At 39.5% G+C, this 47,305-nt stretch carries 39 protein-coding genes, 1 tRNA gene and 1 riboswitch; of the genes, 10 read left to right on the top strand and 30 right to left on the bottom strand.

Annotation, left to right across the window (positions count from 1 at the left end):
* Positions 1 to 227: 227 nt before the first annotated feature.
* From VER_RS01875 to ftcD, 3 genes are all read right to left on the bottom strand, one after another.
* The gene (locus tag VER_RS01875) at positions 228 to 848 is read right to left on the bottom strand and encodes a cyclodeaminase/cyclohydrolase family protein (RefSeq protein WP_162099192.1); all 621 of its coding nucleotides are present in this window, start codon (positions 846 to 848) and stop codon (positions 228 to 230) included.
* A 100-nt stretch (positions 849 to 948) separates the two neighbouring features.
* Positions 949 to 2,619, bottom strand: coding sequence for a formate--tetrahydrofolate ligase (locus VER_RS01870; protein ID WP_162099191.1), 1,671 nt, complete (start codon positions 2,617 to 2,619; stop codon positions 949 to 951).
* 325 nt (positions 2,620 to 2,944) lie between these two features.
* Positions 2,945 to 3,838 carry a glutamate formimidoyltransferase gene (gene ftcD / locus VER_RS01865; RefSeq protein WP_162099190.1) on the bottom strand — a complete coding sequence of 298 codons (894 nt, stop codon included), beginning with the start codon at positions 3,836 to 3,838 and terminating at the stop codon, positions 2,945 to 2,947.
* A 210-nt stretch (positions 3,839 to 4,048) separates the two neighbouring features.
* Here ftcD and VER_RS01860 point away from each other — a divergent pair, with 210 nt between their 5' ends.
* Positions 4,049 to 4,618, top strand: a complete 570-nt coding sequence (locus tag VER_RS01860; protein ID WP_162099189.1) for a HutD family protein — start codon at positions 4,049 to 4,051, stop codon at positions 4,616 to 4,618.
* 96 nt (positions 4,619 to 4,714) lie between these two features.
* On the opposite strand, the gene VER_RS01855 is transcribed toward VER_RS01860, so the two are convergent.
* From VER_RS01855 to uxaC, 5 genes are all read right to left on the bottom strand, one after another.
* The gene (locus VER_RS01855) at positions 4,715 to 5,980 is read right to left on the bottom strand and encodes a dicarboxylate/amino acid:cation symporter (RefSeq protein ID WP_162099188.1); all 1,266 of its coding nucleotides are present in this window, start codon (positions 5,978 to 5,980) and stop codon (positions 4,715 to 4,717) included.
* A 644-nt stretch (positions 5,981 to 6,624) separates the two neighbouring features.
* Positions 6,625 to 8,124, bottom strand: coding sequence for a glycoside-pentoside-hexuronide (GPH):cation symporter (locus VER_RS01850; protein WP_238390113.1), 1,500 nt, complete (start codon positions 8,122 to 8,124; stop codon positions 6,625 to 6,627).
* 40 nt (positions 8,125 to 8,164) lie between these two features.
* Complete coding sequence (locus VER_RS01845; RefSeq protein ID WP_162099187.1) at positions 8,165 to 9,700, bottom strand: UxaA family hydrolase; 1,536 nt, start codon at positions 9,698 to 9,700, stop codon at positions 8,165 to 8,167.
* A gap of 10 nt (positions 9,701 to 9,710) precedes the next feature.
* Entirely contained in the window at positions 9,711 to 11,177 is a 1,467-nt protein-coding gene (locus VER_RS01840; RefSeq protein WP_162099186.1) for a tagaturonate reductase, read from the bottom strand.
* A 51-nt stretch (positions 11,178 to 11,228) separates the two neighbouring features.
* Complete coding sequence (uxaC, locus tag VER_RS01835; RefSeq protein WP_162099185.1) at positions 11,229 to 12,632, bottom strand: glucuronate isomerase; 1,404 nt, start codon at positions 12,630 to 12,632, stop codon at positions 11,229 to 11,231.
* 437 nt (positions 12,633 to 13,069) lie between these two features.
* Here uxaC and VER_RS01830 point away from each other — a divergent pair, with 437 nt between their 5' ends.
* Positions 13,070 to 14,083, top strand: coding sequence for a LacI family DNA-binding transcriptional regulator (locus VER_RS01830; RefSeq protein WP_162099184.1), 1,014 nt, complete (start codon positions 13,070 to 13,072; stop codon positions 14,081 to 14,083).
* Between the two features lie 107 nt (positions 14,084 to 14,190).
* Here the strand turns inward: VER_RS01830 and VER_RS01825 are convergent, their stop codons facing one another.
* A complete protein-coding gene (locus VER_RS01825; protein WP_162099183.1) occupies positions 14,191 to 15,477 on the bottom strand; it encodes a dicarboxylate/amino acid:cation symporter in 1,287 nt (428 codons plus the stop codon).
* Positions 15,478 to 15,803: 326 nt separating this feature from the next.
* On the opposite strand from VER_RS01825, the gene VER_RS01820 reads away from it, so the two are divergent.
* Complete coding sequence (locus VER_RS01820) at positions 15,804 to 16,565, top strand: formate dehydrogenase accessory sulfurtransferase FdhD (protein WP_162099182.1); 762 nt, start codon at positions 15,804 to 15,806, stop codon at positions 16,563 to 16,565.
* Between the two features lie 133 nt (positions 16,566 to 16,698).
* Here VER_RS01820 and VER_RS01815 read toward each other — a convergent pair whose 3' ends face one another.
* From VER_RS01815 to thiT, 6 genes are all read right to left on the bottom strand, one after another.
* Positions 16,699 to 17,934: a molybdopterin molybdotransferase MoeA gene (locus VER_RS01815; RefSeq protein ID WP_162099181.1), complete on the bottom strand. Its 1,236-nt coding sequence runs from the start codon at positions 17,932 to 17,934 to the stop codon at positions 16,699 to 16,701.
* Positions 17,935 to 17,973: 39 nt separating this feature from the next.
* The gene (locus tag VER_RS01810; protein WP_162099180.1) at positions 17,974 to 18,465 is read right to left on the bottom strand and encodes a 4Fe-4S dicluster domain-containing protein; all 492 of its coding nucleotides are present in this window, start codon (positions 18,463 to 18,465) and stop codon (positions 17,974 to 17,976) included.
* On the bottom strand, positions 18,462 to 18,992 hold the full coding sequence (locus tag VER_RS01805) for a 4Fe-4S dicluster domain-containing protein (protein ID WP_162099179.1): 531 nt from the start codon (positions 18,990 to 18,992) through the stop codon (positions 18,462 to 18,464). The genes VER_RS01810 and VER_RS01805 overlap by 4 nt, the downstream gene beginning before the upstream one ends.
* Entirely contained in the window at positions 18,989 to 21,181 is a 2,193-nt protein-coding gene (gene fdhF / locus VER_RS01800) for a formate dehydrogenase subunit alpha (protein WP_162099178.1), read from the bottom strand. Before fdhF ends, VER_RS01805 begins: the two co-directional genes overlap by 4 nt.
* Positions 21,182 to 21,249: 68 nt before the next feature.
* A complete protein-coding gene (locus VER_RS01795; protein ID WP_162099177.1) occupies positions 21,250 to 22,545 on the bottom strand; it encodes a molybdopterin-guanine dinucleotide biosynthesis protein MobB in 1,296 nt (431 codons plus the stop codon).
* A gap of 4 nt (positions 22,546 to 22,549) precedes the next feature.
* Positions 22,550 to 23,080 carry an energy-coupled thiamine transporter ThiT gene (thiT, locus tag VER_RS01790; protein ID WP_162099176.1) on the bottom strand — a complete coding sequence of 177 codons (531 nt, stop codon included), beginning with the start codon at positions 23,078 to 23,080 and terminating at the stop codon, positions 22,550 to 22,552.
* Between the two features lie 272 nt (positions 23,081 to 23,352).
* Here thiT and guaC point away from each other — a divergent pair, with 272 nt between their 5' ends.
* Positions 23,353 to 24,339, top strand: coding sequence for a GMP reductase (gene guaC / locus VER_RS01785; protein ID WP_162099175.1), 987 nt, complete (start codon positions 23,353 to 23,355; stop codon positions 24,337 to 24,339).
* 539 nt (positions 24,340 to 24,878) lie between these two features.
* On the opposite strand, the gene VER_RS01780 is transcribed toward guaC, so the two are convergent.
* Complete coding sequence (locus tag VER_RS01780; protein WP_162099196.1) at positions 24,879 to 25,670, bottom strand: enoyl-CoA hydratase; 792 nt, start codon at positions 25,668 to 25,670, stop codon at positions 24,879 to 24,881.
* Between the two features lie 261 nt (positions 25,671 to 25,931).
* On the opposite strand from VER_RS01780, the gene VER_RS01775 reads away from it, so the two are divergent.
* From VER_RS01775 to VER_RS01760, 4 genes are read left to right on the top strand one after another with little or no spacing between them, the layout of a single operon-like run.
* Positions 25,932 to 27,791: an alkaline phosphatase gene (locus VER_RS01775; protein WP_162099174.1), complete on the top strand. Its 1,860-nt coding sequence runs from the start codon at positions 25,932 to 25,934 to the stop codon at positions 27,789 to 27,791.
* Positions 27,792 to 27,822: 31 nt separating this feature from the next.
* Positions 27,823 to 28,266, top strand: coding sequence for a hypothetical protein (locus VER_RS01770; protein WP_238390111.1), 444 nt, complete (start codon positions 27,823 to 27,825; stop codon positions 28,264 to 28,266).
* A 1-nt stretch (position 28,267) separates the two neighbouring features.
* Positions 28,268 to 28,939, top strand: a complete 672-nt coding sequence (locus tag VER_RS01765) for an ABC transporter ATP-binding protein (protein WP_162099173.1) — start codon at positions 28,268 to 28,270, stop codon at positions 28,937 to 28,939.
* The gene (locus VER_RS01760) at positions 28,929 to 30,227 is read left to right on the top strand and encodes an ABC transporter permease (protein WP_162099172.1); all 1,299 of its coding nucleotides are present in this window, start codon (positions 28,929 to 28,931) and stop codon (positions 30,225 to 30,227) included. Before VER_RS01765 ends, VER_RS01760 begins: the two co-directional genes overlap by 11 nt.
* Before the next feature lie 228 nt (positions 30,228 to 30,455).
* Here VER_RS01760 and VER_RS01755 read toward each other — a convergent pair whose 3' ends face one another.
* The 14 genes from VER_RS01755 to VER_RS01695 form a co-directional block, all read right to left on the bottom strand.
* Positions 30,456 to 30,965 (bottom strand): DnaA ATPase domain-containing protein, encoded by a 510-nt coding sequence (locus tag VER_RS01755; RefSeq protein WP_162099171.1) that lies wholly within the window; start codon positions 30,963 to 30,965, stop codon positions 30,456 to 30,458.
* 246 nt (positions 30,966 to 31,211) lie between these two features.
* Positions 31,212 to 31,388 carry a hypothetical protein gene (locus tag VER_RS10295; RefSeq protein ID WP_172460549.1) on the bottom strand — a complete coding sequence of 59 codons (177 nt, stop codon included), beginning with the start codon at positions 31,386 to 31,388 and terminating at the stop codon, positions 31,212 to 31,214.
* 222 nt (positions 31,389 to 31,610) lie between these two features.
* Complete coding sequence (locus tag VER_RS01750; protein ID WP_162099170.1) at positions 31,611 to 33,569, bottom strand: ABC-F family ATP-binding cassette domain-containing protein; 1,959 nt, start codon at positions 33,567 to 33,569, stop codon at positions 31,611 to 31,613.
* Between the two features lie 77 nt (positions 33,570 to 33,646).
* Positions 33,647 to 33,979 carry a hypothetical protein gene (locus VER_RS01745; RefSeq protein WP_162099169.1) on the bottom strand — a complete coding sequence of 111 codons (333 nt, stop codon included), beginning with the start codon at positions 33,977 to 33,979 and terminating at the stop codon, positions 33,647 to 33,649.
* A 142-nt stretch (positions 33,980 to 34,121) separates the two neighbouring features.
* On the bottom strand, positions 34,122 to 35,231 hold the full coding sequence (locus tag VER_RS01740) for a glycosyltransferase (RefSeq protein ID WP_162099168.1): 1,110 nt from the start codon (positions 35,229 to 35,231) through the stop codon (positions 34,122 to 34,124).
* 171 nt (positions 35,232 to 35,402) lie between these two features.
* The gene (locus tag VER_RS01735) at positions 35,403 to 35,705 is read right to left on the bottom strand and encodes an HU family DNA-binding protein (RefSeq protein WP_115309959.1); all 303 of its coding nucleotides are present in this window, start codon (positions 35,703 to 35,705) and stop codon (positions 35,403 to 35,405) included.
* A gap of 75 nt (positions 35,706 to 35,780) precedes the next feature.
* Positions 35,781 to 37,028 (bottom strand): nucleoside triphosphate pyrophosphohydrolase, encoded by a 1,248-nt coding sequence (gene mazG / locus VER_RS01730; protein WP_238390110.1) that lies wholly within the window; start codon positions 37,026 to 37,028, stop codon positions 35,781 to 35,783.
* A 9-nt stretch (positions 37,029 to 37,037) separates the two neighbouring features.
* Positions 37,038 to 38,624: a polysaccharide biosynthesis protein gene (locus tag VER_RS01725; RefSeq protein ID WP_162099167.1), complete on the bottom strand. Its 1,587-nt coding sequence runs from the start codon at positions 38,622 to 38,624 to the stop codon at positions 37,038 to 37,040.
* Positions 38,625 to 38,634: 10 nt separating this feature from the next.
* Entirely contained in the window at positions 38,635 to 41,922 is a 3,288-nt protein-coding gene (gene mfd / locus VER_RS01720; protein WP_238390109.1) for a transcription-repair coupling factor, read from the bottom strand.
* A 202-nt stretch (positions 41,923 to 42,124) separates the two neighbouring features.
* A tRNA-Leu gene (locus tag VER_RS01715) sits at positions 42,125 to 42,209 on the bottom strand.
* A 312-nt stretch (positions 42,210 to 42,521) separates the two neighbouring features.
* A riboswitch (cobalamin riboswitch) is annotated at positions 42,522 to 42,695 on the bottom strand.
* A gap of 96 nt (positions 42,696 to 42,791) precedes the next feature.
* Complete coding sequence (locus VER_RS01710; RefSeq protein ID WP_162099165.1) at positions 42,792 to 43,739, bottom strand: DsbA family protein; 948 nt, start codon at positions 43,737 to 43,739, stop codon at positions 42,792 to 42,794.
* Positions 43,732 to 44,079 (bottom strand): hypothetical protein, encoded by a 348-nt coding sequence (locus tag VER_RS01705; protein WP_162099164.1) that lies wholly within the window; start codon positions 44,077 to 44,079, stop codon positions 43,732 to 43,734. The genes VER_RS01710 and VER_RS01705 overlap by 8 nt, the downstream gene beginning before the upstream one ends.
* A gap of 1 nt (position 44,080) precedes the next feature.
* Positions 44,081 to 44,998, bottom strand: coding sequence for an alpha/beta hydrolase (locus VER_RS01700; RefSeq protein WP_162099163.1), 918 nt, complete (start codon positions 44,996 to 44,998; stop codon positions 44,081 to 44,083).
* A gap of 4 nt (positions 44,999 to 45,002) precedes the next feature.
* Positions 45,003 to 46,025 carry an NADH:flavin oxidoreductase gene (locus VER_RS01695; RefSeq protein ID WP_162099162.1) on the bottom strand — a complete coding sequence of 341 codons (1,023 nt, stop codon included), beginning with the start codon at positions 46,023 to 46,025 and terminating at the stop codon, positions 45,003 to 45,005.
* Between the two features lie 161 nt (positions 46,026 to 46,186).
* On the opposite strand from VER_RS01695, the gene VER_RS01690 reads away from it, so the two are divergent.
* Together VER_RS01690 and VER_RS01685 are read left to right on the top strand one after the other, a co-directional pair.
* Positions 46,187 to 46,567: a helix-turn-helix domain-containing protein gene (locus VER_RS01690; RefSeq protein WP_238390108.1), complete on the top strand. Its 381-nt coding sequence runs from the start codon at positions 46,187 to 46,189 to the stop codon at positions 46,565 to 46,567.
* Between the two features lie 438 nt (positions 46,568 to 47,005).
* The coding region (locus VER_RS01685; protein WP_162099161.1) for a transposase family protein at positions 47,006 to 47,305 on the top strand (300 nt) is incomplete at its 3' end.

Here is a 47,305-nt window from a genome sequence, read left to right as displayed (position 1 = left end):
AAAATAAAAGCACTGAAACGTTGTGCGTTTGGAATACAAAACTTCGAACGCTTTCGTAATCGGATTTTATTCATTAATGCTAAAAAAGGACACGCAACAATTACGTCGCATGTCCTTCCTAAGAGTGCATAATCTCTTTAGCGCCCCAAAATTTGACAAAGAGCCTAAAAAAAACAGAGCAGTCGTTGTCCTACTGCTCTGTTTTTAATGACCTAACTAATCATGCATTATAAACTTACTTTATTTAATAAAGCTTGTTCTTTTTCATCAATACTATTTTCAATCGCTTCCATTTTAGCTGTTAAATCAGCAACAAAAGCTTCATCTTTAATGCTTCCTAAATTAATTTTTACATTTAAGAAAGCACCATGCACCGATGTACGTGCATTCATAGTGGCTACAGCACCATCAGTAATTGCATTTTGATTGCCTTTTTCAATAACCGTAGCTGCCAACGGCAATAATTCATTAGCCAATTCACCAATTTTGAAAGGTACCAAGGCTGCCCCTTTAGTCGCCTCTTGAATGGCTGCAGAACGAGCTTTTTTATCTTCGTCGCTTTCTTTTGGTAATTTAAAAGCCGCCATAATTTTATTGAAAGCAGCGCTGTCTTCATCAATATACGCTAAAAATTGTGCTTTCATATTATGAGCTTTAGCCTGAATCGCTTTCATTTCCTCTTCTACAGCAGCATATTTTTCTTTGCCAATCGTCAAAGCGGCTACCATTTCAATTAAAGCTGCCCCAGCGGCGCCATTAAGCGCTGCAATACTACCGCCACCAGGAGCTGGTGAACTAGAACCAGTTTCATTAATAAAGCCTTCTACGGATAACGCTTTTAATTCCATTGTGCCTCCTATAAGGTATACTATACACTTTATATATCGCCTTAACGACGAAATAAACAATAATTATCTATGATTTAGTCCCATTAACATGACTATCCCATTAGAATAAGCCAGTAATCTTCCCATCTGCATCAATATCCATATTAAGCGCAGCTGGTTTCTTAGGAAGGCCAGGCATAACCATAATATTGCTAGTTTGGCAAACGATAAAACCAGCCCCATTAGCAATACGTACATCTTGTACGTTAATGGTAAAATCTTTTGGTGCCCCTAATAAAGCAGGATCATCACTTAACGAGTATTGTGTCTTAGCAATACATACTGGCAATTTATCAAGGCCCCAGTCTTCTAATTGTTTAATCTGTTTACGTGCATTGGCTGTAAATTCTACGCCAGTGCCACCATAAATTTTTTGTACAATCTTAGTTAATTTTTCAGGAATGGACTCTTCCTTATCATACATTGTAACTGGCTTAATATCCGTACCTTCTACCATAGCTGCCACTTGTTTAGCCATATCGATACCGCCATCGCCACCTTTTTCCCAGCATTCATTGAGGGTTACATCCACACCATAACTATCACATTTCTGTAATAATTTTTCAATTTCAGCTGGTGTATCAGAGGAGAATTTATTGATAGCTACCAATACTGGTAAGCCATAGGCACGCATATTTTCAACTTGTTTGGCCAGGTTAACAAAACCAGCATTCACAGCTTCTACATTTTCTTCCCCTAATTCCGTTTTCTTAACACCACCATGCATTTTTAAAGCACGAATAGTAGCTACAATAACAACGGCTTGTGGGAAAATATCGCCGTAAGGGCATTTAATATCAAGGAATTTTTCAGCCCCTAAGTCAGCACCGAAACCGGCTTCAGTAATAACAATATCCCCTAGTTTAAGCGCCATTTTAGTTGCTAAAATAGAGTTACAACCATGCGCAATATTCGCAAATGGGCCACCATGAACTAAAGCAGGCGTGTGTTCTAACGTCTGTACTAAATTAGGCTTAATAGCGTCTTTCATAAGCATAGCCATCGCGCCTTCACAGCCTAATTGATGCACATATACAGGTTCCCCTGCATAGTTAGAACCAATAACAATCCGACCAAAGCGGGCTTTTAAGTCTTCAATACTAGTAGCCAAGCAAAGTGCTGCCATGATTTCGGACGCTACGGTAATCATAAAATGATCTTCCCGTGGGAAACCACATACTTTGCCCCCCATACCAACAACTACATTGCGTAACGCACGGTCATTCATGTCCATAACACGTTTCCAGGAAATTTGACGTACATCAATATTTAATTCATTGCCTTGATGTACATGATTATCAATCATAGCAGACAATAAGTTATTGGCCGCCGTAATAGCATGCATATCACCGGTAAAGTGTAAATTAATATCATCCATTGGTACGACTTGTGCATAACCACCACCAGCGGCACCGCCTTTGATACCAAATACAGGTCCTAAGGACGGTTCACGCAAAGCAACGATAGCATGTTTACCAATTTTATTAAGCGCCTGTGTTAAACCAATGCTCGTAGTTGATTTCCCTTCACCTGCTGGGGTTGGCGTAATCGCTGTAACAAGGACTAATTTGCCATTTGGTTTATCTTTTAAACGAGTTAAAACATCTAGGGATACTTTCGCTTTATAATGACCATATTGCTCTAATTCTTCAGGCAAAATACCGCATTTTTCGGCAATGGTCGTAATAGGTTCCATCTGATTGGCTTGCGCAATCTCAATATCACTGAACATGAATGCACCTCCTATAGGGCTGATATACGTTTGAAAAATAACTTTATACTTTTTAATTTACACTAAATATGTACTTTTTTCAACTCTTATTACACATTTCAATTATGCAAATAGGCACTATAATCGGCCCTAAATCGGCACTTACGCATTAAATCAGTCCCTAATATGATAACATAATCAAACTATTTCATATAAACACTCAAATAAATGCTCAAATCTTCACTGATTTATTTACTGACTTAAATGGCTAATTATTTTAAAATTTGTAATGTTCCAATGAATGTTAACTATTAAATATGTATTAGTCTAATTTAACTGCTAACTGTTAGTCTAATAATTGTTTTTCTAAGATCTGATTAATATCAAAGTTTTCTACTTGTAGATAATATTCAGCGGCCATCATCAACGCGGCCATAGGAACGGTGCCAATAATTTCACTACCTACAATAGATACGCCATAACGTTTTGCTTCCATTTTAATCATTTCAAAAGCTTGATATACAGAGGATTTCTGATAATTGACTAAGTTCATGGATACTTGCACTTGGTTGCGTTCTTCAAGCATAACGCCCATAGCTTTCACATAGCGCAAACCACCACCAATATGGCGAATCTTCTTAGCAATAGCATCAGCAACTGCTAAATCACTAGTATTCAAGTTAACGTTGAAAGCTACCAAGGATACGCGAGCACCTACAGCAGAGCAACCGGATTTTTCATTCATTTCACTAGGACCATAATCAGGCTTCCAATTTGGATCTTTAATTTTTTCAAAGAAACCTTCATACTGCCCTTTACGAACAGATGCTAAATTACGACGATCTTCCTTAGTGCAAGCGTCTTCATATAAGTAAACTGGAATCCCCATTTCACCATAGGCTTTACCTACCGTATTAGCAATCGCTACACATTCTTCCATGGTTACTTCGGAAATCGGTGTAAATGGCACAACGTCAACAGCACCAAAGCGAGGATGTGCCCCTTCATGAGTGCGCATATCAATCAACTCAATAGCCACTTTAGCCATATTAATGGCAGCTTCCGTAACCGCTTCAGGAGAACCAATTAAGGTCACAACAGAACGATTGTGATCAGCATCACTTGAGTAATCAAGAATTTTTAAATCTTTAATTTTGCGCGCTTCGTCTACAATCTTTTCAACCTTTACCTTATCGCGACCTTCACTAAAATTTGGAACAAATTCAACTAACTTAGCCATACGATTGCCTCCATTCTAAAATGAAATCACTGTATATCATGATGTTATAAAACAAAACATGAATTCTATACGTCCAATATACATCAACTATAACCAAAAAAACATCAAATTTTTGAATTTTAAAAAAACTTTTGATTTTTGACACTTTTTAGACGTAGCTGACTTATAGTGTATGTAGCGAATAGATGAAGTGCCCAAATAGGAGGCGTTATGGAAATTACAGTGATTGCTCGTCACCAAGCGACTACTTCTACCTGGTCTGGTGGCTCCACGACAGAGTTCTTTATATATCCACCGCAAAGCTCTTATAGTAAAAGAGATTTTGCTATTCGGATAAGCTCGGCAACTGTGGATGTAGAATCATCTGAATTCACCTTGCTTCCCGGGTATACCCGTCTAATTACTCCGCTAACGAATCAATTATACCTATCTTTTAAAGAAACAGCAGACACATATCATTTAAAACCGTACGAAGTAGCCTACTTCGATGGTGCTTATCACACCTTTTCAAAGGGGAAAGCAACTGACTTTAATGTTATGGTCCAACAAGGAATGAAGGTTAACTATTCTGTGTTAACTTCTTCTTCTCAACTTAATCCTCACGAACATAGATTTATCTATGTTCCCAATTTACCTTTTGTACCCTCTGCCAAGGCTCGAATAGGTAACCTCCAAATACAACCGGATACATTATATTATCTGTCCGATTGCACGGAAACGGTTCCTTTATTCCTTGAGGATGCTGCTGTTACTGTACTCTATGTTGAAATATCCTCTTAGGATACTCTATACAAACTTCATCTTCTTTACAAAACGGCAAAACCCCTAAGTCTCCACACTTAGGGTTTTTGTTATGTTATATATTATTTTACCAATCTATATATTCTCTTTGCTCATCATAGAATGTTCATAATTATGTTCTAATTCATCAGCGGACACTTCTTTTTCCCACCGTGAAACGACAGCTGCGGCAATACAATTCCCTGTTACATTACAAAATGTACGCGCCATATCGAGCACCCGATCAATACCTAATAAAATCGCAATACCTTCTACAGGCAAACCAAAGGCCGCAGCGGTACCAGCAATAACAATTAATGCCGCCCCTGGTACACCAGCAATTCCTTTAGTAGATAACATTAATGTTAATAACATTAATAGTTGCATTTCAATAGGAAAGTTAATATCATACACTTGCGCTAAAAAGACAACCGCTACACAACTATATAAAGTAGAACCATCTAAGTTAAACGTATAACCTAATGGCAATACAAAACTAACAATGCGCTTTGGCAAACCTAACGTTTCTAATTTTTCCATAGCAATTGGCAAAGCCGCTTCACTTGCGGCCGTAGAAAAGGCCAATACCAACGGTTCTTTTAGCACTTTAATCAAAGGGAATAAATTAGTTTTTGTTAAAATCGAGCCAATAGCTAGCACTACTAGTAAGAAGATAATAATAGCTACATATAAACAAAGAATCAGTTTCACTAGTGGCAATAACATACCAATCCCAAAGGTGCCCACCGTATAGGCAATCGCACCAAAAATCCCAATAGGCGAAATATACATGACATAATGAGTTACGCGAAACATAACATGCGCTAAATCTCGAGCTAAATCAATAATTTGCTTTCCTTCCCGTCCCACACTAGCACAAGCAATAGCAAATAAGCAACTAAAAAAGATAATCTGTAGCATATCGCCACGTCCCATGGCGTCAATAATATTAGTTGGAACAATATTTACTAACATAGCTACATGATCAAGGCCTTTACTACTTGCAGCTTTAGCCACCGCATCATTCGTACCACCAGCAGATAAATCAACCCCCGTGCCAGGTTGTAACACATTAACCGCTACTAAACCTACAATAAGAGCTAAGGTCGTGGCAAATTCAAACCAAATAATGGATTTGCCCCCTAACTTGCCTAACTTTTTAAAATCACCGGTACCCGCTATGCCCATAACTAAACAGCTGAAAATTAACGGTACTACAATCATTTTAATCATGCGAATAAAGATATCCCCCAAAGGCTTTAAGGCCTTACCTACCTCTGGTGCTACTGCACCAACTACAATGCCGGCTAATAAGCCAATCATAATCCAGGTAGCTAAACTCATTTTTCTCAAGCTGTGCATACTTCCACTTCTTTCTTCAATAAATACCACCCATACAAGTACCAGCAACTAGCACAGTACTACATATATTGCTTGCAAGCAAAAACTATGAAGTAAAATATTATTAAAAAAACATCGTAACCCTCTATTAACAACTCCTTCAGATTTTATATACATACAGAATATTTTACATATATATGAAGTATATAAAACCTAGCATTTTTATATAACAAACTGAATTCTATTATAAATATTTTAAATAAAAAATGTCCTATTCTATAAGGAGAACATGCTACTTCACCCTATAAAATAAGACATCATTGCCTAGTATTAAATTATGAAACACCATCTTCATAAAACCAATAAACTATTTAAACTTTAGTAGTAAAATTGTATTTATAGATATTTATAATAAAACTCAAATTTTATTCCCGTACTATTATACATCTGTATATTTTAGTAAGTCAACTAAAAATTCAACCACTTACTATCAGTGTAACGTGTAAATTTCATACTTCAAGTATCTATTAAAAACCATTATAACCAAAAGACAACCCCCAGTTAGCCACCAATGTCGCCAAAGAGCTGGTAACTAACTTGAGGTTGTCCCTTTTATATTATACGTATATTATTGCTAGTGTTAGCTTCTACTATTTTACATTAGCTTATTCGATTTTCCCTTTTTCCCATAAGCCTTTACTTAAATCGGCTACAATCTGTTTATACCGTTCATCAGATAAATCATATAACTTCCAAAGAATCAAAGCTGCTAAGCCAAGGGCTATCCCTGGATATAAAGTCATAGCTGCTTTAATCCCCGTTAAAGTCATTTCACTTTGAATGGCGTTAGCTACATAACCAGTTAAACTCAAAATAAGAGCACTTACCAACGCAGCCATAGCTTGCGCAATTTTGCGGGAGAAATTAAATGCTGCATAGGTGGTACCTTCTTTACGAATCCCATTATGCCATTCGCTATAATCAATGACATCAGATACTAATGCCCAAGTAATACCATTAGGAATGGCCAAGGCTACATAACCAATCGTTACCAAGACAATAAAAGAGTAAATATTAGTAGGAATAAAGAAGTTTAACATATTAGCTAAGCAACCAATAACTAAACCACCAATGGCAGTCCGTTTTTTACCAAATTTAGCGACTAATTTAGGAATCATAAGAATGCCGGCCACTGAACATCCCATCATAATACCATTAACAACTGGCTGTAAAGCAATATTCCCCAGATTATATTGGCAGAAGAACACCATCATTGCATTATTCGTATTCATAGCCGAAATAGTAAATAAGGTCATAAGAATTAAGCAAAGTAATGGTTTATTAGTAAATACAACTTTTATATAGTCTTTAAAACTTACTTTAGCTTCCGCTTTAGTATTACGTTTTACTGGCACATGTTCTTTAGTCGTCCAATAACAAATAGCAAAGCCTAAGATCCCGATTAAAGACATGATAATAGCAGCTGCTAAATAGCCATGTTCCGGTGTGTCAAACATTAATACAATAGGAATAAAAGCAACCCCTGTAATAAGCTGAGCCCCTATGGAGCCAGCTTGTCGAGTCGTAGCTAATTGACTGCGATCTTCTACATCGCGTGTCATTACACTGGCCAAAGAAGCATAGGGAATATTAGTAAATGAATAGACTAACCCCCAAGCCATGTAAGCACCATAAGCAAATAAGATTTTGCCGCCCATATCTAAATCGGGCATCATAAATGTAACAACTGTCAATAGTGCCAAGACAATACTGGCAATCATCATAACAGGTCTAAATTTGCCACGACTGCCAATATTTTTACGGCGGTCAATACTCGCCCCAGCAATAGGATCCATAAAAGCATCAAAAATTTTAGTAAAAGCAAAGATGCCCCCTACAACACCGGCTGGAATCATACAAACATCAATCCAAAATTTAGTTAAATAGGCTTGTCCTAAGTCAAACATAAACCCATTACCAAAATCACCAAACCCATAGCCAATTTTTTCTTTCCATTTTAATTTAGGTGTGGTCATTCCTACAGAACCATTCTCCATAGCCTCTGTTTTAGTCATTTCGGTGGTTACTTCACTAGCCACTGCACTCGCTTGTGCTGCGCCCATCCCACTTATTACTTGTCCGTTCTCTTTTACCATCGTACTCATGTGAAACCCCTCCAAAGGGTACTTTATAGCACCTCTACCACTATAAAGTTACGCCGTCTTTAAATATAGCTAATTCACTTTTGTCCAAAGCTTCAGCGCTGACATGAGTGCGACCCGAAGCCACGTCCAAAATATACTGTATGAATCTGTCTCCTACAGACTCCATTGATTCACCGCTTAATAATGAGCCTGCATCAAAATCTATCCAATTTTTCTTAAAATTCGCCAATTTTGTATTACTTGCAATTTTTACAGTTGGTACTGGCGAAGCAAATGGTGTACCACGGCCTGTTGTAAATAACACCATTTGTGCCCCTGACGCCGCAAGGGCGGTAGCTGCCACCAAGTCATTACCAGGTGCTTGTAATAAGTTTAGCCCTTTATGATTTGCTATTTCCCCATAGGCTAATACATCTTCCACAATAGCATCGCCCGCTTTTTGTACACAGCCTAACGATTTATCTTCTAAAGTTGTAATGCCTCCTGCCTTATTACCAGGCGATGGGTTTTCGTCGACTTCTTCCCCATAACTCTTAAAATACGTCTTAAAATTATTAATTAAAGCTACTGTCTTTTCAAATACAGCCTTATTACGGCAGCGATTCATAAGAATCGTTTCAGCCCCAAACATTTCAGGCACTTCGGTCAAAATAGAAGTACCACCAGACTCTACAATGCGGTTGGATATTTCACCTACCAAAGGGTTAGCTGTAATCCCTGAAAAACCATCAGAACCTCCACATTTTAGCCCTAAGGTTAATTCAGAGGCGGGACAAGTTGTCCGCCTACTCTGATTCGCATAAGCAACTAATTCTTGTAGCAAGGCTTCGCCAGTTGCTAACTCATCGGCCACGTCTTGGCAGGTCATAAACTTAACTCGCGCTGGATTATAATCACCAATTACTTCTTTTAACAATGAAATCTGATTATTTTCACACCCCAGACCTACCACTAAAACAGCACCAGCATTTGGATTATGAATAAGCCCACTTAAAATACGTTGCGTATGAAGTTGATCATCACCTAATTGCGAACAACCATGAGGATGTGCATAGGCATAAATACCATCTACAAATTCATGAGGTATCGTTTCAGCCATACGAGCCAACGTCTTAGCAATGCCGTTAACACAACCTACCGTAGGAATAATCCACACTTCATTGCGAATGCCCACCTTACCATCATCACGCCGATACCCTTCAAAGGTATACGCTTTACCCGTAATCACTGGCTCAGCTGTAACCGCAGGCACTGGCTCATAGGTATAGGCTAATAAATCGCCTAAGTTACTTTGCACATTATGTGAGTGTACCCATGCACCAGGCATAATATCTAATTTTGCATGGCCAATAGGATACCCATATTTTATAATATTGCTCCCTTTAGCAATGGGCTGTAAGGCAATTTTATGGCCCATAGGAATGGCCTCAAAGGTTGTCACCGTACTATCGGCAATCTGTAAGGTAGTACCTGCTTCTATAGGTACCACCGCTACGGCCACATTGTCACTCGGATGAATGCGCAATACCTTTGTTGTAATCGCTTCGGTATCTTGAATTACATCATTTACTAACATTAGGTACTCCTTATTTTACTTCACCAAGCTTAGCTATATACTGACCAATACCCTCGCTTTCAAAAGCTAGTAATGTAGTCACAACAGCCTCCGCTAACCTAGGAATTTGAGTTAAATCTTCACCCCAAAAATCCTCGCGTTGTAAAAGAGTTAATGCATACGTCTTAGTATCTAAAGCCGCTGCAGTAGCCACTACAGCTAATTTATCAGCATCATCATGAATTTCATAGGTCGTTTCACCACGATGCCCCATTAAACAGCCCTCGCCTTGCTCCGTAGTACGATAAAAAGCGAGCAACGCTGCTAACGAATAGGTTAACCATTTTGGCAGTGCTTTATGGGACGCTACATAATCTTTAAAGGTTGGTAATACGCGAGCGCGCCATTTAGAAATGGAATTTAAAGAAATAGATAATAAGGCATGCTGTACAAAGGGATTTTCAAATCGGCCAAATACCTCTCTCGCAAAACCCACTGCTTTTTCACGAGGCATATGAACAGTAGGCACAATTTCTTCAAATACAGATTGTTCTAATTGTGTACGAATAGCCAAATCATCCATACATTGATTTACATAATCAAAACCAGCCAAATAAGCCCCTAATACCATAGATGTATGAGCACCATTTAAAATACGAACTTTACGTTCTTTATAAACTTCTAATTGATTGGTAAATTCAACTTCTAATTTATCCGACGATAATGGTAAAACTGGTGCTACTGCTTCATCGCCAATAACCCATAAACCAAATGGCTCGGCTACAGCAATCAATTCATCAGTATAGCCTAGCTGTTCGTGAAACTCTGCCACTTGTCCATGAGGATAGCCAGTTACGATGCGGTCAACTAAAGTGCCTACAAAACGACAATGCGTTGTTACCCAAGTTTTAAATTCAGCTGGTAACTGCCATTGCTCAATGAACTGCAAGACACAATGTTCTAAGGCTTCCCCATTTTTTTCGATTAACTCTACGGGCAACATGGTTAACCCTTTAGTTATATCCCCTTTAAAATGAGTAAACCGTTCATATAAAAACTTAGTTAACTTTCCTGGGAACGTCATAGGGGGGCAACTTTCAAAGGAATCCGCACTATCGTAAACAATCCCTGCTTCCGTTGTATTAGATACAACAAACTCAAGTTCTGGCGTATGTGCTAATTTTATAAATGCTTCATAATTATCATAAGCACTCACTACTTGATTAATGCACGTAATGGGGCGATTTTCTTCATATACTTGACCATTCTTTTTACCACGTAAGCAAACCGTATACACATTATTTTGTTTGCTGAAACGATCGCATACTTCACAGCCTTTAATCGGCACCACAATGGCTACATTACTATTGAACACACCTTTTTCATTGGCCACATCAATGGCATAATCAACAAAAGCTCGTAAAAAATTACCTTCCCCAAATTGTAATACTTTCAACGGTCGTTTTTTCACAGCATACAGTTCTTGAATCGCTTTCATATAATCTCCTAGCTATTTCTATTACCCTATTTTCTAAAATTAATAACTACTTTAAAAGTTAAAATACGCAGCTACATTGTTGTAACAAATATCTTCTACCAAACCACCTAAGGTGTCTAAGTCATTAGGATATTCGCCATTTTCTACTAAATGCCCTAACCAGTTGCATAGAATACGACGATAGTATTCATGACGAGCGTAAGATAAGAAGGATCGAGAATCTGTTAACATGCCAAGAATATTACCTACAATAGATAAATCAGCAATAGACGTTAATTGTGCTTCCATACCATGTTTCGTATCGTTAAACCACCAAGCAGCGCCTTGCTGTACTTTGCAACGCACGCCTTCATCTTGATAGCAACCAATAATAGTTCCAATCAAGGCATTATCATTAGGATTGCCAGAATAAATTATCGTTTTTGGTAAAATTCCTTTTGTTTGTAAGCCATCTAAAAAGGCTACCAAACCTTGACCACAATTACCTTCTGCGATTGAATCAAAGCCTGTATCAGGCCCCATTTTCTTAAACATAGGGGTATTATTATCGCGAAGAGTTGCATAGTGCAATTGCATCCCCCAACCTAAGCGATTATATTCAGCCGCCAACACTTGGAAAATACTTGTTTTATACATTTCATCTTCAGCATCAGTAATAGCGTCTCCCTGTAAGGCTTTTTGGAAAATCGCTTCTACCGTAGCGTCATCAGCTTCGCGCCAGAACATATATTTTAAGGCATGATCCGATGCGCGACAGCCCATGTCATGGAAGAAAGCAATTCGTTTCTTAAGGGCTTCTTTTACATCAGCTACCGTATCAATATTCATATCAGCTGCGGTAGCTAAAGTTTTAATATACTGAGCAAATCCTTCTTTTTGGGGAGCTAGTACTTTATCAGGACGCATAGCTGGCACTACTTTAGCCGTGCAAAGACCATCTGCTTTGATCTTAGCATGCCATTCCAAAGAGTCTGCTGGATCATCAGTAGTACAAATAACTGCCACATTGGATTTTTTAATAATCCCTTGTACTGTCATATCTTCTGCTTGTAAACGTTTGTTACAGTGGTCGAAAATTTCCTTAGCTGTCCGCTCTGTCAACGGAATCTTTACATCAAAATAACGCTGTAATTCTAAATGACTCCAATGATACAACGGATTGCCAATAGCACGTGGTAATGCTTTTGCATATTCTAAAAACTTAGTGTAATCATCCGACTCATTACCTGTAATCTTATTTTCAGGCGTGCCATTTGAACGAATGAGGCGCCATTTATAATGATCACCACCAAGCCAAGCTTCCGTAATGCTTTTGAAACGATGATTTTCTGCAATTTCTTGAGGTGAAATATGACAGTGATAATCAATGATTGGCATCTTAGCTGCATGTTCATGATATAACACCTTAGCTGTTTCAGTTTCTAATAAAAAGTTTTCGTCCATAAATTGTTTCATTGTCGTCATCTCCTATACCTAGAATCCGTTGCGCTTACACGACTTACACACTGTATATGCCATATTTTAATACGAACGATATAAATTGTAAGCGCTTACATTTATAGGTACACCCTATTTATCACCAAAGGGGAAACATAGTTAAAGATATTAAAGGTACAGCTAATATAGCTAGTCGGTAGTCAATAGGTTGCTTTTGTAAGCGCTTACATTTTATGAATCGATTATAGCACTTAATATTTTTGATGTATAGCAAAAATTACAATTTTGCATTTTAAGTATAATACTAGGTAATTATACTATTTAATATGCATTTTACTCACATCAACTACAACGATTTGTATAAAATTTTGATTTTATGAGAAAACCTTGATTTTATAAGAAAGATTTGCTATACTACCTCAAAACTTAGAATACAATTTACCTAAGGAGTCACTATGACCATCTACGATATTGCAAAAGAAGCCAATGTATCCATTGCCACGGTTTCACGCGTCCTTAACGGCAGTGCTACCGTAAGCCCTAAGACCCGTGAAAAAGTAGCGCAAGCTATGAAAAAATTAAATTATACTCCTAATCCCTTTGCTAGAGGATTAACCCTAAATACTATGCGCGTTATTGGTGTAGTATGCAGTGATGTAGGTGACGCCTTCTATGCCAAAGCCGTTTCTATTTTAGAAACCGAACTTCGGAGCCATAATTTTGATATTGTCCTTTGTTGCACAGGCAGTGGCACGCAACCAAAACAAAAATATATTTCTGACTTAAAAAATAAATATGTTGACGCTATGATTATTATCGGTAGCCCTTTAGCAGCTACTGCAGACATTCACTATTTAAAAGAACTGTCGAAAACAACACCTATAATTACCATCAATAGCAATTACCATTTACCAGAAGGTTTTAGTATCGTTTGTGATGAAGAAGCCGGTATCTTCCAGCTTGTAAGTCTCTTAGCCGCTCGTGGTTGTCAAGCTATCGCCTATCTCTACGATGCCCTCACCCATAGCGGTCGTCAAAAACTCAATGGCTATACCAAGGGTATTGCCCATCATCAATTGAGCCAAGAACCTAAACTTATCCAGCAAATTGACCGTTCCTTAGAATCAGCCAGTGCAGCTATTGAAACGCTCTTAGAGCAACAAATCCCCATTGATGCTATCATTACCTCAGAAGATCTACTCGCCGTAGGGGCCCAACGAACAATACTAGCACATGAAAAAACAACCAATACCGAACATACCATTCCTGTAATTGGTTGTAACAACTCTGTCTTGGCCGAATGCGCTACCCCTACCCTAACGAGTTTAGATAACCGCCTAGACCTACTCTGCCAAAAAGCCGTAGAACTTTGCATAACCCTACTCAATGGCGACACCCTAGACGAGCAACGCGATTATCGCGTAGAAGCTCGCCTGGAATATAGGGAAAGCTTTAGCATTCGGAGCTAACTCTTTTTATAGGAAAAAAAGACGTTCATGACAATGTATAGCGACCTTTGCTCGTAAGAGCTCTGAGAGCGAACATGTCATGAACGTCTTTTAACTTCACTATTAAATTATTTAGCTTCGAATACTAAAGCTTCAATCTCTTCTTCACTAAATGGTTCTTTCATTCGTTTTGTCAATTCTTCTGGAGAAATTTCATTTTCCCAACGGGCCACCACAGCTGCAGCTACGCAGTTCCCCGTTACATTACAGAAAGTACGAGCCATATCTAAAATACGGTCAACCCCAAGGATAATAGCAATCCCCTCCACCGGTAAGCCAAAGGCGGCTGCCGTACCGGCAATAACGATGAGTGATGCCCCTGGTACCGCAGCAATCCCTTTCGTGGACAACATCAAAGTAATAAGCATTAAAAGTTGTAATTCCAACGGAAATGGAATGCCATATACTTGTGAAATAAAAACAACAGCTAAGGCACTATATAAAGTAGAGCCATCTAAATTAAAAGTATAACCCAATGGTAAAACAAAACTTACAATATGTTTTGGTAAGCCAGCCCGTTCTAATTTTTCCATCGCAATTGGCAAGGCCGCTTCACTAGCTGCCGTGGAGAATGCCAACACAAGTGGTTCTTTTAACACTTTTAACAATGGGAATAAATTCGTTTTGGTTAAGAAGGAAGCAATGGAAATAACAATGACCAAGAATAAAATTAACGCTGCATACAAACACAAAACGAGCTTCAAAAGTGGCAATAACATGCCAAGCCCAAATTCACCTACCGTATAAGCAATGGCACCAAAAATACCAACAGGTGACACATACATAATGTAGTGAGTCACTTTGAACATAATATGCGCTAAATCTTTGGATAAATCAATAATTTGACGTCCATCTTTCCCCGTGCTAGCCGCTGCAATAGCAAACAAACAACTAAAGAAAATAATTTGCAACATATCACCGCGACCCATAGCATCAACGATATTCGTAGGCACAATGTTAACCAACATTTCAATATGATCAACCCCATGAGCGGACGCCGCTTTAGTCACTACTTCAGTAGCACCATTTTGTGTCAATGCGACGCCAACGCCTGGCTCCATTACATTAACAGCGAATAGCCCCACAATAAGCGCTAAGGTCGTGGCAAATTCAAACCAAAGAATAGCTTTGCCTCCTAGACGACCTAATTTTTTAAAATCACCGGTACCAGCAATCCCCATAACTAAAGAACTAAAAATCAATGGCACTACAATCATTTTAATCATGCGAATAAATACATCACCTAATGGCTTCATCGCTTTGCCCACTTCTGGGGCTATGCCACCAACGACAACTCCGGCGATTAAACCGATAATAATCCAAGACGCAAGACTTAATTTTTTTAGAATTTGCATATTTCACTTCCTTTGCTAACGCGAGGACTTGGCCTCAAATACAACATTATTCTATACACATAAACAATTCCAAACCATTTTTAAAACTAACATTAAAAATGGTGTTACTGAATTATTATATATCTATAAATTTAGATTAGTCAACCTAAACTTATGTTATCCTTTTTTAAGTATTCCTAATTAACAATTGTCTACACTGGTCTCACATGATACTATAGAAGTAGCTTTTTTAACCTATATTTTTAGTAGACAATAGTATTTATATACATTTTTATGATAAATTTATGTCAATTAATTAGCAACCTATTACCTAAGGAGGGTTTACTATGTATTCTTTATCGGCTACCAATCACTATCAATGCATTGCCTATGAAAAAAACAAAGGAGCTCACCAAGAACAATTAGATATTTCACAAGAAGTGGCTTATAAACTATACATAGAAAATACCCTAATTACCACCTTAATCGCCTCCCCTCATGATTTTCGTGATTTAATCCTTGGTTATTGTCTTATGGAAGAGCATATTGAAAGCCCTAATGAGATTGCCACTATTTCTATGAGTCGTGAAACTCATCGCATCGATGTTACGCTGGCTCATCATATTCAATACTTCCAAGACGCAATGCCTACTGCACGGCCTGTAAAAAACACACAAATTACAGTTAGTGCTGATGAAATTTGTAGCTATGGCAGTTTATTGGACTCTATTACTAAAGCACATCACACCTCTCACGGGGTTCACGAAGGGGCTATCGTCAAAGCTGGTGAAGTCATTGCCTATGCCGAGGATGTAGGTCGCCATAATGTACTGGATCGTTTATTAGGAATTATCGTCACCCAACACATTGATACGTCTGACAAAATCTTAATTTTTAGCGGTCGTGTACCTCAATCGGTTATAAAAAAAGTGCATCGTCTTGGCGTTCCCATTATGTGCTCTCGCGCCATGCCTACAGCCTTAGGGCTAGCCTTAGCCGATTCTTATAACATCACCTTGTGTAATGTATTACGCCCAGACTCCTTTAAATGCATGACTCATCCTGAGCGAATACAAGGTCTGGAAACTTTATACTCTGATAGCCTGTAACAAAGCAAATTAGCTATTAAGTAAATGAGTGACTCCTCAAATAGAATAAACAAAGCCCTATGATAATTGTTTCTACGCACGCTGAAACGACTTATCATAGGGCTTCTATTGTAATGCAACCTATATAGATTTTTTAATTATAATATTTAAGCAGCATAACAGGTACTTTGTCGCCTACCTCATAGTTATTAACTCCTTGTTCTAACTTTGTAAGACTATTAGCCTGAGCTAAGCCTAATAATGCGCTGGAGGTAAACACTCGATTTGGCATAAAAACAGCACCGTCCGCAGTATAGGTAATAACACCTTGCACATATCGGTCAAAAGGATTCTTTTTATGAATAGGCGCCCCTAAAGGTAAGGAAATACTCATCAGTTCTGATCTTCCATAACCTTGACAATGCCGTAATATGGGCAATACTAATAAATGAAAGCCATTATAGGCTGCCGTAGGATTACCGGACAAACCAAAACAAAGTGTATATTGACCAGCCCCTCGCTCTATAAGACCACCATAAGAAGCAGCCCCTGGACGCATTAATACACGATTATATAATTCACGAGCGCCTAAAGCTTCATAAATAGCAGGCATTGAGTCAAATAAACCAACCGATACACCACCCGTACTAATAATAACATCCGCCGCTTTACTAAGTTTTGATACAAGAGCAATTTCCTCAGTCAATACAGCGGGATCATCACTTACATGGTGAGTTGTAACTTCATAAAAACTATGTTCCTTTAACAAATTAGTTAACATATACAAATTAGAATTATAAATCTTACCAGCTGTTAACGGTTCACCTACAGGAAGAATCTCGCGACCAGACGTTAATACCACAATTTTAAGGGGGTCATACACGGGTACCGTAGCATACCCAAGGCCTACCGCTACGGCAATGACGCCAGCATCTAAATACGTACCAGCCTTAATAATCGTTTCACCAATGCTACATTCCTCACCTTGCGGCACAATGTTATCACCACGTACAATATCACCACGAACGGTAATATACGTGCCATCAAACTCACAGCGTTCCTGCATAATCATCGTATCACAATCAGCAGGAATAGGAGCGCCTGTCATAATGCGAACGGCCTCACCAGGTGCTACTGGGCCCTCAAACACTTCACCAGCTCCTATCAAGCCAATAACTTTGAACCGTTGCTGATTAGCTACATAGGGAATCACAAAGCCATCATAAGGGGATTTTCGAAATGGTGGCATATCGCTTTGGGCTATTAAATCCTGTGCTAAGACTCTACCTAAAGCCTGAGACAAAGGAATATATTCAACAGCCTGCTTAGACCGCTTGGCCAATTCCCTATGCCATTGTTGCTGACTTGCTTCTACTGTAATTGCCTTCATATATTCCTACTCCATGTCTCAAATGCTAATACTTTTAACTTAAGCAAAGGTTTCCCGTTTATGTGTCAAAGAAGCTTTCATCGTTTCTTCGGTCACTAATGTAAGCGCCTTTTTAGGGCAACCAGCTACACACGCTGGTGTACCAACGGACGTATCAATACATAAATCACATTTTGTTGCTACCGTACGACCATCTTCTAAGGGTGCCATGCGCACGGCCCCAAAAGGACAAGCCAATACACATTCACGACAACCAATACATATAGTTTCATCTACAAAAATCATATTGTCATTGCGTTTTGAAATCGCTTTAACGGGACAAGCAGCCAAGCAAGGTGCATTTTCACAATGCTTACAATGAACCGCTACTTTTAAATCAGGTAAGCGATACGCTTTACAACGCGCTCGTTGCAAAGGATTATCTAATTTCACCTCAGTCATAGGCAAATTATAATGCGCCATAATACATTGCCGTTCACACATACCACAACCAATGCATACATTTACATCGCAATAAATAAATTGATTCATGCTTGTCCCTCCTTGGCCGCCCAGGCCTTGCGCGCGGTTTGGAGGTTTTTCTCATTGACTATCTCAGAGATATGTTCGGCCGTATAATAAGTCAATGCTTCCGTTGGACAATGCGATACACAAGCAGGGCTTCCTTCTTCCGTAGTGGCACATAAATCGCATTTATTAGCTACTACTCGAAGTTTTTCTGACTCTGTGACCTGCTTCATTTGAATCGCTCCAAAGGGACAAGCCATCGTACACTGCTGACAACCAATACAACGAGATTCGTGAAGCACAATGCTATGAGGACCTTTTTCGAGAGCCCCTACAGGGCATACCGTCACACAAGGTGCATTTTCACAATGATGACATTGAACTGTCATTGTCTTTGTTTTAGTTTTAACCACATGAATACGAGGGAAAAAGTCTTCACTATCAGGATCCGTAGTAAAAATACCATTCCCACGATGGGCCACTACACAAGCTACCATACAAGTACGACAACCAATACAAAGTAAGGGGTTTCCTTTTACAAAACGATTCATGCGCCGGCACCTGCCTTTTCTATTCCCATTTTTGCTCGAATTAGAGCATATTGTGACTTCACATATTCTTCGGCTTCCGCTTGATTAGCTAACTTTTCTACGCGACAAGCACAATATTTATATTCTGGTGTTTTACTCTTAGGGTCTAGCACACCATTAGTGAGCTCATTACAAGCGCCAATCCACCACTGATATGTCATATAGGTGGCGCCGAGCTTAGCCCGCTCAGTTGGTAAGCATCGAGTAATTAAACTCCCTCGTCGTGAGCGAACGCGCACTAAATCACCTTGCTCAACACCTAAGGCTTCACAATCCTTTGGATTCATAGCAATCCAGCCTGGCTCATCCTCTAATTGACGGAGCATACGACAATTACCAGTCATAGTCCGTGCTGAGTAATGCCCCACTTCACGAACCGTGCAGAAGGACAATGGATACTCCTCATCCACTTCTTCTTTTACTGGTTGATAATCATTAAATACCAAATTACCACGGCCATCAGGCGTTGCAAATTCCCCATCTTTATGCAAAAATATGGTACCTCTGTCCTCCATGCTTTCCTCATAGCAAGGCCATTGTACACTACCTAGGGCTTCAATTTTTTCATAGGTTGCTCCTGCAAATTTAGGTGCTAAGGAGCACATTTCGTCCCAAATCTCTTGGGTATTATTATAATGCATAGGGTATCCCATGGCCGTGGCCAAGAGACAAAGAATTTCCCAATCAGGCTTAACCCCAGCTGGTGGCTCAATAACCTTCCGCACTCGTTGGAAACCACGATCACAACAAGTATAGATAGCCTCATGTTCTCCCCAAGCAGTGGCTGGCAAGATTACATCTGCATATTCAGACGTACGATTCATGAAAATATCTTGCACAATGACTAAATCAATAGCGGCCAATGTTTCACGTAATTCTTCTAAATGAGGATCTGACTGTGCTGGATCTTCACCAATGATATAGTACGCATGAATTTGTTTCTTAGGATCAGATTCTTCTAATACTCGCTCAGGTACTTGTGTCAATTTGAGTCCCACCGTAGGTGATAGTGAAACGCCCCAAGCATTTTCAAACTTTTCACGAATAACAGGATCCGTTACCGCTTGGTAGCCTGGATATTCATTAGGTAATACGCCCATATCGCAAGTACCTTGTACATTATTTTGTCCACGCACAGGCCCTACGCCAGTGGCATAATGGCCATAGTTGCCTGTCAACATAGCTAAATTAGAACAAGCTGCTACGCAATCAACACCTTGCGAAAATTGCGTAATTCCCATGCCCCAAAGAATAACCGAATGTTTAGAAGATGCATATAAACGAGCGGCTTCCCGAATTTCTTGTGCAGTAACCCCAATATCAAAAGCCACCAATTCTGGCGCATACGCTTTAAGTTTTGGCACAAACTCTTCATACCCATTAACATGGTCTCTAATAAAGGCTTCATCTACTAAATTTTCTTCCACAATGGTATAGGCTAACGCATTGAGCAATAATAAATTAGTGCCCCCTTTTTGTTGTAAATGAAGATCTGCAATTCGTGCCGTTTCAGAAATCTGAGGGTCTGCACAAATAATCTTAGCCCCTTTAGCCTTGGCTTTTACAATACGACGTGCCACAATCGGATGGGATGTAGCTCCATTATAGCCAATATTGAAAATAACTTCCGCATCTTCAATCTCCGGCACACTAAGTGACATCGCACCTTCCCCAATCGTCTGTTTTAAACCAGCTACTGAAGCAGCATGACAAATACGGGCACAATGATCCACATTATTAGTACCTATAACAGCACGCATAAATTTTTGCGTAATATAACCCGCTTCATTACCTGGTCCACGAGCAGACCCAGCCCCCATAACGGCATCGGCCCCATATTCTTTAATAATGGCCTGTAAACGCTCCGCCGTATATTGAATAGCTTCGTCCCAACTAACAGGCTCCAAGGGAGTACCTTTGCCCCCTTTACGAATCATGGGCGATGTAATGCGCCGCGTTAGAATCTGTGGATCATTTAAATAATCCCAACCATAAAAACCTTTTAAACATAGTCTACCTTCATTCGTTCGACCAGGTGCCCCTTTAGCTTCAATAATTCGATTAGCCTTACGGTCTACAGTAAACTCGATTTGACATCCCGAACCACAATAAGGACAAACAGTAACAACTTTTTCATAGTTATGCTGCATAGAGTACCCTCTCATTCACTTGAATCCAATAATCCATGTATAACCTAATACCTATATTGCATATTACATCAACGGGTTGGTAAAATCTGTTGCTTTAACCACATTGCTAAGTCGTCTATATGTGTTAACGAAAAATGAGCGCGCTCAAAATCTTCAGATTGAGCCGCTCCTGTTTTAACATCAGCTACTACAAAAGATCCATTAATAACTGAATTTGCTCCTAATAAATCTTCTTTAGAACTTTCAGTATGACTAGGTAATACCTCAATACTAGGTAACATCCCACGACTTCGTGTTTCAACAATCACCAAGTCTACTAACAAGTTCTCCGCTAAAGATACAATATCCTTCTTTTTGTTATGCGAAACTAGCATAGCATATTGTGTTGGTCCACTGATAGCAATCGCTTTAGCACCAGCTTGTGAAGCTAACCAAGTATCACTACCTTTCCTATCCATAGTAAAACCATGACCATCACTCTTAGCATAGCCTACTTCATAGTCTAGCTTGGTAAAGGCTTTAATAAGCTCAGTAGATACTAAAGTTTTGCCTGTCTTTGACTGTTCAGCTACTACAAATATCATAGGCACCTTCCGCTGTGTATTTAACAGTAAGGCTTGCGCCATTTTATAATCTAAAGGCGTATTCACATTGCGATAATCTAGTGCTCTATCATCGACGGCTATATATTCTGTTTTTACCTTATCAAATAAAGCCCTTACGTGAAACTCACCAGTAGCTAACAATGTCTTAATACTATCCACGCAACGCCGACTATATAAGGCTGCTAAAGGCTCTAAACGCCCCGCTAAAATAGGTACCACACAATCAGTAGGAGCTTTGCCCAATTGTTTCAACATCTCACAAGTGCTACCGAAAGAAAAATGATTAAAAAACGGCATATCAATGGATACAGTCATATACACTTCACTGCGCCCCGCCGTCAAACCAGCTAATAAACCGCTAAGCGGTCCCCGACTTTCCCCTTGATCCGGCACTACATATACCGTTAACGTAGGTTCATCCTTCATCACCCACTGATAGCGCATCGTATAATCAGGTTTGATAGCACACATTTCAGCTTCGTTTAAAGCTACATGACCTTGTCTATCACTGAGCGGATGTGATGCATATAATTGACCTGGTAACAAATGTAAATCAAGGGGGGCATTCGCCGAAATTACAATATCAATAGGGTCTACGGCTCTTGTTTTTTCAAGCAACTTCGTTAAAAAAGTGCCACCTTGCCAAGGCAAATTCGCCTTATTTTGACCCATTCGCGAACTTTGACCCCCTGTTAAAATCAAAACGCCTCGTTTATACGCATGATGTCCATCCGTGCGCTCTAATACCAGTCGTTTCATAGTCTCACCTTCTTTGTAAGCCCTTCATAATCCGCGTATAGAATAGCACAATCACCACTAAATTGATAACTAATTCGGGAATCATGTAACTGGCATTATAAACCATGGAATATAGCCAAGGATTTTGACCTGCTGGTGCATAAGCAGCAAATACAACGGCCCCTGAAACGACCGAGCAAAGCCACCGCAAAGAGCAACCAGCCAACACACCGCCAATAGCACCACTACGGCTATTAGCAAAAAAGCCAGCTACACCAATAGCACCATAACCAAGAATATAATCCAATATAATACTTAAAAAATGAAGGGAAAATTTAAAGCCTAAAAGGAACTCTATGAGTCCATAGGCCATACAAGTAATAAGGCCCCACTTACCGCCCCACCGAAGGGCAAATATAATGAGTGGTACCAAATTGGCCGCATTCACAAAGCCCCCTTGGGGCATTTGAAATAATACAACAAAATGCAGTACATATGCGATTGCAATGGAGAGTCCTGCTTCTACTAACATGCGTGTCCGTTGTTTCTGTTCCATAGTTTCTCCTTTGGGCCTAGCCCCTATACGTTAAACAACTAAATGTTATGTATTTGCATCTCCTTAAGCGTATGTTTACCCAATACCTGCAAATATAAATTAATTATACTGCCTATACTTCTAAAAAGGCAATAAGCCATCCATACGCCAATTCACATAAATCAGAACGTTTCAAAAGAAATGACAAATAATGTTCGCTCAAGGCTTGCCAAAGCCCCCCCTTTCCTATATAATGTCTAATGGATTATTATGTTATTACAAGGAGGCCTTCCATGATTAACACAACAAATATCTTTGATTATGAAGACATTCAGTTAATTCCTAATAAATGTATTGTAAACAGCCGCAGTGAGTGCGACACTACGGTAAAACTTGGGAACCGCACATTCCGTTTACCAGTTGTACCGGCTAACATGCAGACGATTATTGACGAAGAATTGGCTGAAAAATTAGCAGCCAATAACTATTTCTATATCATGCATCGTTTTGCACCACATACTCGTCTTGATTTCATTAAACGCATGAAAGAAAAAGGCCTATATGCCTCCATTAGCATTGGCGTAAAAAAAGACGAATTTAAATTTGTTGATGAAATTAAAGCGGCAGGCTTATCACCTGAATATATTACAATTGATATTGCCCATGGTCATTCTAATTCCGTTATTGAAATGATTCAGCACATCAAAAAACAATTACCAGACAGCTTCGTGATTGCTGGCAACGTAGGTACTCCAGAAGCCGTTCGTGAGCTTGAAAATGCTGGTGCTGACGCTACTAAAGTAGGTATCGGCCCAGGTAAAGTATGTATTACTAAATTAAAAACTGGCTTTGGTACTGGTGGTTGGCAATTATCTGCTGTTCGTTGGTGCTCTAAAGCAGCCACCAAACCAGTTATTGCTGACGGTGGTATCCGTGACCATGGGGACATTGCAAAATCCATTCGCTTTGGTGCTACGTTCGTTATGATTGGTTCCCTCTTTGCAGGTCACACCGAATCCCCTGGTAAAGAAGTAGAAATCGATGGCAAACCATATAAAGAATACTTCGGTAGTGCTTCTGAGTCCCAAAAAGGGGAACGAAAAAATGTGGAAGGTAAGAAAATGTATATTCCTTCTAAAGGCAGTTTATTTGATACCTTAACCGAAATGGAACAAGATTTACAATCCTCTATCTCTTATGCTGGTGGCAATAACCTAACTGCTATCCGCAAAGTAGACTATGTAATCGTGAAAAACTCGATTTTCAATGGGGATCGCTAAGTAGTAATTGGCGAGGCCTTTAGGGGCCAAGCTATAGTATTTAAAAGTTAAAAGAGTGTATCAGTATATTCGCTCTCGACGAGGCAAGCTCTGACGGTCGCTACATATACTGATACACTCTTTTTCTATTTCACTTTACTTCTTAGCTTGGCCTCTAAAGCCCTACCACTGTCCTACTGGCGCTATGAGGAAGAACAAAAATAAGTCCCCTGTATATTCGCTCTCGACGAGACAAGCTCTGACGGTCGCTACACATATTCGTAAGGGCTTTTTATTTTTCCTTTAATCTATCTTGCCTCTTTTTATCAGAAGTTCACCACATTTCTACTGGCGCTATGAGGAAGAACAGAAATAAGTACCCTGTATATTCGCTCTCGACGAGACAAGCTCTGACACTCGCCTTCATATATTCGTCTGCCAAACAATATTAAATGAAAAAGTCCTCCCTATATATGTGTAGCGACCATTCGAGCTTGACTCGACCGGAAGTGAACATATATAGGGAGGACTTAATTTAATTGTTTAGTAACGGATATATTCTATTTCCCTTGGAAATTAGGTCTCCGTCGCTCTGCAAAGGCGCGTACCCCTTCTTTAAAGTCTTCAGAGAAGCCTAAATACGTCTGTAATTCTACTTCTAATTTAGCATACTCATCCCAACCACTAAAGAAAGCAGCCCACATTTGTTCTTTCATGGCTTTATAAGATAATTCAGGACCTTTAGCTAAGCGTGTACAAAGGCGATCCGTAGTCTTAACAAGTAATTCTGGTTCACACACTTTATATACAAAACCATATTCTTTCGCTTTTTCAGCCGTTACCGCTTCACCAGTCATAGCTAAATGCATAGCACGATTCATACCAATAGCACGGGTCAATAAGAACATACCACCCGCATCAGGTGCTAAACCTACATTTACAAAGGCCTGAATAAAACGGCTATTCGTGGAAGCAATACACATATCAGCAGCTAATACCATATTAAAGGCCGCCCCAGCTACAGCACCGTCAGTACTCATAACTACGGGCTTGGACATTTTTTTCATAGCAAAGGAAATCTGCATAACTAATTCCGCAATAGCAACCAAGGATTGTTGGTCATCTTCTTCTACGGCTCGTTTCATTTCAGATAAATCGCCCCCTACAGAAAAGACCTTCCCTACGGCATTAATTAACAATACTCGTGCTTCTGGATTCGCTTCCGTCCGCTCAATAGCGTCCAAAATCTCATTACACATAGGAATGTTAAAACCATTCTGCACTTCTGGGCGATTAAAAGTAATTGTTGCGATTTTATTGTTTACTGAATACAAGATATTAGTATATTCCATCAATAACTCCATTTCTAATACGCGGAAACAAATGCCGTCCGTAAACTGTACAAAAATTAAACTATGCATCTCTCTTTATTTCTAGTATACCGAATTTTTTCGATAATGAAAAGACTTAACTCCTTAATTTTCTCAGCTCATAGTGCATTACATTTCCTTTACAAACAATTTACGGCCTTTTTTCTGTATCTTTTACAGAGCCTTTGCTAGGATAAGAACAGCAGAAGTTCATTATTTTTTGATACATTAGGAGGTATTTTCATGAACGGAAAGCAGCATTTACGTAAAATGGTATTTTTTGCTTTAGCAGGTGCCTTAGCCATTGGTATTAATACGCCCGCTGCCCAAGCTAATAATCCTGCCTCAGCGGTAACCTTGAGTGCCCAAGCAGAATTACCAGCAACGGCTGTCACAAGTAAGGACATTAAAGTATTGCCCATTAATCAAGCTAAATTCTGGCAAGGCCAACGCTTTGACTTTGAAGTTGAATTACCACTAACGACTAGTCAAGTAGCCGTTACCATCAATGGTGAAGATGCCAGTAAGGTTTTCAAACAAACCCCTACCCTCACCCAACAGAGCACGCATATTTCATATCGGATGAATGACGTAGCGTTTAAAGAGGTAGGTGAAAAGCATGTTAATGTGGTGGCCACAACGAGCCAAGGTACCTTAAAACAATCCGCTAAATACAATGTTGTCAATGAAAAAGCGCAAAAAAAGGCTAAAAATGTCATTCTTTTCGTTGGCGACGGCATGAGCATGCAAGCTAAAGAAGTAGCTCGTATCCTCTCCAAAGGCCTTTCTGATGGCAAGTTTAACGATGTATTAGCCATGGAAAAAATGCCTCATATGGCCTTAGTCACCACCTCTGGTTATGACTCCCTCGTTACCGACTCCGCCAACAGTGCCTCTGCTTATAACACCGGCAATAAATCAGTAGTGAATGCTATGGGCGTTTATGAAAACAGTACCCCAGATCCACTAGATGATCCAAAAGTAGAAAATATCTCTGAAATTATTTCACGCAGTCAAGATATGTCCTACGGCATGGTAACTACAGCCGCTGTAACGGATGCTACACCAGCAGCCGTAACGGCCCACACCCGCCGTCGTGGGGAGCAAAACTTTATTGCTACCGACTTCTTAAATCGCGCTAAACCACCAGCTGTTATCTTAGATGGTGGCTCACAATTTTTCTTACCGTTGAGTACCCCAGGCTCAAAACGTAAAGATAATGTCAATGTAATTCAAGAGTTTAAAGATAAAGGCTATCAATTTGCCGGTAATAAAACTGATCTTGCTAAAGCAAGTGCCGACCAGCCAATTCTTGGACTTTTCACCTTAAATACGATGAATGTCTACATGGATCGTGCGTTCTTGCCTGAAAATCCAGCAGTTTTAAAAGGTTTCAACGATCAACCAGGCCTAGTGGATATGACGAAAAAAGCAATTGAAGTGCTTGAAAAGAATCCGAATGGCTTCTTCCTCATGTCCGAAGCTGGTTCTATTGATAAACAACTCCACACCATGGATTGGCAACGGTCCGCTTATGATACGATTGAATTTGACCAAGCTATCAAATATGCGCAAGATTACTCCAAAGCCCATGGCGACAATACCCTAATTATCGTCGTAGCCGACCATGCCCATGGCATTAGCATTACCGGTACCTATAGCGAACAGAATGGTAAAGTTGGTCGTGAAGCCGTTCGCGTCTATGGCGAAGCTGGTTGGCCTACCTTCATTGACGCTAACCGCGATGGTTTCCCAGATAATCCAGATGCAGACGTAACCTTAGCCGTTCAGTATGCCAACTCCCCTGACCATTATGAAAACTATCGTTTCCAAACAGAACCGCATAATCCTGCCACCGCTGGCAAAGATGGTAAAGTTATAGCAAATCCAAAACGAGCTCCACAAGGTGCGCGTCTAGTTGAAGGTAGTCTACCAACTACTACTGGTGAAACCAGCGAAGTTCACTCGGCCGATGATGTGGTTCTCATGGCGCAAGGTCCAGGCTCTGAATATTTCAATGGCGTAATGGACAACACAGAAGTCTTCTTCGGTATCCTTCGCGCCCTTGGCATTGACGGCAACAAAGATGTAATAAAAAAATAAGTAAATCATAATTAAGGATGTGACTAGGAACATGATGCAATTAAAACAATGGCTGCGACCTTTCATACTCTGTTTCGCTTTACAACTACTCGCACTCCCACTAACCGTGCAAGCCAGTTGGCTCAACTTTAGCGACATGTATGCAGGGGCTACTTCAGAAGGGCTTATTTTATCAGACAGCTTACTATCTCAAAATGGGCAAACAGTGACTATGCAAGGCTATATGGCACCGCCTTTAAAACCCAGTATTAACTTCTTTGTCCTTACTGAAACACCTATGTCTATCTGCCCCTTCTGCTCCACTGATGCCGATTGGCCTAGTGACATTGTAGTGGTCTATTTAGATGATGCCGTAACAGCACTCCCTTATAACCAAGATATAACCGTAACAGGGCAACTTGATGTAGGAAGCTATGTAGATGGGGACACTGGCTTCGTCAGTCTAGTTCGGATCTTAGGCGCTGAGGTCAATTAATATGATTCGCATCGAACACTTACTACACCAATTTCCCGATGGTGAAACGATGAATACAGTTCTCGAATTACCCCGTTTTTCAGCCCCCACTGGCAGTCAATGGTGTATCACTGGCGTCAGTGGCAGCGGCAAATCTACTTTGTTACAATGTATAGCCGGCCTTTTACAACCTACTACCGGACAACTTCAAGTCAACGAGTTGATGCTCACAGAAGCAACAGCCAAAGAACTAGATGTCTGGCGTGGTAAAGAAGTAGGCTATATATTTCAAGACTTTAATTTGCTCAACTTTTTGACAGTGGAGGATAACATCCTGAGTGGAGCCTTCTTTGCTAATCGCTTTACCCACAAAGACATGGTACAGGAAATGAAACAATTGACCCAACTTATGGGCATTGAACATTTACGCCACAAAAAGCCGCCTCAATTAAGTAAAGGGGAACAGCAACGGGTAGCTATTGCTAGGGCTTTAATTAAAAAGCCCAGTCTCCTCTTAGCTGATGAACCTACCGCTAGTCTTGACGAAGCAAATAGTCGCTTAGTTATTGATTTACTAAAAGCATATAGTGAATCATTATCAGCAACACTTCTCATTACCAGTCATGAAGAAGCTGTTATTTCTCAATTTTCTAATCGACTTCACTTAACGAAACGAGGTATCCATGATTCGTAAAATAGCTTGGCAACAATTGTGGTCTAAACCACTGACGACTACGCTACTCCTCCTCGTCATGGCCCTAGCCGTTGCGTTAAGCGTATTAGTCGTTTCCTTAGGGAGTGGGCTTCAGCGGGGACTCATTGCCGCGACTGAGCCCTTCACTCTCTTAGTTGGTTCGCCCGGTAGTAGCCAACAATTTGTACTAAATACAGTTTTTTTACAAGATAAACCATTAGCCAATTTGCCCTACACCGAAGTAGACCAACTGCGTCATAAAACAAAATTAGTAAAACAAGCTATCCCGCTCGCTTTTGGTGATAGCATTCAAGGTTACCGCCTGGTTGGCACAGAGCCTGAAATTTTTACCATCCGGCCAAGTAGCAATCAACCAGAATGGCTACGCATAGCGGAAGGGCGTCCTTTTAACGCACCTTTTGAAGCGGTTATTGGCGAAGATGTAGCTAAACAAACAGGACTCAAAGTAGGCGATACCTTTTACTCCACCCATGGCACTTTGGCTAAGGGCAAAGCCCATGAGGATCATCCATTTACCGTTGTTGGTTTACTTGCCAATACGAATGGCCCGTATAACCAAGCCGTCCTAACCTCTATTGAAAGCATTTGGGATTTACATGCCAAAGGGCACTCTCACAATATAGCTACTACCAGTAGCAATATATCCACTACTAGTAACAACATACCCACTGCTAGTGACAACATAACCGCTACTGGTGAAACTAATAGCCCCCAAGCACAAGCCAAAGGTGATGTAACGGCTATTATGATTGAACCTGTTGGCTTTGGTCAAGCTTACACCTTAGCCAGTCTCTACGTAAATCGCAAAGATGCGCAGCTAGTATTTCCCGCCCAAGTCATTACCCAGTTATTCAACTTAATGGGGCGTGGCGAAAAATTATGGCAACCTATTGGTTATTTACTCATCGCCCTTGCTATGCTAGTGGTACTAGTCACGGCGTATCTAGCTACCCTCAATCGCTTACGTGATTATGCCATATTAAAAGCCCTAGGAGCGACACAAAAACAGTTATATAGTATCTTAGGACAACAAACGGCTTATATCATTAGTTTAGGTGCTTTTATAGGCTGGGTATTAGGCTTTGGTACTTACCTAGGGATTGCCCATTGGCTAAATGCTAGTTCAGCTATTAGTATGCCTCCTAGCCTATCCCTAGCGTCTATTCAATTAACCCTACTCTGTATCGTCGTTGGCGTTGTGTTTGGTCTACTACCCATTCTCGCCTTTCATCGCAAAGCCAAACAACTTCACGACGTAATGAATTAACCTCACACCTCTTTTACATTTTACACAAACTTACCTTGTATTAACGCACGTTTTTACAACCTCACACAAAAAGGGATATACCTTGTGAAACAAAGTAAAACGAACTTATCACGGCATGAGTCGATATTTTACTTATATCACTTGGTATATCCCTTTTTTATTGATTGTTGCACGCCTTTATAGAAGTACTATATCTTTATATAGTATTACATTCCTCTATTAAATTTACTATTTTACAATGACTAATGCGCCACTATTTACTACTTCGTAAAGTTCAGGCAACGCTAAAGCTTCATAAGTACTAGGTTCTTTAGTCATTGTGAATACCACTTGACGCTGATTGCGAATCAGCGCTTCAAATAAACGCTTTAATGCCTGCTGTGATAATTCATCAGCTTCACGTACTACATAATCAAATTCACTGACTAAGAGCATATCTATTTTTACAAACGTTTCCATAAAATCAGCCACATAGCCATAAGTTACACTATCTGTATAAGCTTGTACTAATTCTTGCCCTGTTTTCTCTAAAATAACCAAATTAGGGGTAATAGTCAAGCATTCTCGTTTTACAATGTCCCCTACATGAGCCATACGCTCCTCTGTCCCCACTACGACTAACGGATTATGCTGATCAGCGCCCAAAGCGGCTGCCACTGTATCAAAAGTATGACGGGCATCTGCTTTTACAATAGTATCTGTCCGTTTTAAAATATCTGTATTAACTGTATCTTTCATTTCAAACTCCTCATCTATCAATCTTTATAGTAATACTATCTCATAAGCCCTCAGGCTATCTATTTACCAACTATTAGTATTATAGCAAAATAACAGAAAAATCGGCAATCGACTACCATCGATTGCCGGTTTTCTTATACCTATCTACTACATTGTTATATCTCAATTAGCGAGTGACCCTCTTCTCGCCGCAACTGATCTAACTCTGAGCAAACAATACAGGGATTCTCCCCAATCCTCAATTAACTATTTCGCTTTAGATGCCAAAGCGGCTGCTTCAGTACGTTTACGAATTGCGTCAATTAAAGGTTTAACTTCTAAAAATTCTGCATCCGTTAATCGGAATGTACGACCTTTACGGTCAAATAATGATTTTTTGCGACCTGCGCCCGCGCGTTTGCCGCCCCACTTGTTACTTTTCATAACGTTCCTCCCTTGGGATATGCGTAACACTGCCATGCAAAAAAATAACTATTCTTCTCTGTTTATAGTATATACTATTCAAGCTCTAAATTTCAATATTCTAATTCATGTATTCCTTAAACTTTTACATATTTTTTACATTAAACGCCACTATAATTCAAATTTCTTTGATTTTCTACATAATTAATTCTATCCCCTAGATAAATCAAAGACTTTATCGCTTTATCGCTCTGCCAGTTCAAGCCAGCGCATTGTTTTTGCTTCTAACTCTTCAACAACCCGAGATCTATCAGCCATGGTAGCCTCCATAGCCTCATAATCACCACCAGCTTGATTCAACATAGCATCATAAGCTTTCACTAGGCCTTCTAATTCAGCTACTTTCAATTCTAATTCTGCCAATTCAGCTTCTTCTGCTTTAGTCAGAGGTTTTGATTTTTTTATATCTCCTGACTGAGCCCCGTCCCCTACATGTATCGTATGATTGTCATCCCTATGATGAGCCGTAGTGTTAGCTATTGTATTAACGGTCTTTTCTTTGGCCCCACTTGATGTTTTATGAGTTTTACTGCCCTCAGCTTTCATAGCTTCAGCCGCTGCTTCTGCCGCTTCCACCTGTTCTCTATATTCAGAATACGCACCATGAACAAGGTCAATCTCCCCTTGACCTTTAAATACGAATAATTTATCAACTACACGGTCTAAAAAGTATCGATCATGGCAAACCGTAATGACTACGCCACTAAAAGAATCTAAAAAGTCTTCTAACACTTCTAAGGTAGGAATATCCAAATCATTGGTAGGTTCATCCAGTAAAAGCACATTAGGGGCGCTCATCAACAATTTGAGCAAATATAAACGGCGTTTTTCACCACCTGATAGTTTGTGAATGGGCACACCATGTAATTCAGGGGTAAATAAAAAGCGTTCTAAAATTTGCCCCGCACTTAACGTACTCCCATCGGCTAATACCATATAGCGATGATCCTCACGAATATAATCTAAAACGCGTTGATCTTCATCAAAAGGGGGTAACTCTTGGGTGAAATGGGCAATACGCACCGTTTCACCACGGCCTACCGTACCTGCTGTAGGCTCATAGGTTCCATCTAACAGCCGCATAAAAGTTGACTTACCAATGCCATTAGGACCTACAATCCCAATTCGATCATGCCGTACTACATGATACGTAAAATCTTTCACTAAGGTATTACCACTTAACGCAAAGGATAGATGTTCTATATCAAAAATTGTCTTTCCTAAACGGCTTTTTAAAGCAATAGGGTCTAGCGTATCAGCACGACGTGCTACATCCTGCGCTTTCAACGTTTCATAACGCTGTAAACGAGCTTTTTGCTTAGTAGAGCGAGCCTGTGCTCCGCGCCGTACCCAAGCTAGTTCACGCTTTAAAAATTGACGCCTTTTTTCAGCCGTAGCCGCTTCTCGCTCTTCACGGTCAGCCTTCAAGGTAAGAAAGGTTTCATACGTTCCTTCATAACTATAAAAATGACGATCTGATAATTCTAGAATTTCATCACTTAAAGCATCTAAAAAATATCGATCATGAGTACTAATAACTAAGCCACCCTTACGGGCTAATAAATATTTTTCAAGCCATTCAATACTAGCTTCATCAAGATGGTTAGTCGGTTCATCGAGAAGTAAAAGATCACTCGGATATAATAAAGCCTGTCCCAACGCTAACCGACGTCGTTGTCCCCCTGATAAATGTTTCACTGGCTTAGTTAAATCTTCAAACCCTAATTTAGTAAGAATCGTCCGTGCTTGTTGCTCAACTTGCCAACCCCCTTCAGCTTCCATTCGATTCAAAAGCCGTAAATGTTCGACACTACCTGGTGCTTGTTGATCCAATCGCTCATATTCACGCACTAAGCTCAACACAGGATGATGAGCTAAAAATATATTTTCAAGTAAGGATGCGTCTTCATCAAATTCAGGAGCTTGAGACAAATAATAAATTGACGCTTTGCCATTCCTTAAAATAGTCCCCTTTTCTGGCTCCATCAAGCCCGCTAAGAGGCGCATAAACGTAGACTTACCAGTTCCATTAACACCAATTAAACCAATGCGCTTAGTATCCGTAAAGGTCATATTGGCCCCTTCAAATAAACGGCGTGTCCCGTAGGATTGACTTACATCTTGTAAGGTTAATACATTCATAAATAGTTCCTTTCAAAAAGAGCTGTCCAGCAAAGCAAGTTACTAAGAGTAATTACTTTGTGGATAGCTCTTTTTCATTAGTCTAGGCTATCGTCATAACGAGCCATATTTTCTTGTCGAATATCTTTCAAGTTAGAAAGTAATTCATCCGTATCTTCTACGCGAGTAAATAATTCACCAAAGTATTCAGAATCTTCTACTGTCACACTCCACTGAAACGAATCATTTTCATCATAGAGGGTAAAAATAATTGGTTCTTCCAAAGACGTTGGTACATTGCCATCTTCATCAGTAATAGTGGCATAGTCGCCATTATCATCCACCTGATAAAATAAAGTTTCCCGATCATCAATTTCTACCAATTCAAACCCTAAATTTTCATAAAACGATTCCAGCGCGTCGCCGTCCATACGAATCCTCCTTTAATACATAACCCCCGAATCCCCCTTTGGGATGTTGAGTACATTGTACAAAAATTTCTAACTCTTCGCAAGAGACTTTTATAGGACAGTCCTTGCCAATTACGAATAGACCTATATAAAAAGCCTGTAGTTAACGGCGGTTTAATAATTTTTTCGTCTCTAAAACGATATTAGCAGCCCCATCAATTTGCCAAGTTAATTCTTGGGCTGACATCTGCTCTAATCGCTCAGGATTATTTAATAATACCGTTACTACATCGTCTAAATTATGAATATCCCGTGCCCAACGAGCATACCCCTGTTGCTCAAAGAAGGTAGCATTCCCTTCTTCTTGGCCAGGAATGGCACTAAAGAACACCATAGGCACCCCTACAGTAACCCCTTCCATGCAAGTCAAACCACCTGGTTTCGTTACCAATAAAGTAGCTTCCTGCATGAGTTTAGCTACCTCTAACGTATAGCCATACACCGTAGTCGGTGTACGCATAGAATGACTCATCGTCACTAAGCCTTCGTAAAGATCTGCATTGCGCCCCGTAATTACAATGAGCTCATCAATGCCAGAGACTTCATCTAAGCGCTGTAAGGCCGTCTCTAAACACCCTAAACCAAGGCCACCACCCATAATTAACACTTTCACTGGATACGAAGGTTTATAGGTTGTTAAACGATGTTCAAAGAAACTGCGCCGTACGGGAATCCCCGTAATGGTAATCTTATGAGCTGCAATACCAGCTTCACATAATTCATTCACCATGCCCGACGTACCTACATAATACGCGTCAATTTGTTTATATACCCAAAATTGGTGCACCTGAAAGTCTGTAATAACAGCCACTAAGGGTACATCAATTAAATTTTGTCGTTTTAATATACAGGCAGCGCCACACGGAAAGGGATGTGTAAAAATTACCACATCAGGCTGTTCCCGATTAATGAGTTTCAACATGCGACGTTTCAACATCCATGCCAAAGCTGTTTGTACAGCACTGCCCTTCTTATCTCCCTGCGATAGACGATAAATGACATCATATAACATGGGAAATACGTCAATCATTTTTATATAAGTTTCTTTCAGTAAATTATCAAACGAAAAGCTATTTGTATCTAAAAAATCCACATGGGTAATAATGGCGTCTGGATTCTTCGCCGCCCAATACTCTTCAATAGCTCTAGCCGCTTGTGTATGGCCAGTACCAATTGAAGCCGATACAATAAGTATACGTTCCTTCTTGCTCATGATTGTCTCCTTCCCTGTTGTTTTATTATATCATATTTTACAACCTAACAAGCAGGAGCGTTCTTTATTTTTGCATAGAAAAAGAGACCCTCTGCTAGCCTGGTAGCGACGGCCGTAGCCGTCTATACCATTAAGGCACACAGTGCGGTCTCTTTAGAGTTCCTAACAAAATTATTTTTTGCGAGGTTTAACTTTAGTTGTAACGTTTACTAATTCTTTTAACTGTTTACCAGCTTTGAATGCAGGGGATTTGGAAGCTGCAATCGTAATAGCTTTACCAGTTTGTGGGTTGCGGCCTTCACGAGCGGAACGTTCGCGAACTTCGAAAGTACCGAAACCAATTACTTGTACTTTTTCGCCTTTTGCTAATTCTTCAGCTACTGTGTCGAACACAGCTTTAACTGCTTTTTCAGCATCCTTTTTAGTTAATTCGGCTTTCTGAGCAACGCTTGCGATTAATTCTGTTTTATTCATGACAGAACCTCCTTAAAAAATAGAATGTATTCATTCATCTGTAATGACTTGTAAGAGTATATCACGCTTTTCTAATCATTTCAATGAATGCTTTTGTTCAGACACCTTAGCCGAGTCCCAAAATGAGTCCAATTCGTCCAGTGAAAAATCCTCCCACGAGCGACCGCTGTCTTTAACACAACGTTCTACATAGGCAAAACGACGACGAAACTTATTATTGGTGCGGTTTAGTGCATTTTCACCGCCTATTTTATACCATCTTAGAAGATTAATCAAGGAAAAAAGCACGTCTCCCCCCTCTAATTCCGCATTTTCATAATTTCCAAGGGCTACAGCTTCCTTAAATTCAGCGATTTCTTCTTCAAATTTTGCCCATACAGGAGGCTCAGAATCCCAGTCAAAACCTACCTTCGCGGCCTTTTCCTGTAATTTCTGGGCCCCTAATAAAGCGGGTAAGCCCTTCGATACGCCGGCTAATAATGTTTTTTTCTCATGACCAGGCTCTTGGGCCTTTAAAGCCTCCCAATTTAACTGGGTTGTCGCTACTTCTTCGGAATTAGCTCGATTAAATACATGCGGATGACGACGAATCATTTTAGCACTAATATCATCAATAATCCCTTGCATGGTAAACAAACCTTGTTCTTCGGCTAAGCGTGCATGAAAAACAATTTGTAATAAAACGTCCCCTAATTCTTCGCGCAAATTAGCCATGTCGTGATTATCAATGGCTTCTAGCACTTCATACACTTCTTCTAGCAAATAGCGACGTAACGTACTATGAGTCTGCAAACGATCCCAAGGACAACCATTGGGCGCCCGTAAAGCCGCTACTACATCCACTAAAGGAGCTAGGGTAAATTCTGAAGCCTCCTGAGGAGTCACCGTTGAACCGTCTTGAGTAGTTAACATAGAAGCATTCTCATTAGCTAATTCAGTCTTGTTGCTACTATCCACTGACTCTAGTGTACTCGCTTTTACTAAACACCATTGCCCGTTTACACCAAGGTTCGTCGTTTCCTCTTCCAGAAAATCAGCCCCCACCGTAACTAATTGCTTTACGGTAAGCAATTTAGGACCTACAATGTCCCCCCTTTCACTTATACCAACTAAATACAGTGACACATTAATACCAAATCTTGTTTTTAAAGCTTCTAAAATGCGTTCTAAGGCCGTTTCATTACTTTCTATACCTGTTACTACTAATGTACCCGTTAAATCAAAAGGAACGTATTCTAAGCGGGCCACATCAATCGTAAACAGACCTTGTTGTGAATCTAACTGTAAAGCCCTTAAAACACGGCTAACAGATTCTAATGACATATATCCTCCTTACTTATTTTTAGTAACCATTCGTTTTTGTAAACGTTTGCCAATAAAAGGCATAGCATACCATTCTTCATCTTTGACTGCTTTACTAATAATTAAACCAGCCCCATAGACGATCACAGCTACGATAATAGCGCCCATAACAGCTAAATTACCACCTATTAGCGAACTTAAGAAAGAATAGGTAATAACAGTCGCCCCGCCCATGGCAAAGGCGGCAAAGGAAATTTTACCTAGTTCTAACCAAGGCACTTGATATTGAATATATTTACGCACAAAAATCATATTTAATAAAGCGGCCAAGCCAAAGTCTATATTAGTAGACCAAGCGGCCCCATTAATGCCCCACTCTGGTAATGCGGTTAAATACCAACTAAGCGGAATTTTAATAAGGGTACTAATAAAAAGATTAATCATGGGAATCGCCGTATGACCAAGCCCCTGTAAAATCCCCGTACTCACTTGCTGTACACCTAAGAGAAAAATGCTGAGGCTCATTACAGCAATAGGACCACCGGCATGAGGCGTAGCATATAACAATTTAGAAATAGGCGTAGCCAATACACAAAGGCCTATAAAAGCAGGCACCGTAATAAGTGTCGTAATTTTTAGGGCCACATGACTTCTATTTTGGATCTCTACCATATCTCGCTTTGTATAGGCTTCTGAAATAGCAGGCACCAAACTGGCAGCTAAGGAGGTAGTCAAAATAATAGGCAAATTAACAAGGGAGGTAGCCATACCTGTTAAATAGCCAAATAGTGTAGTCGCTTCGCGTATAGAATACCCCGCATCAATCAAACGTTGTGGCACTACCCCTAAATCAATGCCTGATACAATAGGCATCATAATATTGGCCATAGACACGGGAATAGCCAATACTAACAGGCGTTTCATAATTTGCCCTGACGATTCGACCACCATATGCGGTGACTGTTTAGCCCTTAATTCAGCCCGTAAATGACGTTGCCGATGATAAAAATATAATAGGACCAATACGCCCCCCACTACACCAGGAAAGGTAGCTAAAGTGGCACCAGCTGCCGCCATAGGCAAGCCATAAGGCAATAAGAATAAAGCAAAGCCCACCATGCAAGCTACGCGCAAGGATTGCTCCATAACTTGCGAAGCCCCTGTAGGTAACATGTCTTGAAACCCTTGAAAATAGCCTCGTAAACAGCTTAAAATCGTTACTACCACAATAGCGGGGGCTAAGGCCATAAGAGCATAGCTACTCCGTGGATCAGTGAGCCATTCAGATTCTACGAGCCAAGGCACGGCCAAAAATAAAGCCACACTGAAAAAAGCACCTAAACCAAATAATACGGTTGCTGAAACTCTAAATATTTTAGAGGCACCTCGTATATCTTGATGAGCTAATTTATCAGCAATCATAATAGAAATAGCAACCGGTAACCCCGCAGTAGCTAAGCTCACAATAATTTGATAAATCGGATAGGCCATCTGATATAGTCCAATTCCTTCGCCCCCTAAAATACGGGCCAACAGAACTTTACTAAATGCCCCTATAATTTTCACGATAATGCCTGCTAAAGTAAGAATCATGGCGCCTTTTAAAAATCGATTCATCGGTTCCTCCTTACGCCCCTTCTGGCAACAAGCTAGGGTCTCTTTTCTCCAGTTCCCCTAATAATATTTCAGTCTTAGCCATTACATCAGCCTCCTTCGCTAAGCTATAACGAAGTACATCATTTTTCATCTTCACATGCTGCCAGACAGCCGTGCTTGGCAACCCAGGATGCCAGCCTACCATACGCGCAATATCGCCCCAATGAATAGTGAGTACTTGATCACGCACTACTAAACTTTTAATACCTAACGCACGGGCTCGTTCTTTGATACGAGCTAATTTCAATAATCGCTCTACCGGTGCCGTTGGCGTACCGAAACGGTCAATTAATTCATCGGTAAATTCATCAAAATCAGCTAATTTACGAATCTGTAATAAGCGTTGATAAATCGTAATTTTACGTGCTGTATCATTAATATAAGCATCATCAATAAAAGCATCAATTCCTAAATCAATAATAGGATCCACTTCGATAGTCTTTGCCACCGTCTTATGTTGAGCTTTGGCAATCGCTTCTTCTAGCATGGAGCAATACAAGGCAAAGCCAACAGATGCAATATTACCATGCTGCTGAGACCCCAATAAATTACCAGCCCCACGTATCTCTAAGTCACGCATAGCCAATTTAAAACCAGCGCCCAATTCAGTAAATTCTTCAATAGCTTTTAAGCGCTTTTCCGCTGTTTCACTGAGCATTTTATCGGGGCGATAGAGGAAATAGGCATAGGCCCTACGCCGAGAACGACCTACGCGACCACGCATCTGATATAGTTGCGATAAGCCAAGTCGATCTGCATCATAGACGATTATCGTATTCGCATTTGGAATGTCTAAGCCCGTTTCAATAATACTGGTACAAAGCAATAAATCATAATGGCCTTCATAGAAGTCCACCATAATCGCCTCCATTTCAGACCCTGCCATTTGACCATGAGCAATGGCAAAGCGAAGTTCAGGCATTGCCGCTTCCAACAATTCACCCATGTGCTCAATAGAAGCGACTCGGTTATATACAAAATACACCTGCCCGCCACGCTGAATCTCCCGCCGAATAGCTTCTGCAATAAGCTTCATATCATATTCCACTACATATGTCTGTACAGGTAAACGTTCTTCTGGAGGTGTATTAATAACACTCATTTCACGAACCCCTACTAAGGACATATGTAAGGTTCTAGGGATTGGCGTAGCACTCAAAGTCAACACATCAATATTCTGAGCCCAACTCTTCCATTTTTCTTTCTGAGCTACCCCAAACCGCTGTTCTTCATCAACAACTAATAAACCCAAATCCTTAAAGGCAACTTTTTTATTTAATAAGGCATGTGTTCCAATCAATACATCTACATCTTTGCTGGCTACGCGCTTTATAATATCTCGTTTTTCAGCGGCTGAGCGGAAGCGATTTAATACGTCCACCCGCACGCCAAAGGCCCCTAAACGGTCAGTAAAGGTCTGAAAATGTTGTTGTGCTAACACCGTAGTAGGCACCAATACAGCTACTTGTTTGCCACTTTTTACCGCTTTAAAAATAGCCCTCATAGCAACTTCCGTTTTACCAAAGCCTACATCACCGCAAAGCAAGCGGTCCATAGGATGGGGCTGTTCCATTGATGTCTTAATTTCCTTAGATGCTTGCAACTGATCTTCCGTTTCTTCATACGGAAAGGCTTCTTCAAATTCCGCTTGAAATGTATCATCAGGCTCAAAAGCAAAGCCATCTACCACTTCCCGTTGTGCATATAATTCTACTAACTTTTCTGCTAAATCATCAATGGATTTTTGGGCTTTTTGACGAACTTTGCCCCATTCACGGCCGCCCATTTTATGGATTTTAGGCACATCACCTTCATTGCCAATATATTTCTGCAACTGATCTAAATTATCGGCCGGCAAAAATAATTTATCCGTACCAGCATACGCAATTTCAATGTAATCCTTATGAATCCCTTCAGTTTCAATAGTTTTAAGACCTATATATTTACCAATACCATGCAAGGCATGCACTACGTAATCACCCGGCGTCAGATCCGTAAAATAGGTAATTTCCTGCCCTTTTGGCACTTTCTTACGTAACTTACGCTTCTGCTGCCCAAAGATATTACCTTCTGTTACTACTACTAAATTACATAAAGGTAATTCAAAGCCCTCCGATAATAAGCCACTCACTATGAGAACTGATTGTCCAGTATAGGTTAAAGTTTCACCAAGTTCATAAGTAATCTGTTCTTCTCTTAACGCTCGTTCTAAGCCTTCCCGTCGTTGTAGATTATTCATGACCAACACAACTTGGCGTCCCTGTGAAAGCCAAACTTGAATTTCATCCATCAACAAAGGCATTTGTCTTTCAAAAGACATCATAGACTTACTTTGTAAACCAATCGTAGTAAAGCCAGGTAAACCACTAATCCGTTGTTGTAAAAAATTAAAAGCAATTTCCGTGCTACACTGATTAGTCTGCATTAATTCTGGCCAAGTAAAATGTTCCTGCCGATGAGTGGCATCTTCCTTTAAAAAGCCCTTTAACCCCTCTTGTAAGCGATTAGGTTCATCATAAAGCAAAAGTGCGTCTTTGCCATAGCTTAATAAGGAGCCTTCGTCAGATGAATCAGCCAAATGAAAAGGCATTACCGTCATGGTGGTGACGGATTCAATAGATCGTTGCGTATCAATGGCAAAGGTACGAATCGTATCTATTTCATCATCAAAAAATTCTATACGGTATGGTTTATCACTATTCACAGGAAAAATATCAATAATATCGCCACGCACGCTAAAATGACCACGTTGTTCCACCTGGTCTGTTCGTTCATAACCTAAAGCTACCAATTTATCCAATAATGATATACGTTCTACTATATCCTCTGTTCGTAAACGTACAACATGTTCTTTTAATTCTTCTGGGGTTAATAATCGTTGTGTGGCTTCATCAATGGTTGCTATAACCACAACAGGCTCTTTATGCAATAAAGCACCTAATGCTCGCATCTGCAAACCTTGATTTTCTAAACTACGAGCCGCCGTAATGAAGGTAACCTTTTCAGTAATAGGAAATGGCATTACCTCCACTTGCGGTAAAAAAAACGCTAAATCTCGTTCCCATTGTTCCTTGTGTGCTTTATCATGAACCAATACGATAGTTGGCCGTTGCCCCCTAGTTGCCATAGCGGTACTATATATAAAGGGCTTCTGAGAGCCACCTAAGCCTGAAATAACATGTTTGCCTACAGCACTAAATAGCTGTTCCCCCTCTTTATAGGCGGGATATTTATATAATAAGTCTTGTAGTAATGTCACGAACATCCCTCCCAAAGCATTTATTTTACACTATAATTCATTCTACGCCATAATTTACTCTACACTATAATTAATCCTGTTTTATCAAACGACAAAACGGGCTTTAGCAGTGCCAAAGCCCTTTTCAATTCCTTATTATAGTATCATACAGCTATTAAATACGCAATAAAAAAAGAGCCCCTAGGGCTCATCTCTACATAATTGGTGCGGGAGAAGGGACTTGAACCCCCACGCCCGAAGGCGCCAGATCCTAAGTCTGGTGCGTCTGCCAATTCCGCCACTCCCGCAACACAATTATATTACCATAAATCAGTTGAAATCGTCAATATATTTTTTATATTTTTTTGACGAATAAAAACCAAAAGCGCTAAGGATACCCATCACAGTATCTTAGCGCTTCAGGTTAGGAGATGATGAAAATGTACGCCCATACATTATCATGACAATATATTAACACTTACGTGATAATACCAAGGTACATAGCCATGACCTGTACGGGGTTCATCGTATGGTCGATTAGGAATTTTTTCAATAAAAAAGCCTTTTCCGACACATGCGAAAAAGGATATATAATTCTCCTCCCTATCGCTCGTAGGTCAAATGGTGAATGATGAATAGGCAGTTCTCCTGACTTAGCTTCACCGCTCCTCTCGCCTTCCCAGTGTTACCCAGTGACGTAATGAGATTCGCTCAGCTTTACAGTGGCGGGACCGTGTCGGATTTACACCGACTTCTCTATTATGCATGTCTGCACCTATTCCCAACTATGTATTTTATTTATGGTTTACTTTCTATACACGTATAGTAACATGATTTCTATAGATTGTCAATAAATATACTAATACTTACCACCATTGATTACTGCCAATTTACTTAAAATAACTCCTAATAAAATAACTATGTTTCACATACTCTTTTGTAATATAACCGCTAGATTCCCATTTTGCTAATATAAAATCTATTTCTTTCATATCCAACAAATTAAAGGCCGATTTTATTTCTAAATAATGAATATGCGGATGTTTTACTAAAATTTTTTTTAGAGCATCTTCCGAAAACTGAACAGCTCTAGAGTTTATCATTCCCGCCGTTACAGTTTCGATGTAACTTAGAAAATCCTCGTAGTTCAAAACTCCACAAACTACCATCTGTTTATTATTAAATTGTATTAAATAAGCCGGTAAACTCCTTATACCTAATTGCTGGCACAGCACTATATCCTTTAAAAGAGCTTGATTAGCCATTTCACTATGATATAGTTCAAGAAACTCTTGTCTTGATACGCCAAAGTCACCTGCCAACTTAACCAGTTCAGTAATATCAGTCATCTGACGTTGTTCAACAATTGTTGCATAGCGTAATTCATATAAAAAAGCTTGTGCCCTTTCTGGTCGTAACATCTCAATTACTTTATATGCTAAATTTAATGGTTTTGATGTTATATGCGTCTCATCAAATAATTGGCAGCTTTTCATATCAATAGGTAAACCACCAATATGTTCTTCCTGATTATAAATAGTACCTAAATGTTTAGCATATTGAGAAAGGGCATAGGATTGGCTTACCATTAAATCCTTTCTATTTACGAAATCATATACATTATTTACTAATAATCCCATAGCGTAACAAAGCTCTAATTGATCAGCAAAATGTGTCTCTAGGCGACGAATCGTAGGTTCCGATTCATAGGATAAGCCCATCATAGGATCTGTAAAAATAGTTATACTAACTTTATTTCCACAGTTACGAGATGTTTTTGTATCTCTTAAGGTGCTATCCGCCAACAAAGAATCTGTATGTTGCTTTAAATTATTCATAATATTCACTACCTCGTGCCCAACTCGGAATATCTATATATCGTATATAAATATTTTCTAATGGCACTTTTGCCACCCCATGAAAACTCTTGGCAATTTCTACTGTCAATGGAGCATACCCTTCGTGACTTTCATTTTTCCATACACTCACTTCGATATATGCTAATGGTTCATCACTTTGACCACCCATAAATAAAGTAACATCATCCTCCAAACCTACCATTAAAAAGGCTTCATTTTTATAAGGAACTCTTTCAATGGCTTTGCCTAATCGTTTCTTTATTTCTATTTTTTCTGCTTCTGAAAGATGAATATTCACACGCGACATAATAAATGGCATTTTACGCTCTCCATTCTTTTACAATGGCCAATATTTTATCAGCTACTTCTTGTTCTTTCTGCTGATAAGTATGACCTGTTTTTTCAATGATAATAAATGTATTATCTTTTTGCTTAGGTAAATATTGGTTTATCCCTTCTAAAAAACCTACTGGATTACCAGCCGTAAATGTATCATAAGTACCTATTAATAACGCCCCCGTATGACATATATTTTGAAACATTGCTTTCGTGGCTTCATTACTTACAGGTACATTATTTATCTGTATATCAGAAATCCAATCATATGCAGTATCAACTAAACAGTCTACCCAACCCATCAACAAAAAAGGAAGTTTCTTATTGCCCAAGCCCTGCACTTTTAATGCCCGTATTAATGTTTTTTGTTCATTAGTCACACCTTGCATCATATAAGTAAGATCAGCGGGACTTAAAAGCAAAAAGTGTTCAATTCGTTTATCTTGAGTAGTGGCAAGGTAATATAATACTTTATTCGCCCCCATTGAATGCCCTGCTAATATAATATGTTTATAGCCCTGTTCTTCTGCAAAGTCTATATAGGCAGCTATATCTTCCAGCGTATAAGAAAACCGCTCATTATAAGAACCAATCATTTCTATCGATTGAGTTTTAACATTAAAAGATTGTATTTGTGGGAACGCATTATTTGTTTGGGCATAGATAAAATCAATATTTTCACTGCGTAATGTATTACCAATATTATAATAAAAAGGATTCGAGTAAAAATTACCATGAATACCAGTAATAGCAATAACTACCGTATCAGCCGTTGTTTTTGCCGGTGCTGATAATAAGTTTGTTATATATGTTTCTCTAGAAACTATGTCATTATTAGTAGCACTAAACCGAACAGCACCTAATAATACGCCTCGTTTAGTAAAAATACTTAAATTTTCCATAATCTCACTTCCTAAATACACATCGATGACTTGGCGAATTATAACAAGCATTACAGGAAATACATTTAGAAATAGTCGAAACGCCTTCGGCTAATTGTTTTACCCAATCTGGTTCTCGTAATAAAGGTCGTGAAATAGAGACAAAATCTATATTTGTTGTTTGAATTACTGACTCCATCATATCTTTACTTCTAAATCCACCAACCACAATAATAGGTACTGGTACAGCATTAGCGATTTGTTGTGCATACGGTACAAAGTAACCTTCATTTCGTCCTGTCCTAATATGACTCACGGAAGTACCATTACCACTCACTTCAATTGAATCAATACCACTAGCAACAAGAGTTTTACTTAACTCTATGCTATCCTCTATTTCTAAACCACCAGGAATAAAATCACTAGCATTTATCTTTGCAGTTACATGTAATTTTTTTGTTTGTGCTTTAATACCTTCTACAATGGCTTTAACTATTCTAAATCGATTTTCATTGTTACCACCATACATATCCGTTCTTTGATTAACAGCAGGACTAACAAAACGGCTTAAGAAAAAGAAATGTGCTATATGAATTTGTACCCCGTCATAACCAGCTTTTTCAGCTCGAATGGCAGCATGTATAAACTTTTGAATTATTTCTTCAATTTCATTTTCAGTTAAATCATTAACAGTTACTTCTTTAAAGCTACCATTAACTTTTTGCCGATAGTATCCACCTAATGCTAACTGTGTTATAACAGGTGTGTTTTCTTTATGAAGTAATTTAACAAGCTTCGCATGTTGATCTATTAGTTCATCACGAGATAAACGCATCATCCCGTCCATATAAAAATCATTGTCAGCAACTGACGTAAAGCCTGTTATTATACCACCTAACTGCCCTTTAGCTAATTCCTCATATATCTTATAACCAACTTCAGTAATCCCCCCATCCGGTGTTGCAATACCTTCCCAAGTAGCTGAACGAAGAATTCGATTTCTAAAAGTAATATGATTTAGGTTAACTTCTTCAAATAATTGTTTCATAGTATCACTTCCTATAAATATACTCAAATAACATATTGACATTATTGAAAATATAATTGATAATCCAATTATACTCAGTAGATTAATTTTATGTAAGTACGCAGTTTTTTCTGCCTTACTTTTTACTAAAAATATAATTAAATTTAAAGGAGGATACTATAATGAAAGCAACAAATACAACCGTTACCTATCCAATTGATACTACTATGTCCAATATAGATAATCATACATGTCCTATCCTATATGCATTACAAATTATAGGGCAGAAATGGAAATTGCCTATTCTTTGGTATTTACACGAACAAAAAAATACCCGGTATAACGAACTAAAACGTCGTATACCAGGTATTACTAATATTATGTTAACTAAATCCTTACGTGAACTAGAATCAGCTGATCTTGTCTATCGTAATGTATATGAAACAATCCCCCCAAAGGTAGAATATGGCTTAACTACAACAGGACAAGAACTCTTACCTACCTTAAATGAACTATATAAATGGGGCGAAATGCAAATGAAAAATCAAGATAAAGCTAAGTAGAAGTAATTAAACTAAACTACTGCCTTCTTTCCTATCTGTTCGTCAGCTGTGAATTCTTCTCCGAAGAATTTTACGCTGCGAACTAAAAGATTCACACCCATTTGCGCGTCGCACCTAGTACGTTTTAAATACGTCCGTTCGGATGCTGTGGATTTCTCTCCGAGAAATCTTACGCCCCGAACTAAGAGATTCACACGACTTTGTGCGTCCCTTTGGTCCTTCAAAGTCGGTTCACTACTTATTCCCAGCTTCTGGTCGGATAGGTAGAAGCGAATAAACTAAAAAAGACGGTTCTATAATTTATTTTGGGGCGCTAAAGAGAAACGCAAGTTGCGTGTCCTCTTGGCGCCTACTTTTTTTGTACAAAAAAAAGACATATTGAATAAAATCCGTTACAATAAAAGCGTCGAAACCATTACGAAAGGATGTTTACTCAATATGTCTACTCTTAATTATATAGGAAAATTACTAGGAATCAAAGCCGAATATATAAAAAATATGCGAGAAACTGATTCAGAACATTTACTATATGTAGAAGTTCCCGCGCGCCCTCACACTTGTCCGCATTGTCATGCAAAAACTACACGGATTAAAGGCTATACAAACCGAACTATTCGTCATACAACCGCTAATGAAAAGCCTATTCGGCTCTTGTATCGCCAACGTCGTTATGTCTGCTCTTGTGGTCGTACCTTTAATGAAAAAACCGAGTTTTCTAGCCGTTATTTAAGAACCACG

It is taken from the genome of Veillonella sp. R32 (genome assembly GCF_010093125.1).
In the GTDB taxonomy this organism is placed as follows: Bacteria; Bacillota; Negativicutes; order Veillonellales; family Veillonellaceae; genus Veillonella_A.
The sequence above is the reverse complement of the archived record's forward strand: the minus strand, read 5'-3'. Positions and strand labels throughout refer to the sequence as shown.

Bases quoted from the DNA above. Each gene is read 5' to 3' on its own strand.
- VER_RS01875 (WP_162099192.1), bottom strand. From the start codon at position 848: ATGGAATTAAAAGCGTTATCCGTAGAAGGCTTTATTAATGAAACTGGT.
- VER_RS01870 (WP_162099191.1), bottom strand. From the start codon at position 2,619: ATGTTCAGTGATATTGAGATTGCGCAAGCCAATCAGATGGAACCTATT.
- ftcD (WP_162099190.1), bottom strand. From the start codon at position 3,838: ATGGCTAAGTTAGTTGAATTTGTTCCAAATTTTAGTGAAGGTCGCGAT.
- VER_RS01860 (WP_162099189.1), top strand. From the start codon at position 4,049: ATGGAAATTACAGTGATTGCTCGTCACCAAGCGACTACTTCTACCTGG.
- VER_RS01855 (WP_162099188.1), bottom strand. From the start codon at position 5,980: ATGCACAGCTTGAGAAAAATGAGTTTAGCTACCTGGATTATGATTGGC.
- VER_RS01850 (WP_238390113.1), bottom strand. From the start codon at position 8,124: ATGAGTACGATGGTAAAAGAGAACGGACAAGTAATAAGTGGGATGGGC.
- VER_RS01845 (WP_162099187.1), bottom strand. From the start codon at position 9,700: ATGTTAGTAAATGATGTAATTCAAGATACCGAAGCGATTACAACAAAG.
- VER_RS01840 (WP_162099186.1), bottom strand. From the start codon at position 11,177: ATGAAAGCGATTCAAGAACTGTATGCTGTGAAAAAACGACCGTTGAAA.
- uxaC (WP_162099185.1), bottom strand. From the start codon at position 12,632: ATGAAACAATTTATGGACGAAAACTTTTTATTAGAAACTGAAACAGCT.
- VER_RS01830 (WP_162099184.1), top strand. From the start codon at position 13,070: ATGACCATCTACGATATTGCAAAAGAAGCCAATGTATCCATTGCCACG.
- VER_RS01825 (WP_162099183.1), bottom strand. From the start codon at position 15,477: ATGCAAATTCTAAAAAAATTAAGTCTTGCGTCTTGGATTATTATCGGT.
- VER_RS01820 (WP_162099182.1), top strand. From the start codon at position 15,804: ATGTATTCTTTATCGGCTACCAATCACTATCAATGCATTGCCTATGAA.
- VER_RS01815 (WP_162099181.1), bottom strand. From the start codon at position 17,934: ATGAAGGCAATTACAGTAGAAGCAAGTCAGCAACAATGGCATAGGGAA.
- VER_RS01810 (WP_162099180.1), bottom strand. From the start codon at position 18,465: ATGAATCAATTTATTTATTGCGATGTAAATGTATGCATTGGTTGTGGT.
- VER_RS01805 (WP_162099179.1), bottom strand. From the start codon at position 18,992: ATGAATCGTTTTGTAAAAGGAAACCCCTTACTTTGTATTGGTTGTCGT.
- fdhF (WP_162099178.1), bottom strand. From the start codon at position 21,181: ATGCAGCATAACTATGAAAAAGTTGTTACTGTTTGTCCTTATTGTGGT.
- VER_RS01795 (WP_162099177.1), bottom strand. From the start codon at position 22,545: ATGAAACGACTGGTATTAGAGCGCACGGATGGACATCATGCGTATAAA.
- thiT (WP_162099176.1), bottom strand. From the start codon at position 23,080: ATGGAACAGAAACAACGGACACGCATGTTAGTAGAAGCAGGACTCTCC.
- guaC (WP_162099175.1), top strand. From the start codon at position 23,353: ATGATTAACACAACAAATATCTTTGATTATGAAGACATTCAGTTAATT.
- VER_RS01780 (WP_162099196.1), bottom strand. From the start codon at position 25,670: ATGGAATATACTAATATCTTGTATTCAGTAAACAATAAAATCGCAACA.
- VER_RS01775 (WP_162099174.1), top strand. From the start codon at position 25,932: ATGAACGGAAAGCAGCATTTACGTAAAATGGTATTTTTTGCTTTAGCA.
- VER_RS01770 (WP_238390111.1), top strand. From the start codon at position 27,823: ATGATGCAATTAAAACAATGGCTGCGACCTTTCATACTCTGTTTCGCT.
- VER_RS01765 (WP_162099173.1), top strand. From the start codon at position 28,268: ATGATTCGCATCGAACACTTACTACACCAATTTCCCGATGGTGAAACG.
- VER_RS01760 (WP_162099172.1), top strand. From the start codon at position 28,929: ATGATTCGTAAAATAGCTTGGCAACAATTGTGGTCTAAACCACTGACG.
- VER_RS01755 (WP_162099171.1), bottom strand. From the start codon at position 30,965: ATGAAAGATACAGTTAATACAGATATTTTAAAACGGACAGATACTATT.
- VER_RS10295 (WP_172460549.1), bottom strand. From the start codon at position 31,388: ATGAAAAGTAACAAGTGGGGCGGCAAACGCGCGGGCGCAGGTCGCAAA.
- VER_RS01750 (WP_162099170.1), bottom strand. From the start codon at position 33,569: ATGAATGTATTAACCTTACAAGATGTAAGTCAATCCTACGGGACACGC.
- VER_RS01745 (WP_162099169.1), bottom strand. From the start codon at position 33,979: ATGGACGGCGACGCGCTGGAATCGTTTTATGAAAATTTAGGGTTTGAA.
- VER_RS01740 (WP_162099168.1), bottom strand. From the start codon at position 35,231: ATGAGCAAGAAGGAACGTATACTTATTGTATCGGCTTCAATTGGTACT.
- VER_RS01735 (WP_115309959.1), bottom strand. From the start codon at position 35,705: ATGAATAAAACAGAATTAATCGCAAGCGTTGCTCAGAAAGCCGAATTA.
- mazG (WP_238390110.1), bottom strand. From the start codon at position 37,028: ATGTCATTAGAATCTGTTAGCCGTGTTTTAAGGGCTTTACAGTTAGAT.
- VER_RS01725 (WP_162099167.1), bottom strand. From the start codon at position 38,624: ATGAATCGATTTTTAAAAGGCGCCATGATTCTTACTTTAGCAGGCATT.
- VER_RS01710 (WP_162099165.1), bottom strand. From the start codon at position 43,739: ATGAATAATTTAAAGCAACATACAGATTCTTTGTTGGCGGATAGCACC.
- VER_RS01705 (WP_162099164.1), bottom strand. From the start codon at position 44,079: ATGCCATTTATTATGTCGCGTGTGAATATTCATCTTTCAGAAGCAGAA.
- VER_RS01700 (WP_162099163.1), bottom strand. From the start codon at position 44,998: ATGGAAAATTTAAGTATTTTTACTAAACGAGGCGTATTATTAGGTGCT.
- VER_RS01695 (WP_162099162.1), bottom strand. From the start codon at position 46,025: ATGAAACAATTATTTGAAGAAGTTAACCTAAATCATATTACTTTTAGA.
- VER_RS01690 (WP_238390108.1), top strand. From the start codon at position 46,187: ATGAAAGCAACAAATACAACCGTTACCTATCCAATTGATACTACTATG.